The organism is Algoriphagus terrigena DSM 22685 (assembly GCF_000429445.1).
GTDB lineage: Bacteria > Bacteroidota > Bacteroidia > Cytophagales > Cyclobacteriaceae > Algoriphagus > Algoriphagus terrigena.
In genome coordinates this window covers 1-57671 of the sequence record NZ_AUBW01000018.1, presented here as the reverse complement: position 1 = coordinate 57671, position 57671 = coordinate 1, and the positions used below count along the sequence as shown (strand labels likewise).

55 protein-coding genes and 2 tRNA genes (1 of these 57 running past the window's edge) are annotated in these 57671 nt (G+C 48.7%); 20 read left to right on the top strand and 37 right to left on the bottom strand.

Going from position 1 to position 57671, the window contains the following annotated elements; genetic code table 11:
• Positions 1 to 853, bottom strand: the beginning of a protein-coding gene (gene dnaK, locus G459_RS0116460) for a molecular chaperone DnaK (RefSeq protein WP_026968626.1). It extends 1055 nt beyond the left edge of the window; the window shows 853 of its 1908 coding nt (coding positions 1-853); the start codon lies at positions 851 to 853; its stop codon lies beyond the left edge, outside the window.
• Between the two features lie 432 nt (positions 854 to 1285).
• Here dnaK and G459_RS0116450 point away from each other — a divergent pair, with 432 nt between their 5' ends.
• Positions 1286 to 2092, top strand: a complete 807-nt coding sequence (locus G459_RS0116450) for an MOSC domain-containing protein (RefSeq protein WP_026968625.1) — start codon at positions 1286 to 1288, stop codon at positions 2090 to 2092.
• Positions 2093 to 2096: 4 nt separating this feature from the next.
• Here G459_RS0116450 and hemE read toward each other — a convergent pair whose 3' ends face one another.
• The 6 genes from hemE to truA all read right to left on the bottom strand — a co-directional run bounded on the left by hemE (position 2097) and on the right by truA (position 7511).
• Positions 2097 to 3122 carry a uroporphyrinogen decarboxylase gene (hemE, locus tag G459_RS0116445; protein ID WP_026968624.1) on the bottom strand — a complete coding sequence of 342 codons (1026 nt, stop codon included), beginning with the start codon at positions 3120 to 3122 and terminating at the stop codon, positions 2097 to 2099.
• Between the two features lie 104 nt (positions 3123 to 3226).
• On the bottom strand, positions 3227 to 3760 hold the full coding sequence (locus G459_RS0116440; protein ID WP_026968623.1) for a hypothetical protein: 534 nt from the start codon (positions 3758 to 3760) through the stop codon (positions 3227 to 3229).
• Between the two features lie 74 nt (positions 3761 to 3834).
• Complete coding sequence (locus G459_RS0116435; protein ID WP_026968622.1) at positions 3835 to 4347, bottom strand: hypothetical protein; 513 nt, start codon at positions 4345 to 4347, stop codon at positions 3835 to 3837.
• A 3-nt stretch (positions 4348 to 4350) separates the two neighbouring features.
• A complete protein-coding gene (locus G459_RS0116430; protein ID WP_026968621.1) occupies positions 4351 to 4938 on the bottom strand; it encodes a hypothetical protein in 588 nt (195 codons plus the stop codon).
• Positions 4939 to 4973: 35 nt separating this feature from the next.
• Positions 4974 to 6746, bottom strand: a complete 1773-nt coding sequence (locus tag G459_RS0116425) for an ABC transporter ATP-binding protein (protein WP_026968620.1) — start codon at positions 6744 to 6746, stop codon at positions 4974 to 4976.
• Positions 6747 to 6752: 6 nt separating this feature from the next.
• Complete coding sequence (gene truA, locus G459_RS0116420; RefSeq protein WP_026968619.1) at positions 6753 to 7511, bottom strand: tRNA pseudouridine(38-40) synthase TruA; 759 nt, start codon at positions 7509 to 7511, stop codon at positions 6753 to 6755.
• Between the two features lie 102 nt (positions 7512 to 7613).
• Between truA and G459_RS0116415 the strand changes: the two genes are divergently transcribed.
• Positions 7614 to 8084, top strand: a complete 471-nt coding sequence (locus tag G459_RS0116415) for a DUF4293 domain-containing protein (protein WP_026968618.1) — start codon at positions 7614 to 7616, stop codon at positions 8082 to 8084.
• A 113-nt stretch (positions 8085 to 8197) separates the two neighbouring features.
• Here the strand turns inward: G459_RS0116415 and G459_RS0116410 are convergent, their stop codons facing one another.
• The 3 genes from G459_RS0116410 to G459_RS0116400 are packed head-to-tail and all read right to left on the bottom strand — an operon-like array spanning position 8198 to position 10185.
• Positions 8198 to 8956: a hypothetical protein gene (locus tag G459_RS0116410; protein WP_026968617.1), complete on the bottom strand. Its 759-nt coding sequence runs from the start codon at positions 8954 to 8956 to the stop codon at positions 8198 to 8200.
• A 21-nt stretch (positions 8957 to 8977) separates the two neighbouring features.
• Entirely contained in the window at positions 8978 to 9658 is a 681-nt protein-coding gene (locus G459_RS0116405) for a hypothetical protein (protein ID WP_026968616.1), read from the bottom strand.
• Positions 9655 to 10185: an RNA polymerase sigma factor gene (locus G459_RS0116400; protein WP_026968615.1), complete on the bottom strand. Its 531-nt coding sequence runs from the start codon at positions 10183 to 10185 to the stop codon at positions 9655 to 9657. Before G459_RS0116400 ends, G459_RS0116405 begins: the two co-directional genes overlap by 4 nt.
• A 152-nt stretch (positions 10186 to 10337) precedes the next feature.
• On the opposite strand from G459_RS0116400, the gene G459_RS0116395 reads away from it, so the two are divergent.
• Positions 10338 to 11441 carry a trans-sulfuration enzyme family protein gene (locus tag G459_RS0116395; protein WP_026968614.1) on the top strand — a complete coding sequence of 368 codons (1104 nt, stop codon included), beginning with the start codon at positions 10338 to 10340 and terminating at the stop codon, positions 11439 to 11441.
• 192 nt (positions 11442 to 11633) lie between these two features.
• On the opposite strand, the gene G459_RS0116390 is transcribed toward G459_RS0116395, so the two are convergent.
• The 5 genes from G459_RS0116390 to G459_RS0116370 all read right to left on the bottom strand — a co-directional run bounded on the left by G459_RS0116390 (position 11634) and on the right by G459_RS0116370 (position 17915).
• Positions 11634 to 12398, bottom strand: a complete 765-nt coding sequence (locus G459_RS0116390) for a LytR/AlgR family response regulator transcription factor (RefSeq protein ID WP_026968613.1) — start codon at positions 12396 to 12398, stop codon at positions 11634 to 11636.
• Positions 12399 to 13487, bottom strand: coding sequence for a histidine kinase (locus tag G459_RS0116385; protein WP_026968612.1), 1089 nt, complete (start codon positions 13485 to 13487; stop codon positions 12399 to 12401). It abuts the gene before it with no gap.
• A complete protein-coding gene (locus G459_RS29075; protein ID WP_026968611.1) occupies positions 13484 to 14527 on the bottom strand; it encodes a sensor histidine kinase in 1044 nt (347 codons plus the stop codon). The genes G459_RS0116385 and G459_RS29075 overlap by 4 nt, the downstream gene beginning before the upstream one ends.
• A gap of 106 nt (positions 14528 to 14633) precedes the next feature.
• Positions 14634 to 15761: a hypothetical protein gene (locus G459_RS0116375; RefSeq protein WP_157373364.1), complete on the bottom strand. Its 1128-nt coding sequence runs from the start codon at positions 15759 to 15761 to the stop codon at positions 14634 to 14636.
• 207 nt (positions 15762 to 15968) lie between these two features.
• The gene (locus tag G459_RS0116370) at positions 15969 to 17915 is read right to left on the bottom strand and encodes a M1 family metallopeptidase (protein ID WP_245588194.1); all 1947 of its coding nucleotides are present in this window, start codon (positions 17913 to 17915) and stop codon (positions 15969 to 15971) included.
• A 168-nt stretch (positions 17916 to 18083) separates the two neighbouring features.
• Here G459_RS0116370 and G459_RS0116365 point away from each other — a divergent pair, with 168 nt between their 5' ends.
• On the top strand, positions 18084 to 19910 hold the full coding sequence (locus tag G459_RS0116365; protein WP_026968608.1) for a TonB-dependent receptor plug domain-containing protein: 1827 nt from the start codon (positions 18084 to 18086) through the stop codon (positions 19908 to 19910).
• Positions 19911 to 20029: 119 nt separating this feature from the next.
• Here G459_RS0116365 and G459_RS0116360 read toward each other — a convergent pair.
• The 9 genes from G459_RS0116360 to lpdA all read right to left on the bottom strand — a co-directional run bounded on the left by G459_RS0116360 (position 20030) and on the right by lpdA (position 27099).
• Positions 20030 to 20104 (bottom strand) — tRNA-Val (locus G459_RS0116360).
• A 48-nt stretch (positions 20105 to 20152) separates the two neighbouring features.
• Positions 20153 to 20227 (bottom strand) — tRNA-Val (locus tag G459_RS0116355).
• Positions 20228 to 20385: 158 nt separating this feature from the next.
• A complete protein-coding gene (locus G459_RS0116350; protein WP_026968607.1) occupies positions 20386 to 21648 on the bottom strand; it encodes a replication-associated recombination protein A in 1263 nt (420 codons plus the stop codon).
• Positions 21649 to 21733: 85 nt separating this feature from the next.
• Positions 21734 to 22747 carry a threonine aldolase family protein gene (locus G459_RS0116345; protein WP_026968606.1) on the bottom strand — a complete coding sequence of 338 codons (1014 nt, stop codon included), beginning with the start codon at positions 22745 to 22747 and terminating at the stop codon, positions 21734 to 21736.
• On the bottom strand, positions 22737 to 23702 hold the full coding sequence (locus tag G459_RS0116340; protein WP_026968605.1) for a glycerophosphodiester phosphodiesterase family protein: 966 nt from the start codon (positions 23700 to 23702) through the stop codon (positions 22737 to 22739). The genes G459_RS0116345 and G459_RS0116340 overlap by 11 nt, the downstream gene beginning before the upstream one ends.
• On the bottom strand, positions 23695 to 24153 hold the full coding sequence (locus G459_RS0116335) for a DUF2721 domain-containing protein (protein WP_026968604.1): 459 nt from the start codon (positions 24151 to 24153) through the stop codon (positions 23695 to 23697). Before G459_RS0116335 ends, G459_RS0116340 begins: the two co-directional genes overlap by 8 nt.
• A 99-nt stretch (positions 24154 to 24252) precedes the next feature.
• Complete coding sequence (locus G459_RS0116330; protein WP_026968603.1) at positions 24253 to 25077, bottom strand: anti-sigma factor; 825 nt, start codon at positions 25075 to 25077, stop codon at positions 24253 to 24255.
• A complete protein-coding gene (locus G459_RS0116325) occupies positions 25077 to 25610 on the bottom strand; it encodes an RNA polymerase sigma factor (protein WP_026968602.1) in 534 nt (177 codons plus the stop codon). The genes G459_RS0116330 and G459_RS0116325 overlap by 1 nt, the downstream gene beginning before the upstream one ends.
• A 91-nt stretch (positions 25611 to 25701) precedes the next feature.
• Positions 25702 to 27099, bottom strand: coding sequence for a dihydrolipoyl dehydrogenase (gene lpdA, locus G459_RS0116320; RefSeq protein WP_026968601.1), 1398 nt, complete (start codon positions 27097 to 27099; stop codon positions 25702 to 25704).
• Between the two features lie 292 nt (positions 27100 to 27391).
• On the opposite strand from lpdA, the gene fabG reads away from it, so the two are divergent.
• Entirely contained in the window at positions 27392 to 28138 is a 747-nt protein-coding gene (gene fabG / locus G459_RS0116310) for a 3-oxoacyl-[acyl-carrier-protein] reductase (protein WP_026968600.1), read from the top strand.
• A gap of 142 nt (positions 28139 to 28280) precedes the next feature.
• On the opposite strand, the gene pruA is transcribed toward fabG, so the two are convergent.
• The 3 genes from pruA to G459_RS0116295 form a co-directional block, all read right to left on the bottom strand.
• Positions 28281 to 29915, bottom strand: a complete 1635-nt coding sequence (pruA, locus tag G459_RS0116305; protein WP_026968599.1) for an L-glutamate gamma-semialdehyde dehydrogenase — start codon at positions 29913 to 29915, stop codon at positions 28281 to 28283.
• 72 nt (positions 29916 to 29987) lie between these two features.
• Positions 29988 to 30683, bottom strand: a complete 696-nt coding sequence (locus G459_RS0116300; RefSeq protein ID WP_026968598.1) for a YjjG family noncanonical pyrimidine nucleotidase — start codon at positions 30681 to 30683, stop codon at positions 29988 to 29990.
• Between the two features lie 8 nt (positions 30684 to 30691).
• On the bottom strand, positions 30692 to 31075 hold the full coding sequence (locus G459_RS0116295) for an ArsR/SmtB family transcription factor (protein WP_026968597.1): 384 nt from the start codon (positions 31073 to 31075) through the stop codon (positions 30692 to 30694).
• A 134-nt stretch (positions 31076 to 31209) separates the two neighbouring features.
• On the opposite strand from G459_RS0116295, the gene G459_RS0116290 reads away from it, so the two are divergent.
• The 12 genes from G459_RS0116290 to G459_RS0116235 all read left to right on the top strand — a co-directional run bounded on the left by G459_RS0116290 (position 31210) and on the right by G459_RS0116235 (position 41546).
• A complete protein-coding gene (locus tag G459_RS0116290; RefSeq protein WP_425393746.1) occupies positions 31210 to 31824 on the top strand; it encodes a carboxypeptidase-like regulatory domain-containing protein in 615 nt (204 codons plus the stop codon).
• 215 nt (positions 31825 to 32039) lie between these two features.
• A complete protein-coding gene (locus G459_RS0116285) occupies positions 32040 to 32285 on the top strand; it encodes a type B 50S ribosomal protein L31 (RefSeq protein ID WP_026968595.1) in 246 nt (81 codons plus the stop codon).
• Positions 32286 to 32446: 161 nt separating this feature from the next.
• Positions 32447 to 33643 (top strand): GlmU family protein, encoded by a 1197-nt coding sequence (locus G459_RS0116280; RefSeq protein ID WP_026968594.1) that lies wholly within the window; start codon positions 32447 to 32449, stop codon positions 33641 to 33643.
• Between the two features lie 11 nt (positions 33644 to 33654).
• Entirely contained in the window at positions 33655 to 34794 is a 1140-nt protein-coding gene (locus G459_RS0116275; RefSeq protein WP_026968593.1) for a DNA polymerase III subunit, read from the top strand.
• Between the two features lie 4 nt (positions 34795 to 34798).
• A complete protein-coding gene (locus G459_RS0116270) occupies positions 34799 to 35239 on the top strand; it encodes an ATP-dependent zinc protease family protein (protein WP_026968592.1) in 441 nt (146 codons plus the stop codon).
• A 112-nt stretch (positions 35240 to 35351) separates the two neighbouring features.
• A complete protein-coding gene (rimK, locus tag G459_RS0116265) occupies positions 35352 to 36260 on the top strand; it encodes a 30S ribosomal protein S6--L-glutamate ligase (RefSeq protein WP_026968591.1) in 909 nt (302 codons plus the stop codon).
• Complete coding sequence (gene hemC, locus G459_RS0116260) at positions 36257 to 37198, top strand: hydroxymethylbilane synthase (protein WP_026968590.1); 942 nt, start codon at positions 36257 to 36259, stop codon at positions 37196 to 37198. Before rimK ends, hemC begins: the two co-directional genes overlap by 4 nt.
• The gene (locus G459_RS0116255; protein ID WP_035456227.1) at positions 37195 to 38040 is read left to right on the top strand and encodes a peptidylprolyl isomerase; all 846 of its coding nucleotides are present in this window, start codon (positions 37195 to 37197) and stop codon (positions 38038 to 38040) included. The genes hemC and G459_RS0116255 overlap by 4 nt, the downstream gene beginning before the upstream one ends.
• Entirely contained in the window at positions 38012 to 38947 is a 936-nt protein-coding gene (locus tag G459_RS0116250; protein ID WP_026968588.1) for an SDR family oxidoreductase, read from the top strand. The genes G459_RS0116255 and G459_RS0116250 overlap by 29 nt, the downstream gene beginning before the upstream one ends.
• Before the next feature lie 39 nt (positions 38948 to 38986).
• Positions 38987 to 40375 carry a sodium-dependent transporter gene (locus G459_RS0116245; RefSeq protein ID WP_026968587.1) on the top strand — a complete coding sequence of 463 codons (1389 nt, stop codon included), beginning with the start codon at positions 38987 to 38989 and terminating at the stop codon, positions 40373 to 40375.
• Positions 40376 to 40500: 125 nt separating this feature from the next.
• Positions 40501 to 40872: a response regulator gene (locus G459_RS0116240; RefSeq protein ID WP_026968586.1), complete on the top strand. Its 372-nt coding sequence runs from the start codon at positions 40501 to 40503 to the stop codon at positions 40870 to 40872.
• A gap of 74 nt (positions 40873 to 40946) precedes the next feature.
• Entirely contained in the window at positions 40947 to 41546 is a 600-nt protein-coding gene (locus tag G459_RS0116235) for a porin family protein (RefSeq protein WP_026968585.1), read from the top strand.
• 12 nt (positions 41547 to 41558) lie between these two features.
• Here the strand turns inward: G459_RS0116235 and G459_RS0116230 are convergent, their stop codons facing one another.
• From G459_RS0116230 to G459_RS0116205, 6 genes are all read right to left on the bottom strand, one after another.
• Entirely contained in the window at positions 41559 to 42266 is a 708-nt protein-coding gene (locus tag G459_RS0116230; RefSeq protein ID WP_169725044.1) for a DUF2490 domain-containing protein, read from the bottom strand.
• A gap of 326 nt (positions 42267 to 42592) precedes the next feature.
• Positions 42593 to 44125, bottom strand: coding sequence for a glycosyltransferase family 39 protein (locus tag G459_RS0116225; protein WP_026968583.1), 1533 nt, complete (start codon positions 44123 to 44125; stop codon positions 42593 to 42595).
• 102 nt (positions 44126 to 44227) lie between these two features.
• Positions 44228 to 46228 carry a sensor histidine kinase gene (locus G459_RS29070; RefSeq protein ID WP_051315271.1) on the bottom strand — a complete coding sequence of 667 codons (2001 nt, stop codon included), beginning with the start codon at positions 46226 to 46228 and terminating at the stop codon, positions 44228 to 44230.
• Between the two features lie 184 nt (positions 46229 to 46412).
• A complete protein-coding gene (locus G459_RS0116215) occupies positions 46413 to 46802 on the bottom strand; it encodes a DoxX family protein (protein WP_026968582.1) in 390 nt (129 codons plus the stop codon).
• A gap of 597 nt (positions 46803 to 47399) precedes the next feature.
• On the bottom strand, positions 47400 to 48743 hold the full coding sequence (locus tag G459_RS0116210; RefSeq protein ID WP_026968581.1) for a sensor histidine kinase: 1344 nt from the start codon (positions 48741 to 48743) through the stop codon (positions 47400 to 47402).
• Positions 48733 to 50115 carry a sigma-54-dependent transcriptional regulator gene (locus tag G459_RS0116205; protein WP_026968580.1) on the bottom strand — a complete coding sequence of 461 codons (1383 nt, stop codon included), beginning with the start codon at positions 50113 to 50115 and terminating at the stop codon, positions 48733 to 48735. The genes G459_RS0116210 and G459_RS0116205 overlap by 11 nt, the downstream gene beginning before the upstream one ends.
• Before the next feature lie 181 nt (positions 50116 to 50296).
• Here G459_RS0116205 and G459_RS0116200 point away from each other — a divergent pair, with 181 nt between their 5' ends.
• Complete coding sequence (locus G459_RS0116200; protein ID WP_026968579.1) at positions 50297 to 50722, top strand: FKBP-type peptidyl-prolyl cis-trans isomerase; 426 nt, start codon at positions 50297 to 50299, stop codon at positions 50720 to 50722.
• 138 nt (positions 50723 to 50860) lie between these two features.
• Here G459_RS0116200 and G459_RS0116195 read toward each other — a convergent pair whose 3' ends face one another.
• The 4 genes from G459_RS0116195 to rsfS form a co-directional block, all read right to left on the bottom strand.
• On the bottom strand, positions 50861 to 51691 hold the full coding sequence (locus G459_RS0116195; protein WP_026968578.1) for a hypothetical protein: 831 nt from the start codon (positions 51689 to 51691) through the stop codon (positions 50861 to 50863).
• Between the two features lie 74 nt (positions 51692 to 51765).
• Positions 51766 to 52542 carry a UDP-2,3-diacylglucosamine diphosphatase gene (locus G459_RS0116190; RefSeq protein ID WP_051315270.1) on the bottom strand — a complete coding sequence of 259 codons (777 nt, stop codon included), beginning with the start codon at positions 52540 to 52542 and terminating at the stop codon, positions 51766 to 51768.
• A gap of 63 nt (positions 52543 to 52605) precedes the next feature.
• Positions 52606 to 54672 (bottom strand): ATP-dependent zinc metalloprotease FtsH, encoded by a 2067-nt coding sequence (gene ftsH, locus G459_RS0116185; protein ID WP_026968576.1) that lies wholly within the window; start codon positions 54670 to 54672, stop codon positions 52606 to 52608.
• Between the two features lie 65 nt (positions 54673 to 54737).
• A complete protein-coding gene (gene rsfS, locus G459_RS0116180) occupies positions 54738 to 55085 on the bottom strand; it encodes a ribosome silencing factor (protein WP_026968575.1) in 348 nt (115 codons plus the stop codon).
• A 57-nt stretch (positions 55086 to 55142) separates the two neighbouring features.
• Between rsfS and G459_RS0116175 the strand changes: the two genes are divergently transcribed.
• Positions 55143 to 55907, top strand: a complete 765-nt coding sequence (locus G459_RS0116175; protein ID WP_026968574.1) for a biotin--[acetyl-CoA-carboxylase] ligase — start codon at positions 55143 to 55145, stop codon at positions 55905 to 55907.
• 76 nt (positions 55908 to 55983) lie between these two features.
• Positions 55984 to 57303: an adenosylhomocysteinase gene (gene ahcY / locus G459_RS0116170; RefSeq protein WP_026968573.1), complete on the top strand. Its 1320-nt coding sequence runs from the start codon at positions 55984 to 55986 to the stop codon at positions 57301 to 57303.
• Positions 57304 to 57671: the final 368 nt, after the last annotated feature.

The following is a 57671-nucleotide window of genomic DNA, read 5'->3' as shown; positions in this document are numbered from 1 at the left end:
TTGCTGTGATGTACGGCAAGTTGATTTCGGTAGAGGCAGAGCTCGAAAGCTCAATCTTGGCTTTTTCAGCAGCTTCTTTCAATCTCTGAAGTGCCATCGGATCTTTTCTCAAGTCGATTTGTTCCTCGGCTTGAAATTCAGAAGCCAACCAGTCAATGATGACTTGGTCAAAGTCGTCTCCACCCAAGTGTACGTCGCCGTTGGTAGATTTCACTTCGAATACACCATCGCCCAATTCGAGGATGGAAATATCGAATGTACCACCACCAAGGTCATACACCGCGATCTTCATGTCTTGGTGCTTCTTGTCCATTCCGTATGCCAGTGCCGCAGCAGTTGGCTCGTTGATGATACGTTTCACATCAAGACCGGCGATCTGTCCAGCTTCTTTGGTTGCCTGACGCTCCGCATCGTTGAAATAAGCCGGAACGGTGATGACCGCTTCAGTTACAGTTTGTCCCAGGAAGTCTTCCGCGGTGTTCTTCATCTTCTGAAGGATCATCGCCGAAAGCTCTTGTGGAGTATAGGATCTATCACCGATCTTCACCACTACGGTGTCATTGGTGCCTTGCTCTACTTTGTAGGTAGCATGTTTTTTCTCGGCAGAAACTTCAGAGAATTTCTTGCCCATGAACCTTTTTACTGAGGAAATAGTGTTGGCTGGGTTGGTGATTGCTTGTCGCTTAGCCGGATCACCTACTTTACGTTCCCCGTTTCCGTTGTCAAGGAAGGCCACGATAGATGGAGTGGTTCTTCTTCCTTCGCTGTTTTGGATGACTACGGGCTCGTTACCCTCCATTACGGCTACGCAGGAGTTGGTGGTACCCAAGTCAATGCCTATAATTTTTCCCATGATTATATAGATTTAAATAGTTGCATTAATTGTACTATCCCCCTTCTTCAAGGGCTGTGCCACCAGGGAAATCCCGCAATTTGGTGTCAGTTTGTCAGATAAACTGCCATAGATTTTAACACATAAAAATCGTATTGTCATCCCCGCCGAAGATTGTACTGTCTATTTTGGCAGGTTTTTCATCAATCGGGAATTTACTTGCAACCATTTTTGATCCATCTGCATCTTATATGTAATGCGACTTTTTTCCTCCTCCCGAAATCAAGACCGTGCCAAGTGGTTTTTTGTCCTTCTTATGGGAATGGCGCTGATTCATCTTGCCCAATATGTCGAGGTTTTCCCATCGCTGTGGCAGTTTCTAAAGGCGTTGGGCTCGGGTAGGTTTTTCTTTTTTGGCTGATTCGGTTTACCGATTTGTTCTATTTTTAAGGAATGGAACAACTACTCATCGTTCAGGATATTTTTATTTATCCCATCAAGTCGCTAGGCGGTATCAGACTGTCAGAAGCCGTGGTCGAGGAAAGGGGATTTCGGTACGACCGGCGATGGATGCTCGTGGATGCCGAGGGTGTTTTTATCACGCAGCGCAAACACCCTAAGTTGGCGCTTTTGCAGGTCGATCTGGGGGAAAAGGGATTGAAAGTCTTCCATAACACAATGGCTGGAATGTCCGTGGAAATCCCCTTTGACCTAGCCACGGGCCCGGAGTTGATGGTGACGATTTGGGATGATCAGGTCTTGGCAAAGATCGTTCATCCGGATCTGAATCTTTGGTTTTCGGACTTTTTGGGCTTCGAAGTAAGCTTGGTGATCATGCCGGAGGCCACTCACCGAAAAGTCAACCCGAAATATGCTGTCCATTCGGAATCTGTCAGCTTTGCGGACGGAATGCCTTACCTGTTGATTGGACAAGAGTCGCTAGACGATCTCAATTCCAGATTGGCAAGTCCGGTCCCTATGAATCGCTTCCGTCCCAATATTGTCTTCTCCGGGGGAAGCCCATATTTGGAGGATTCTCTTCGAAAGATAAAAATCGGTGAGCTGGAATTTGAAATTGTGAAACCCTGTGCCCGTTGTGTAATGACCACGGTGGATCAGGCAACCGGTGAAAAAGGAAAAGAGCCGTTAAAGACCCTTTCCTCTTATCGTACTATCAATGGTAAAGTTTATTTCGGACAAAACGTAGTTGCGCTGCAGTCGGGCACCGTGAAAGTCGGCGATGTGATCAGCGAACGATAGCCGATTACTTAAATTCCTTTACGGTTTGAATGAATACTTTGACCATTTCCGGGTCGATGTCTGGATAGACCCCATGACCGAGATTGGCAATGTGTCGTGATCCACGGAATTGCTCCATCATTTCGATGGTCGCAGCACGTACTTGATCTGGATTTCCATAGAGAGCGGCTGGATCTAGATTTCCCTGAAGCGTTTTTTCACCACCGATCAGTCGTCGGGATTCTGCAATTCCCATATTCCAGTCCAGTCCGACCGTCTCACAATTGAGCTGGCCCATCTCTTCACGCGCGAAAAAGGCGCCTTTCGCAAAAACTGTCACTGGCACTTCCGTGATCGCATCGCAGATCTGTGAGATGTATTTTAGTGAAAATTCCCGGTATTGCTCTGGTCCCAAGATCCCCGCCCAGCTGTCGAAGATCTGCACCAGATTGGCCCCGGCACGTATCTGTGCTTTGAGGTAGTTGATCGTGGAGTCCGTGATCAGCTGCAAAAGTTTGTGGGAAAATACAGGATCGCGGTAAAGTTTCTCTCTGGATTTGGAAAACGTCTTGCTGCCGCTTCCCTCGACCATGTACGCAAAAATAGTCCAGGGAGCTCCGGCAAAGCCGATCAAAGGAACCCGGCCGTTCAGCGCTTTTTTTGTAATCTGGATAGCATCAATCACGTATTTGAGATCGTTTTCTCCGTCTGCTACCCGCAGTTTTTTCAGGTCTGACTCCGTCCGAACGGTCTCTGGAAACCAAGGGCCTCGTTTTTCGACCATCTCGTAAGGCAAGCCCATGGCTTCGGGGATGACTAAGATGTCCGAGAAGATGATGGCAGCGTCTACTCCCAAAAGATCCACCGGCTGGATGGTGACCTCAGCGGCAAGTTCGGGTGTCTGGGCCAGTTCGATAAATCCACTGACGGAGTCACGGACAGCGCGGTACTCGGGGAGTATCCGACCAGCCTGCCTCATCAGCCAAACTGGAGTTCGTTCTGTCTTTTCGCCTCTGGCTGCCCGGAGCAGTAGATCATTTTTGAGTTGCATGCTGCAAAGATAAGCGCCAAATTATTTTTGGCAGAATCGCTGAATGAATAAAAACAACAAAGCCCGGATTTCCGGGCTTTGCATGTGGTATAGTTGGTTTAATCTTAATTTTTTTGTTTTAACTGCACTTTGTGAAAATCCTCCTCGTCGACTCCCAGCATCTCAGTGACTGCTTCATAGTTGGTGAAATCTATTCTGGCTCCAGCAAAATCGCCTGGAACAATTACGATTCGGAAAGTCTGATCCTGTGTCCAATCCGCGCTCAATTGGGAATAATCCAGTGGTCCGTCCAGAAATAGTCTAAAATCGGTGCTGGTGAAGTCATGGTTGTAGATCAAAACACCTTGCTCGAAAAAATAAGTCTGAGGTAAAGCTCTCCAAACGGAGCTCTCGCCAGATTTCTCCCACTCGATAAAGGCTAATACCACATCACTTTCAACTATTGCCGGGTCGAAATCGAAGATGGCCGCATAGCCATTTTCGGCATTGAAATCGGCATCGACCTCAAAAACTTCAGAGACAATGTTAATGCCGGGCTCGCCTTCTGGGCCTGGAGGTCCGATCGGGCCTTCTGGCCCTTCACAAGCTTGAAAGGCTATCAGGCCGATCAGAGCGAGCATTGAATAGATTTTATTCATAATAGTTGAGTTAGCTTTTCACCTTTCACGGCAGGTTCCGTGCCAAGGTTGGTTAATAAAACCCAAATCTTTCCTTATTTGATCGGGGCGATCACTTGCACCTCAGAGTCGTCGACAATCTTGTCGATAAAAATCCCGCTTAAAGTCACCTTGTTTTCTTTCGCGAAGTCTTGCAGGGTCTGTTTTACCTCGTCCGGCCCGGGCATGACCCACCTGTTTGACTTGATCGTGGCGAGGAGGTAGCGGCTCTCTGTAAAGTGTTTGGCTTCTAACTCTGCTGGAGCAAATGGCAAATCCAATCCCACGAAAACCTCCATAGTGTCCAGTTTCCCAGCAGGTTCCACATAGTAGATCGTGTGGACTTTTTTTCCGGGGTGAAGTGCCAGCAGGGATTCGATGGAGTTAAAAGTTTCCCCCAGCTTCTTGTCTTGAGGAGTGCCCCGATAGGTTTTGCCTGCGAGATTTGGCGGATTGCTGTTCATTAGCTCAATCACAATGGGGTTGTTTCCGCCAAGCCCGTTAAAAGCAAAATAGCTAATCACCACAACGGTCAGCAAAACCGAGGTTGCGATTCCGATCTTTTTCATTTCCTAGAAGAGGTAGCGCACACCGATCCCACCCTGACCTTTGATGTTGACCCGATCGATCAATTCCAAAAACATCCCAACCTCGGCAAAGACGCTGATCGGAGTTTCGTCAAAATAATACTCTGCCCCAGCGAATGCTTCCGGCCCAAAGTCAAAATTCGTCCGGTCTTCCGTCAGCAGCGGTTGAGTGGCCGAACTGGCAATGTTTTGGAAATAGCTGTAGTTCACGTTGGTCGTCCGGATCTGCACCCCGGCGCCGGCATAGCCAAGCAGATACCCCTGTGTGATTTCAAACACATCGGTGATGTCTTCATTCAAAGCTACTCTTGCATTGATAGAGACACCTTTGCTTGCCGAATGGCTTTGATAAAATGAGTTGGACGCGGGAGGATTATTTTCGAAGTCTTTTCGATAATAATCCGAATTGTTCACGCCAGCCATCCCGATCATGACCTCATAGGAAAGATAATCTTCGATGAAGTCCTTGTAGGTCAATGACAGCGGCTCACCAAGCCGAATTCCAATTCCTCTTTCCTGAGCAAAACTAAAAAAGGGAAGGAGGGCGAAGAGTACGATGAAGCGGTATTTCAATGGAGTAAAATTTGGGTGAATAGTTCGTTAACAGGCTATATAGCCATCATTTTAAGTTGCATCTGGTGGAGCTGGGTATAGTGTCCTCCCAGCTCGAGCAGGGAGTCGTGTGTTCCGGTTTCGACGATCTCTCCTTTGTGCAAGACAATGATTTTGTCGGCTTTCTGGATGGTGGAGAGTCGGTGCGCGATGACGATGGAAGTTCTTCCAGTCATCATTTTTTCGGTTGATTCTTGGATCAGTTCTTCAGTTTCGGAATCTACCGAAGAGGTAGCTTCGTCCAAGATCAGGATTTCCGGATTGTAGACCATCGCCCGAACGAAGGAAATCAGCTGACGCTGACCTACCGAGAGGGTTGCTCCACGCTCCATTACGTTGTAGTCGAGTCCTCCGGGTAGCCGCTCGATGAACTTTCGTGCGCCGACGTTCTCTGCTGCTTCCAGCACCTGTTCCCTAGTAATGGACGGATTTCCCAGCGTAATATTGTGATAGATGCTGTTGGAAAACAGGAAAACATCCTGAAGCACCACCCCGATATGCTTGCGCAGCGTTCCCAGATCGTATTCCTTGATATCTGTGCCGTCAATCAAGATCTGCCCTTGGTTGATTTCATAGAATCTGGAAATCAGGTTGATGATCGAGGATTTTCCGGCTCCAGTGGCTCCGACCAAAGCGATGGTTTCGCCAGCCTTGACCTCGAAATTGATGTTTTTCAGGACGTAGTCATCATCGATGTAGGCAAACCAGACATTTTCCAATTTCAGATTACCCTTGATTTTTGCGGGATTGTAGCTGCCTTCGTTGGCGATATGTTCTGTACTGGCGAGAAGTTTGAAGATTCTTGAAGAACTCACCACGCCCATTTGGAGCGTGTTAAAGCGGTCAGCAATCATGCGAATCGGTCTGAAGAAAAGCTGGAGGTACATGATAAAAGAGATCAGAACTCCGATCTGGAGATCCAAACCCAGGACGCCCACAGCACCATACCACACGACCAGTCCAATGCCGATCGCTTGGATGATTTCAGCGACAGGAAAATAGACAGAATAGTAGAGGACTGACCGGATATGAGCCGATCGATGTTCCCGGTTGATTTCTTTGAATTTCTCAAACTCCCGCTTTTCACGGTTGAAGATCTGCACGATGTTCATCCCGGTGATGTGTTCCTGGAGGAACGAATTGAGATTGGACACGGCGTTTCTCACGTCGTTAAACGTAACCTTGATTTTCTCCTTGAATACATAAGTGGAAATTATCAAAAGCGGAAGCGTGCTGAGGCTGACCAGAGTCAATTTCCAATCGATGTAGAACATCACGCCAAGGATCGTGATAATCTGTAGCAAGTCTCCGATGATCGCTGCCAGACCTTCACTGAAGACGTCGGCGAGTGTTTCGATATCCGAGACGTTTCGGGTGACCAATCTGCCGATGGGCGTATTGTCAAAGAATTTCAGACGGAGCTTCAGCAGGTGCTTATACAGTCTCACCCGGATATCCTTGATGATGACCTGGCCGATCCAGCCCGAATAGTAGGTGTGGGCCCACTGCACAATGGCCTGCAAGACCATCAATCCGACAAGGATATAGATGATGCGGATCAACCCAACCGAATCGCCCAAAGCGATGTAGTCGTCAATGGCAATCTGTATGTAATACGGTCGGGTAGGCGCCAAGATCGCCATCGCAACCGTCAAAAAGACCAGGAAGTAAAACTGTTTTTTATAGGGCTTTACGAAAGAGTAGAGCTGCTTCAGCACTTTCATATCGACGATCTCGCCGGACGACTCTTTTTCTTTTTCTAAGCTCAAGGTAGGTTAGTCTAGGTATATCTCTTTGCGGTAATCGATTTTGCTGAGGAAAAGCCCCTTTGCCGGAACGGCTTTGCCGGCGTTTGCACGGGTGCGGGAAAGTATCAAAGCGTCCATGTCTTCGACTTCACGGAGCCCAGTCCCTACTTCCATCAAAGTTCCCACAATCGCCCGTACCATACCACGCAAAAATCGGTTTGCGGTTATATGAAATAGCAATTCACCGTCTTTTTGTTCCCAATAGGCTGACATTATTTGGCAGCGAAAGTGAGGCACGTCGGTGTGAATCTTACTGAAGCACTCAAAATCCTCATGTCTGAGCAAAGCTTCTGCGGCCAGATTCATCCTGTCCACGTCAGGTTTGTAAAAACAATGCCAAGCCAACTGATCTAGAAACGGGCTTTTCTGGAAAATGACGCGGTAAATATACGATCTCCGTACGGCGTGAAAGCGCGCATGGGCAGTTGGCTTCACTTCGGTGATCGAGTGGACGGCGATTTCTTTCGGTAAAATCGAATTCATTCCCTTCAGGAAATTTTCTCCGGGAACGGCGCCCACTAAGTCAAAATGACAAACCTGCATGCTGGCATGGACGCCGGTATCGGTCCTGCCGCTGCCTATGACCGTGATCTTTTGTCGCAGGTAGGTGGAAAGTGCATTTTCGAGACATTCTTGCACACTATATGCATTGCCTTGGATTTGCCAGCCGTGAAAAGGCGTGCCTTTGTAGCTCAATTCCAGAAAATACCGCTTGGTCTCAATCATACGGCTGCAAAGATACAATTCCCGATCAAATCCTCAGGTCGACTTTTCGATCCTTGGTTATGATTGGATTTGACCTTTTCTTTGCCAAAAAAACACAGCAAGATGATTCAGCGCATTCAGACAATATTTCTTTTCCTGGTGGTGGTGGCCATGGGAATTACCGTCGGTTTACCGATTTGGGAGCAGGCAAACCCTGCCGGTTCCTGGAACCTCACAGCATTTGCACTCACTCACCTAGATCCTGCGGGCGAGGAGATCCAGTCCGTCACCAAGTGGTACATTGCGGCATTGGCTTCCTTTGCGGGATTGCTGGCTTTGATTTCGATCTTCCAATACAGAAGCAGAGGTCGCCAGATGATGATCAATATGGTCAATAGCCTGCTGATGGTCGGATTGGTGGCGACAGTATTTTTGACGACCAATGGAGTCAACCAGGAGATCGCCTCGGAAGTAGCCGGATCGTATCAGATCGGCTTCTGGGCGATATTAGTAGCGATGGTTTGCAATATGCTGGCTAACAGATTTATCAGAAAAGATGAAGCGCTCGTCCGCTCGGTGGACAGGATCAGATAAGAGCCAAGACGTTAGAAGCTAGATTCAAGACCTCTTGACTAAAGTTTCTACTGTTATATTATAAAAAGAAGAAAGCCAGCGACTCGTTGGCTTTCTTCTTTTAATTCAGATTGCTACCAAAACCGAACGCCAATCGTCGGATAGAAAGTCTTGAAGTTTTCGGTTGCGATGATTCCCACCTGAATCGAGATGTTTTTGTTCACGCTTCGCTTATAGAAGGCCTGCATGGTCGTTCCGGTAAACAGCTGACTTTGATCCTCGTTGACTAAGATCCCCACCCCAAACATGTTGCCGCTGTTGGATTTTGGGTCGCTGCGATCCCAGCGGTATTCCAAGTTTGCAAACCAGTTGCTGTTGACTTTGATGTTGCCGTCGATCCGTTCCGGAAAGAAAACCTTATTGGTGAAGGACGCGCCGATGTCGAATTTTCTAAAATTGAACATCACCCGGCCTCCGACTTCCGGTGTGAATTCCCCACCGGTATAGTCCATCCCAATCACCGCGCCGAGCTCGAGTTGGTCCACATAGGGCAGATAGTCTCTCTCCAGATCCAGAATCACAGCATCTATTTTTGTCTGAGGATAGTCTTCGCTGAGTCTGTAGATCAGAGTTTTGAATTCGGGGAAGGCGGTGGTTTTCTTTAGAACAGGGCCGAATTTTTCTTCCAAATCGCTTAGCTCGTAGTCTGTATTGTTAAATAGCAGGAGTAGCTTGCCATCATTCGGGAAGTCAAAAACCAGGGTGTCTGTAACCGGGGAGTCTTCGTTGAGTTTTTCGAGATAGCTGCCAAAGGGCTTGTTTTCTATTTCCTGGGCCACGGCGAGTTGGAAAAAGAGCATGGCGATGCCAGTGAGAAGTGTCAGTCTTTTCATTTTTGAGCGGTTTTAAGAAGGTTAGTTGTTTATTTCTAGCATGATCTGGCTGTTTTCGGGGGCAGATGCTTGTGGTTTTTGTCCCAACTCGGATTCTCTCCGTCCGAAGGAAGTCTTGACCTGTAGTCCGGGTTTGATCTTGCTCCAGGAGATGCTGACTTGGTGGAGGGTCTTTTGGATTTGTGCTTCCGGGGCTTTTGTTTCAGGAATTTTGAGGCTTAGATTTTTCGACTGCGAAAGCTCAATGTCGGGCAAAGTCATCTTTGGAGCTTCAATGATCTCGATTGATCGCTTGGTTTTCTTTTTTGGAGGAAACTTTTCCGGAGCTTTTTCGGAAATAGTGTTGATGGGTTCTTTATTGGTTGGCGCTTGAGAGGGCGTGACTTCCACTGCTGAATTGTCGATCTCAGCTGGATTTTCCGTTAGAAGCTCCTGTTTTTCGATTTCATTGCCCGTTCTGTCTATGGAAATCAGGGAAAACAAAGGAATCGCTATCGCGGCGGCCGCAGCAGTCCAGCGAATCCAAACGGGAATCACTTTCTTCCGATCCAGTTCCGCAGTAATTCTTTCCCAAGCTGCATCCTGCGGAGCGAATTGTGGAAGAGTCGGCAGATGATTGTCAAGCTGGCTTTCGAAGGTTCCTTTCTTCAGCAAGTCTTCCCAAGCGCTTGCCTTCGGCGAATGTTCCGGTAACTTTTTCATGCCTGAAGCAGGGTTTTGATCCTCGTTTTCAACAGTTTCTTGGCGTAGTTCAGCTGGGACTTGGAGGTGCTTTCGCTGATTCCCAGCATCCGACTCGCTTCGAGATGCGGGTAGCCCTCTACCGCCACGAGCATAAAGACCGCTCTCGATCCCGGCGGCAGTGTCCTGATGGCCTGATCCAAGAGTTCCGCGTCAAACCAAGATTCAAAGTGATCCTCGGCATGATCCTCGGCGGCGCTCAGTTCCTCAAACCGAAACTTCTTCCTTCCCTTTTCAATCGCTTTTCTCGCGGTGATCGTTTTCATCCAAGAGATCAAGGCCTCGGGATGTTTCAGATTCCGTATTTCCTGAAATACTTTCACGTACGTGTCCTGAAGCACATCGTGAGCGGTGTCTTCATCATTCAGGATTCGGAACGCCAGCGAATAGACCATCCGTTTGGTGAGTTCGAAGAGCTGGAATTGCGCCTTTCGGTCTTGGGCAATCACCAGTTCGATCAAGCGTAAGTCTACTCGTTCCTTTTCCATTTCATGTGCTTCTGTGTAAAAGAGCGGGAGAAGTTCCAAAAGGTTGGAATGGCTTCCAATTCTGTTAGGAATTTTTAAAAAGCGCGCTTTCGGATAAAAGGCCTTCAAATCCTTCGGGGACTTTCTTACTTTGAACGCAAATCCAGGAACACATGAAATTCGAAACGATAGCCATCCACCGAGGCAACCAGATCACCGATAAAAACAAGCCGGTCGTGCAGCCGATCACGCTCAGTACCACTTTTGAGCATGGCAATGAAGGAGGAGTCCTGTATACCCGGGCCAACAATCCAAACAGGAGAGCGCTGGAAGAAGTATTGGCAGCTCTGGAAAAAGGCTCGGACGCTGCAGCTTTTTCCTCTGGAAATGCTGCCGGTACAGTAGTTTTTCAGGCGCTGGAGCCGGGTAGCCACATCATCGCCCCGGATGATATGTATCACGGCCTGCACAGTTCCATGGTAAATCTTTTTGGGGGAATTCTGGAGGTCAGCTTTGTAGATATGAGTAATCTGGAGGAAGTGAAAAATGCCATCCGGCCCAATACAGGACTTTTCTGGGTGGAAACTCCATCCAATCCTCTGCTGAAGATCACGGATATCCGCAAGATCTCCGACTTGGCCAAAGCTCAGGGTGCTGTACTGGCCTGTGACAATACGTTTGCGACCCCGGTTTTCCAGAATCCGATCGAGCTCGGCGCGGACATCGTCATGCATAGCAGTACCAAATACTTTGGAGGACACTCTGATGTGCTGGGCGGGGCGCTCGTTACAAAGCAAACGAACCCTTTTTGGGAGAAAATCAAGATGATCCAGCAAGTGGGTGGTGCGGTACCTTCGCCATTTGATTGCTACCTCCTCTGTCGAAGTATCCGCACACTGGCGTATCGGATGCGGGGTCACGCGCAACATGCCATGATCTTGGCGGATTTTCTCAGTCACCATCCAAAGGTCGAAAAAGTATATTTTCCAGGCTTGAAAGACCATCCGGGACATGAGGTCGCTGCTTCTCAAATGACCGGCTTCGGGGGAATGCTTTCATTCACTGTCAAAGGCGGCGCTGCTGAAGCGGATGCTGTGGTATCGAAGATGCGGCTATTTGCGAATGCCACGAGCCTTGGAGGGGTAGAAAGTCTCGTCGAGAGACGAGCTGCGGTCGAAGGGCCGACGACCAAAACTCCCCAAAACCTCCTGCGTGTGTCAGTTGGCTTGGAGCATACGGATGACTTGCTGGAGGATTTGGATCAGGCGTTGGGATAAGGAGAGAGTAACTTTTTGCACCCTCCAAAAATGGGATTTACGAAGTGCGATTTACGAGGGAATCGCCAGAGTTGGGGGTTGGTTGGCGGCTTTTGCCTACTGCCAAACACTTAGGAATTGGGGAGTAGGATGCTTCGAAATATGGATAATTCGGTCGAATCTTGCGGTTAGGCCGTAAATCGCAAATCCTCCCTAATCGGTTTTTCGCTCCCCGTCCAGCCAGTCCTTGAATCCATTTACACGATCCCGGCTGACGATGATCTCCTCGGAATAGGGAAAGTTTGGATTGATCTTCAGTCGACTGTTGGAGTACACCAAGACATCCTTGATGGCATCCAGATTGATCATGTGGCTTCGGTTTACCCTAAAGAAAATCTCCGGATTCAGGACTTCTTCCAGCGTCTCCATCTTGTAGTCCGTGATGAGCTTTCTTCCATCCTCCCGGATCAGATAGGTATTTCTTCCTTCTGCGAAAAAGGCGCGAACGGCATTCGCTGCAACAGAATGGATATGTTCTCCGATCTTGACCATGAACCGTTCCTTGTAAGTTGGCTTGGAGAGTTGTGCCCAGACTTTGGGATTGAGCGTGGCGGGAACGTCGCGGAGCTGTCGGAATTTATCCAAGCTTGCGGCAAAGGCTGCGTAGCTGAATGGCTTCACCAAGTAGTCGATCCCGTTCGCTTTGAACGCTTCCAGCGCATATTGGCTGTGTGCGGTGATGAAGATCACCGGCTTGAAAAATCCGACCCGGTCAAGCGCCTGAAAGGAAAGTCCGTCTTCCAGATGCACGTCCATCAGCAGCACATCGGCTTGCGGGCCATGCTCAATGAGCAGGGGGACGGCTTCCGCGATGGATTTTGCAACCCCCAAAAGCTCGGACTCTGGGTCATACTTAGCCAGGAAATGCGTGACTTTTTCAATCGCCGGAATTTCATCTTCGATGAGTAAGACTTTCATTTAGCCTTGATTAGTGGAGGTAGGATAGGTGGATTTGATTGCCTTTTCAGAAGACTGATGATAGGGCTTTTCCAAAGGAATATAGATAAAAAAGGTCGCGTTGTCATGCCATTTCATCTGCTTATCCAGCCAGGCGTATTGCTGCTGAACTTCCTTGAGCGTACTATAAAGTTGTTCTTCAGAGACCAGCGAGAAATTGCTGGGAAAGCTCAACGCCAGTTGATGCTTGTGCATTTCCACAGTGATTTTTAGCGGAGCTGAGGACGAAGAAAGCTGAGAATAAGCGATGGCCTCCAAAAGTTTGGTAAGGGTACGCGGCACAAGTAGAAACTCTCCGACGGTCTCAGGGCTCTGGATGTCAATGTGTCTTGAGATGAACTGATTTAGGAATGTCCCCGTGCTTCTCATTGCGCTGAGCTCTTCCTCGAGCGGTACGAGTTCGTCTTGGGTCTTCAGCGAGTGCCGATAAATTTCCGACAGAAGCAAGATTCCTTCGTCTGCCTGATCAAACTGTTTTTCCTTAAGCCGCAGCAGGATTGCATCGAGACAAGTGAGCAAAAATCCTGGGTTCAGCTTGTAGTGGAAGAGATTGACATTCCTGTCCAGAGATTCTTTCTCGCGGGCTTCTTTTTCCAGTTCCCGTTCAAAGCGCTTGTGAATCAGGTAAAAGCCCAAGAAATGACCTTGGAAAAGAAAGGTCACAAAAAGAAATATCCCATTAAAGATCTTCAGTTCGGTCGTGTAGACGGCGACCTCGGTCATGTTTTCGAAGTAAGAGAAATACGCGATCAGGAGTGCGCTGACAAGGAAGATGCACGCGACCACTGAGAGCAAGATCAGCGCAGCCGCATACTTCCCAAAATCCCGGGAATACACCAGTTTTCTCTTGAAAGCCAGAAGCAGACCCCGATTGGCTTCCAGCAAGAAGATGCTCACCACGACGCAGAAGAATAATTCGCGCGTGAAGAAATCCTCCAGCATGCGCTCCACAGTGTCAAAAGCCAGCAAAATAGCCAAGTACGCCAGAGTCCCCACCAAAAAGGGAAGGACTAGACGAGTAATAGGTTTGATGTCCGGAAATGGGTTCATCGGGCGGGCTCGTTTTGGGTGATATAAGGGAGCCGGACTTCGTAAAAGCCGCCCGTATTCGAGATCGAAGGCGTCGAGCGTCCGTAGTGGAGGTAGCGCTCCCGGAGGTTTTGCAGACCGATGCCGGTCGATTCGATATTTTCAGGCTTGTGCGTGACCGTGTTGGTCACTACGACCTGCATCTGATCGGCGGTGACCATGATCTTGAGTGGGGAGTCTAGGCTGGCCACGTTGTGTTTGAGCGCGTTTTCCACCAAGAGTTGGATCCCCAAAGCCGGGAGAAAATTGCTTTCGGTTCCCGGTTTGATCCTTTTTTCCAAAACCACCTTGTCGCCGTAGCGAACTTTCATCAAGTGCATGTAGTTGTCGACGATCTCTAATTCCCGATGCAGCGTGTTAAGTGGCTGGATGCCATTGCGAATAAGGTTGGTGAAGTTGAACGCCAGCTTACGGATAAACTCTTCCGCCTGATCCGGATAGATTGCGACAAGATGTGAAGCGGTATTGAGCGAGTTGAACAGGAAGTGCGGAGTCAGCTGTGATCTGAGCAGGTTAAACTGAAGTTCTTTTTTATTGCGGTTGGCTCTGAGACGATGGATGGTTTCCCTGGAATATCGGGCAAAAGCAAACAGCGAATAGTCTATCCAGATAATCAGCAGACTGAGCATCAGGCTCACCAAGGCTCCTTTGAGAACCAAGCTGCCGCTGAGGCTTGCCGCAATTTCGTCAAAGCCCAATAGCCAATTCTTGACCATCACATCCAGAAAATAAGAGTAGGCCGTGAGCGTGCCTGTGAGGATCGTGAGCAACGCAAGAGATCGTGTCGCATGACCCTGATCCCAAGGTCGGACTTGGACAATGAAGCCGTAGCCCTGTGAGATCACCAAGCCTGTGCAGGAGACTGCGAATGCCAAAATACCCCACTGACTCAGTGATGCCTCTCTCATCCAGCTGATCAACCCCACGTGATAGAAGAGGTAGAAGGTGAGGGCGGCGGTCAAGGCCACAGAAATCAAAAAGGATAGGAGCTTTTCCTTCATAGTGTTGTGAAAACGTAAACCCCGGCACCAAGGCCGAGGGATTTACCCGGATTTTGCATCAAGGTTCGGGTGCAAAATCCGGGTTCAATTTACAAAGCAATCGTACTTAAGCCGCGCATCTCATGACGTCACCCAAGAAGTGGGATGAATCGATCGTTGTCTTCGCTGTTTCACGGATTTGTTGCTTCACGCGCTCTGAAGCCTGTTTTCCGCAAATGTATTTGAGAATATCTGCTTTGAAGTGGTCGCTATCCATGGAGTTGACGCCGGAGATGACGATCAAAGCCCGGGCTTCGGTGAAGTTTCCTGCATTGACGATGGATTTTAGGACGTCATTTTTGAAATGATCAGAGTCAAATTTGCGGATGACATCTTCTACTACGAAACGCAGGTCTTGGTCTGACATCTTGTCGAAAGGGATGCTTTTGGCGATGTCTGCCTTGAAGTGATCACTGTCGAGCAAGTTGATGAGTTGCAGCGCCTTTTCACCCTGACCATTCATGACACTGGTTTTGTAGATAGGCTTGAGCAGTTGGGCTTTGAAATGGTCGGAGTCAAGATTGCTGACCACTTTGGTGAGCTGATTGATGTCCTCAAAGTAGGAAGCAGGGATTTGTTTGTACACTTCTAACTTGAAATGATCTGATTCCATGTTGGAAGGGACAGCATCAATGACCGCAACCATGTCGGTCTTACTCAGGTTTTTCTTCATCAAAAGAGCCAGATAGCTAGACTTCACGTGGTCACCCCTGAGTTGGGGAAGAATACCCAATACGGCCTTGGCTCCGCCTTTGGCATAGAAGCGGTCGACGCGAGACTCCGCTGCGATGGTGGTGGTGTTCAAAAGCTCCGGGAGCATTTCGCTGAGCCAGGCTCTTCCGTCCGGCTCGAAGGGTTTCGTCCGTCCGCCTTCCTTGTATTCGTAGTCCAGACTGCCGCTTTTGTTGGTGATAAAGAGCGATCTGGAATTGCCGAAAGTGGTTTTTTCGATCCTTAGGTATCCTCCGGGAGAGATGGCGCTGATGCTTTTTTCATCTTCGGACACGGTGATTTTGCCGTTGGTCTCCAGACTCGATTTTTGATTGCCGTCATTGACAGACCATTTGGTCGTGCCGGAGTCAGAGGATCGCGCAGTGACATTGGTAGACTGGGCCAAGACTTCTCCGCAAAACAACGGGCAGCAGAAGCATAGCAAAAGGAGGTAGAGTTTAAGAGAGGAGTAGCGTGTTTTCATCGTCTTTGAGTCGTTTGAATTCTGACACCAAGATGATGGAATCCAAACCGCCTCAAAAACCAGATGCAGTCAACCGTCGAATGGTTGCACTGATCGGTAGAATAACTGGAATGAAAATTTGAAAACATTTTTCATTCGCTTCGGAAAAGCACGAATGAAGAGTTTCAAAAAAAAGCTCCTGAACGTGAATTCAGGAGCTTTTGATTTTTACTTATAAATCTCAACAGGCCAGCTGTCGTTGGCCAGATTGACATCAGGAAGGATTTTGTCAGGGTCGATCACGACTGCTTTCACCTTTTTAGTGGTTTTGATCTGGTGAACCCAAGTATTGCCTCTCTGCCAGATCTCTACCGGCAGCATGACTCGCTCAGTCGAGTTGTCGTCGTAAGTTACCTCAAGCAATACCGGCATCGGTATGTCACCTTTATTTTCGATGCTCACGAGGTAGTTGCCGCCGTAGGGCTGCACGCCGCCGATTCCCAGGTCGATGTTGCCAGTGCCGTAGAACCAGTTTTTCCAGAACCAAGAGAGATTTTCTCCAGCCACATTTTCCATGTGATTGAAGAAATCCTCCGGCTGTGGGTGCTTGTACGCCCAAGTTTTGATGTAGGATTTGAACGCATTGTCAAATCGCTCTGGTCCCAACACATACTCTCTGAGTACGATCAGGCCCATTGCCGGCTTGCGGTAAGCGATGAAACCCAGATTTCTCAGGTCAGCAACATCAGGATAGGTGTCGATTCCTTCGCGGTTGGAGTCGGTCAGGAAGTTGGAGAGCCTTCTGGTCTGGTTGAGCGTGCTTGGATATTCGCCATCGTTGAATTCGAGAGTTGCGTAGTGGTTGATGAAGGTGTTGAAGCCTTCGTCCATCCACGCATAGCGTCTTTCGTTGCTACCGACGATCATCGGGAACCAGTTGTGACCAAACTCGTGGTCAGTCACTCCCCAAAGTCCGCGGCCTTTGGAAGTGTAGTGGCAGAAGTTCAGCCCCGGATACTCCATCCCGCCGATCTTGGCGGCGACGTTTGTTGCAGTTTCCCAAGGGAACTCGTACCAAAGCTTGGAGTTGATCTCGATGGAAGCTTTGCTGTACTCGGTCGATCTGCCCCAAGCTTCCTGTCCTTCGCTCTCTTTTGGATAGACAGATTGTGCCAAAGTGGTTTTGCCGGAGGCCAGATTGATTCTGGCTGCATCCCAAATAAAAGAGTCAGAGGTAGCGAAAGCCACGTCTCTGGAGTTCTCGATGCGGAAGTGCCAGGTGATCATTCCGTCTTGCTTCGGACGGGTCAGTTGCGTGTTTTTGATTTCGTCAGGTGAGACCAGGAAGACAGTCTCGTCGCTTTCATACGCCTTTGCAAGTCTGTTTTGAAGTTCTTTGGTCAGCACTTCGTTCGGGTTCATCAGCTTGCCAGATCCGACCACAATGTGGTTGTACGGCACAGTGACTTTGTAGTCAAAGTTGCCATACTCGAGGTAAAACTCACCCGCGCCGAGGTAAGGCTCGACGTTCCAGCCTTCGACGTCGTCAAATACCGCAACTTTTGGATACCACTGAGCAAACGCATAGATCCATCCGTCGTTCACTTTCAGTCTGCCCATGCGATCCATTCCGTCCTCCGGTACTTTGAAGGAGAAGTTCATGGAGACAGTCGCTTTGCCGCCTTTTGCAGGAATCGGCTCAGCAAACCAGACCTGCATGCGGGTGTCGTCGATCAGGTGTTTGGTGGAGGAGGCTCCTTTGGTGCCTACTTTTGCGGAAAGGTTTGTGATCTGGTAGCCGCCGTCGGTATTTCCGTTGTAGCGATTTCCCTGCGGAGGCGTAGTCAACGTGCCTCTGGAGTCTGGGGTGAAGCGATTTTGCTCCATCTGCATCCAGATAAAGTCCAGGGGTTCTGGGCTGTTGTTGGTGTAGGTCAGGGTTACTTTTCCCGAAAGGGTAAAGTTGGCCTCGTCCAGTGTGACTTCGATCTGGTAGTCGGCGGCGTTTTGCCAGTAGCCTTCACCCGGTTTCCCCGATGCAGCGCGGTAATAATTGCCTTTTCGGGCGATGGACTCCGAAAAATCCTGTTGATTGTTTTCTTTTCCCTGCTGGGCAAAAACGGATAAGCTTCCGGTCATCAAAAACGCGGAGAGGGCCCATCCAACTAATCTCATTTTTCTCATTGGGCTTAGATATTTGGAGGTCAAAAGTAACAGCCTTGGGGGTTCTGCCGAACTTTTTTTTGATGAGTGAAATCGCTTTAACCAAAATTTAGATTCTCCTTTGGGTTGTTTGGGGAGCAAATTCGGCTTTACATTTGGCTCAAATTTTAGCTCACTTTCATGAAAAAACTAATTTTGACCGGGTTTTGTGCTCTTTTTGCCGCCCATGTAAATGCTCAATCCGACACCACTACCCAGAAACTGGATGAAATTATCATCCAAGAAAACCGGATTCAGCTTCCTTTTTCGAAACAAAGCAGAAATATTTCTTTGATTGATAGACAGCAGATTGAGACCACCCCGGCGAGAAGCCTTCCCGAGGTGCTTGCTTTTGTGCCGGGTGTAGACGTACGGCAACGCGGGGTGACCGGGGTGCAAGCGGATATCGGAATTCGCGGAGGCTCCTTCGAGCAGACGCTGATGCTGCTGAACGGCATCAAACTCAGTGATCCACAGACCGGCCACCACATGATGAATGTCCCCGTGCCGCTGGTGAATGTAGATCGGGTGGAGGTGCTGAAAGGCCCGGCTTCGAGGATTTTTGGACAAAATGCCTACACGGGAGCGGTGAATGTGATTACCAGTTTGTCAGAGAATAAGAGCTTGAGACTTCAGGGATATGCCGGGGATTTTGGGATGAAAGGAATCAACTTTGCCGGGTCGCTTCCTGCGGGAAAGTATAGGCAAAACCTGGCGGTTTCTTACGACGATTCCAACGGACACCAGTACAATTCCGACTATCAAGTCAGCAATGTTTTCTACGAAGGGGGCATTGACTTAAATGAGAAAAATGCGATCCGGGGGATGATCGCTTATGCGGATCGGACTTTCGGTGCCAATGGTTTTTATGCTTCCACCTATCCGGACCAATGGGAAAGTATCCAGACTACTTTGGGCTCGCTGAGTCATACGTTCCTTTCAGGCAATTTTTCGCTCAACACGAGAGGCTACTGGAGAAGAAACGAGGATGAATACCGTCTGAGGAGAAATGAGCCAGAGTTTTATCAAAACTTCCATACTTCGGATGTCTTTGCTCTCGAAACGAACGGTACCTACAAAAGCAAACTCGGCGTCACCGGCTTTGGCTTGGAGGTTAGAAAAGAACAGATCGAAAGCACCAATCTGGGCGACCACGACCGGACGTTGAGCGGGATTTTTCTGGAGCAATTGGTCAACCTGGGCGATAAAACCGACATCCGGGCAGGACTATACTCCAACTACTATTCGGAGTATGGTTGGAAGCATTTTCCTGGAATGGAAGTGGGTTTTCAGGCCACGAAAGCCATCCGGCTTTATTCCGGAATTGGCTCTAGTTTCCGTATCCCGACCTACAATGATTTGTACTACGTCGGCCCGACCAATATAGGGAATCCCGATTTGCAGCCTGAGCAGGCGAGGTCGTTTGAGTTTGGGGGGAAATGGACGGCGTCAAACTGGCGCGCGGAGTTGGTTTACTTCAACCGCTATTCCGAAAACCTAATCGACTGGGTTCGCGATTCTGCCGACGAACCTTGGCAGCCACAGAATTTCAACGAAGTTACGTTCAATGGAGTGGAGGCTTCCGGCTACTATCGCGTGAATCCAAGCGGCAGAACTGTCCAGGTGAAAGAGCTGATGCTTTCTTACAATTACATCGACACAAAGTTTGACGGGCAGCCGGGCGTAGAGTCCCGCTATGCGCTTACCGCGTTAAAGAATCAGCTGATCGGCGGAGTATTGGTTGGCTTTGGTAAAAAGACCGAGTGGAATACCAAGATGCGCTATGTGGAGCGAATCAGCCAAGATCCCTATTTCATCCTGGACATGCGAGTGGACTACAATCGCTTGGGCAAGCTTGGGTTCTTTGCGGAAGCGTCCAACATCACAGATACCGACTACATGGAGGCAGGAACTGTCCAGATGCCGGGGAGATGGTTTCGGGCTGGATTTATGGTGAACTTGGAGTAGTCGGGTGTTATTGGAGAAAAAGTGTAAAGGCCATTCCATTTTTGGGATGGCTTTTTTATTTACCCTTTTCATAAAGGCCTAAAAACAAAAAAGCCTCAGATAAATCTAAGGCTATAATGTGGGAGTTGAGGGATTCGAACCCCCGACCCTCTGCTTGTAAGGCAGATGCTCTGAACCAGCTGAGCTAAACTCCCGAAGGACGGACTTGAAATGCTCTAATCTCTTGTGATTAGATCTTATTGTGGGAGTTGAGGGATTCGAACCCCCGACCCTCTGCTTGTAAGGCAGATGCTCTGAACCAGCTGAGCTAAACTCCCGTTGCGTGTCAAACGGATTGCAAAGGTAGATTCTAATTTTTTAAAGGCAAATAAAACTTTGGCTTCGCTTACAATTATTTGAAAATGAGAAGAATTAATTTTTTACGGTTTGTGATTCTACGAGTATTTCAAATTTCAAACCTTAAATTTCAAATCCATCAATAACCATATTTCCCTTTCCACTTTCCTGAAAGGTATTTCCTCAACTCATTTTCCCGGGCATTTTCACCGGGCTCGTAGAATTTGGTGTTTTTGATTTCATCCGGCAAAAACTCCTGAGCGACAAAGTTGCCCGGGAAGTCGTGGGAATACTTGTAGGCCTTTCCGTAGTTCAGGTCTTTCATCAGTTTGGTCGGAGCATTTCTCAAGTGAAGGGGGACCGAAAGATTTCCTGTCTCAGCGACGATTGCCTGAGCTTTGTTGATGGCCATGTACGCTGCATTGCTTTTTGCGGAGCTGGCCAGGTAAGTCACGCATTGGGATAGGATGATCCTGGACTCGGGATAGCCGATGATCTTGACCGCTTCGAAACAGTTGGTGGCTAAGAGCAGCGCGTTTGGATTGGCATTGCCGATATCTTCGGACGCAAGGATCACCAGTCGTCGGGCAATGAACTTGACATCTTCTCCTCCTTCGATCATTCGCGCCAGCCAATAAACAGCAGCATTGGGGTCTGATCCACGGATAGACTTAATAAAAGCTGAGATGATATCGTAGTGCTGCTCACCGGACTTGTCGTACAGCGCAACCTTCTGCTGAGCGATCTGCATGACGATCTCGTCGGTAATCACGCAGGGATTCTCGTTGATCCCGTCGATGACAATTTCGAGCAGGTTGAGAAGCTTTCTTCCATCTCCTCCCGAAATGCGCAGCAAAGCGTCGATTTCTTTGAGTTCGACCTGGATTTTCTTCAGATCGACATCCTTTTCCAAGGCCTGCCGCATCATCGCTTCCAGTTCGGATTTGCCCAGAGAATTCAAGGTGAAAACCTGACAGCGGGAAAGTAGGGCAAGGTTGACTTCGAAAGAAGGATTTTCGGTGGTTGCGCCAATCAGACGGATGGTCCCTTTCTCCACCGCTCCTAAAAGCGCATCCTGCTGGGACTTGTTAAAGCGGTGAATCTCGTCGATGAAAAGCACGACTCCCATCTGAAACTTAGCCTTTTCGATGACCTCACGGATGTCTTTTACGCCGGCGCTGATCGCGCTGAGTGTGTAGAAAGGAGCTTTGATTTCGTTGGCGATGATATTGGCAATGGTCGTCTTTCCGACACCAGGAGGCCCCCAAAGGATCAGGGAGGGGACATTGCCGGACTTGATGGCTTTGTGAAGGAAGGACTTGGGCGAGGACAAATGTTCCTGTCCGATCAGATCTTCCAATCGGGTTGGGCGCATTCGTTCGGCTAGGGGAGTGGGATTCATTTGAATAGATTCAAGACGTTAGACACAAGATTTGAGACTTAGAAGGCAAAACAAATCTAATGTCTTGCGTCTGAAATCTACGGTCTCAGATTTTCCCAATCCTCCTCCCAAACTCCTCCAACTCCTCATCAACGAAGTCATGGTGGGTGACAAAGCGAATCAGGTCCGCACCGAATTTGACGGATTTGATGTCTTTTTCTGCCAGTTTGTTCATAAAGCTTTCCGGAGAAATCCCTTCCAATCTCGCGATCACAATATTGGTCGCAACGGGGAAAACCTCGCTCACCACAGGTAAAGCTTCGAGCATTTGTCCCAAAGTTCTGGCTCGGGCGTGATCTTCCTTCAATCGATCGACGTGATTGTCCAGCGCATAAATGCCCGCAGCAGCCAAAAAACCTGCCTGACGCATTCCGCCGCCGAATACTTTTCGGACTTTTCGGGCTCGCTTGATATCGACTTTGGAACCCAACAAAACAGACCCGATCGGGCAACCCAGACCTTTGCTCAGGCAGATAGAAATCGTATCGAACTGTGCTCCCCAAGCTGCCGGACTTTCTCCGGTCTCGACCAAAGCATTGAAAAGCCGAGCACCGTCCAGATGAAGTTTGATTCCTTTTTCCTGACAAAGCCTACGGATCGGCTTGATTTCATCCAGTGTGTAGATGCTTCCTCCGCCTTTGTTCATGGTGTTTTCGAGCGAAACCAAGGCCGTATCGGGAGCATGCACGTCGTCCGGATTGATGGACGCAGCCACTTGATTGACGGTGATTTTCCCCAGATTCCCAGAAAGTAATTTTACGGAAGCCATGGAATTTGCCATGATGCCGCCGCCCTCGTAGAGGTAGATGTGCGAATGCTCATGACAGATGACCTCCCGCTGTGGTCCGGTGTGGAGGCGGATCGCAATTTGGTTGGTCATGGTGCCGGAGGGACAGAATATTGCCGCCTCCATTCCAAACAGTCTTGCGATTTTTTCCTCCAGTGCATTGACCGTCGGATCTTCTCCAAATACATCGTCCCCAACTGCAGCTGAAAACATGGCTTCCTTCATTCCCGGAGTCGGCCGGGTCACCGTATCGCTTCTCAGGTCAATCAGCATGGGTGAAATACTTGGATTTCGAACTTGTTTTAGGGGCGAGAGTTTTGATTGCAGCCGCTGCTTCAATCGGGCGGTCTGTGGCTAGGATGTCTGCGCCGTTTTGGACGAAGCTTGCGTAGAGCTGATCTCCGCGCGCTTCCGCACTTTTGTCCAAGTTGCCCAGCACGCCGAGAATGGTGAACACACCTTTGTCATGAAGTGCTTTGTTGAACTCGGGCGTGCGCTCAGCGATTCCGGTGAATGCTATCACTCGATCCCAAGGAATGCCGGTTTCCTCCAGTCTTTTGATCTCCTCTTCATTTCGAATCGTAACCGAAAGCATCAACTCAGGAGCCATCGAGTGCAGCTTCTTTGCTGCTGGAAAAGTGTAGGTGATCAATGCCGCATGCGCTTCTGAGCCGGTTTCTCGGACCTCGTTCACTATTTTTTCGTAGGGCACAGATCGTTTGATATCGACGGTCAGCAGTGCTTTTCCCTTCGACCAAACGAGCGCTTCTTTCAATGTCGGGACTTTGAACTCAGTCAGGTTTCCGTCGTTGTCTTCCAGCAAAAGTCCCTGGATGTATTCAAAAGTAACTTCCTCGACTTTGCCGGTTCCGTTCGTCGTGCGATCCAACTCATCGTCATGCATGAGTACCAAGACAGAATCTTTGGTCATCGCCACGTCCAGTTCGATGATGGTCGGGGTGTATTTCAGGATATTCGCAAATGTCTCGATGGCGTTTTCCGGAAAGCCGGGATAAGGCCCACCTCGGTGAGCCGAAACCATCGGGATCCGGTCAGAAGTCCAGGTATAAAAGTCCCGGGTTTCCTCCAGAGAAGAAAGCCGGATCAGATTGGTTTCTGATACTCCTACTTTTTGCCCAAAGACTTCCTCGACTTTGGAGGAGCTGTCGGGTTTGCAAAAAGTAAAAAGGCCAGCACAAGCGACTAACCAAATCAAGCGTCTATTCATTTTCTTTTTTGTTGTCTTTTTTGAAAAACACGTCCAAGCTGCTCGTCCGCTTTTCGAAGATATCCTCCATGTCCGAAAGCTCCAGATTCAGGGCTTTGGTCGAGATCTGTATTTCGATCAAAGAGATGACCAAAGCAATCAGCAGCGAAGCCATGCTCATCACAAACACCCAGTTGGCGGCGGAGGTGTAGCCCTGAAACAGCAAATACATACAAATCACGCAGAGTAAAAAGCTGAAAACTCCGAAGAGCTGCATGTTTTTGATAAGCGTCAGTCGTCGTCGGAGATTGTGAATCTGCTCGGCGATCAACTCTGAATCGGGCTCTTTGCGGTAATTTTTATGCAGTCCGCGGATCAGCGTCGCGATCGCCAAAAACCGGTTGGTGAAGGCCAGCATCAGCAGCGTGATGGCGGAGAAAAGTAGGGCAGGGGTGGAGAGTTGGAGTTCCATGGTTTCAAAATAGCATCGAAGAGTCTTAAGTTCGGCAAAAGCAACAAAAAAAGCCCGATTTCGAAAAACCGGGCTTTGAGAAGATTGTATTGATGACGCTTAAGCGGTTTCTCCCAAGACTACGAGTTTTTCCAATGTCGGGGATTTGGATCCGCCTTTTGGCTCGATGGTGATGGCAAACGCTCCGGCTTCGGCTACGGCTTGCATCTGCTGCAGCGTGAACTTCTCGCCGGCGTTTACCAGTCCAATGCCTACTGGCCCGTCTTTTCCAATCGCCCAAAGTTGGTAGTCAAATTCTGCCGAAAGCGTATTCAGGGTGTTCACAGCCACAAAAACCTCTTGCGCTTGTTGATCCCAGAAAACATCCACTTTGGCATCTTTCTGCATCGGAAGTGTTTCCCCGACCATTTGTACGCGTTTGAAGTCGCCGGATACCAAGCGATCCAGTCGGGAATCTGTTTCCTCAAACTCGAGTTTGACCTGATTCAGATTGTCAGCCATCACTTGCTGATCCTGAAGCAGCGCGGTGAACTTCTCTTCCGTATCGTAGAATTTGCCGGCGAAGTAGATCGCTGCAGCACTTGCCAGGACAGCTACTATTGATGCGGCTACCGCAAAATTTTTCCAAGGGGAAAGCTTGACAGTTTTCGCTTCTATCGGTGGAGACGGGACTGCCTTTTTAGGTTCCTCTTTTTTGAAGTCCCCCTCCAGACTGGAGAAGATCTTGCCTTTCACCCTCTGAGAAGGAGCTGGGCCGGTCAAATTATCGAAAGAAAACATCGCTTCCTCCAATGCCTTGAGTTCCTGCCGGATCTCCGGGGATTTTTTAGCCAGAGCCAGGACTTCCTCACGCTCACGCTCAGTCAACTCTCCCAGTAGGAAGAGTTCCAGTTTGCCTGATTCGATATATTCTTGAGTGTTCACTAGATTCTGTCTAAGTTCTTTTTTAATACTTGAATTGCAGCCCTGACTCTGGACTTGACGGTACCGAGAGGAATTTCAAACTCCTCCGAGACCTCCGAATGGGTATATCCTTTGAAATAAATGTATTCAATGATGAACCGTTGATCTTCGTTGAGATCGTTCATCAGCTCTTTGACTCCTATCGCCTCTACCTGCTCCATCGTGCCTGATTGACTTTCAAGGCCATATACGAACTCGTCGATTGTATTGGTCTTACCGGTTTGGGAAATTTCTTTGGAGCGCAGTTTATCAATGGCAGAATTGCGGCAAATATTGGCCATCCAGGTATATAGACGGCCTTTTGACTCTTCGTAGGAGTCTATTTTTTTGGTGATCTTGATAAATGCGTCGTGAAAAACTTCTTCGGCAATGTCAGGATCAGAGATGATCCTCGAGATCACGGCAAAGAGCGCCCTGGAATACTTGTCATACAAGTATTCTGTAGTCTTTCGTTCTCTGGCCCGCAGGCCGGCAATCAGTTCATCTTCCTGCAAAAGTCAGTGGGTTGTGGTTGAATCGTTATAAAAATTAAACACCAAGCCATTTGTTTTAGCTTGGTGTCAATTTACTGAAAATATTATTAGATCAAAGGTGAATCACCTCATCATAAGCTGCTGCTGCCGCTTCCATGATTGCTTCGGACATGGTCGGGTGCGGGTGGATAGTTTTGACCAGTTCCATTCCGGTGGTTTCCAGCTTACGGATGGCTACGATCTCAGCGATCATCTCGGTGACGTTAAATCCGATCATGTGAGCGCCGAGCAACTCGCCGTACTTTTTGTCAAAGACCAATTTCACAAACCCGTCTTTTGCGCCTGCTGCTGATGCTTTGCCAGAGGCTGAGAAAGGAAACTTGCCTACTCTTACGTCGTAGCCCGCTTCGATCGCTTTAGCTTCGGTGAAGCCTACAGAGGCGATCTCTGGAGAGCAATAGGTACAGCCCGGGATATTGCCATAATTGATCGGCTCTGGATGATGTCCTGCGATCTTCTCCACGCAGGTGATGCCTTCCGCAGATGCGACGTGTGCCAAAGCAGGTCCGGGGATCACATCACCGATGGCATAGTAGCCCGGCATGTTGGTTTTGTAGTATTCGTCTACTTTGATCTTGCCTTTTTCTACCAAGATCCCGACATCTTCCAAGCCGATGTTCTCAAGATTTGAAACCACGCCAGCAGCTGAAAGGACGATGTCACATTCCAGTGTTTCCTCGCCTTTAGCAGTTTTTACAGTCACTTTGCAACCGGGTCCTTTGGTGTCGACTGCAGTCACTTCAGAGGAGGTCATGATCTTCATTCCAGCTTTCTTGTAGATTTTCTCAAGTGTCTTGGATACTTCTGCATCTTCGATGGGCACGATTCGGTCCATGAATTCGACGATTGTCACCTCTGTGCCAAGCGTAGAATAGAAATAAGCGAACTCAATCCCGATCGCGCCGGAACCTACCACGACCATTTTCTTTGGCAGTTTTTCCAAAGTAAGAGCCTTGCGATAGCCGATGATTTTCTTGTCGTCGATCTTCATCGACGGCAGTTCACGCGATCTTGCGCCGGTGGCGATGATGATGTTGTCTGCAGCATAGACCGTCTTCTTGTCATCCTTGTCAGTGACTTCGACTTTTTTGCCGGGTTGGATTTTGCCCCAGCCGGTGATGACTTCGATCTTGTTCTTTTTCATCAAAAAAGTAACCCCTTTGCTCATCCCGTCTGCGACTCCTCGGCTTCTTTTGACAATGCCTGTGAAATCAGCACTCGCGTCCTTCACAGTGATCCCGTAGTCCGCAGCGTGATTGATGTACTCAAAAACTTGGGCGCTTTTCAAAAGAGCTTTGGTTGGGATACAGCCCCAGTTGAGGCAAATACCGCCAAGCTCGGCAGCTTCTACGATCGCTGTTTTCAGTCCGAGTTGCGAAGCGCGAATGGCAGCTACGTATCCACCTGGACCGCTACCCAGCACGATCAAGTCAAATTTTGTCGAAGACATATCTTAAATGGGTTTAATTACAATTGAAACTCCGCAAAAATAGGCCTTTTGGCTTCAGAAAAAAATCGGATATTCTTCAAGTTCTTTGAGCCAAAACGCACTCAGGTTGAATAATTTGCGAAGATTGGTTAGAAATTTTATCATTTCTTCAATTGAAGAGGGATTCTTTTGAGATCTGGATTGTCGAAGGATTAAATCTTTGGCTTTCAGGTAAAAAGCATTTCCGGCAGTCGTTGAAAGTCGGAAGTCTGGCAGTTTTTTCTAATTTTGACCAAACAAAATTTTACTCTTCATGGGATTACTTTCAGGAAAAACCGCCCTGGTTACCGGAGCATCAAAAGGCATCGGGAAAGCCATCGCTATCAAATATGCTCAAGAAGGAGCAAACGTTGCTTTTACTTATCTATCGAGTGTGGAAAAGGGACAGGCCTTGGAAGCTGAGTTAGCTGCTTTTGGCGTAAAAGCCAAAGGCTATCGTTCAGACGCTTCTGACTTCAAAGCAGCGGAAGAACTGGTGAATGCTGTAGTAGCAGACTTTGGTGCCTTGGACATCCTGATCAACAACGCAGGTATCACCCGTGACAACCTGCTCATGAGGATGACCGAAGAGTCCTGGGACGAAATCATGAACGTTAACCTGAAGTCCTGCTTCAATACCGTTAAAGCCGCAACCCGCACCATGATGAAAGCCAAGTCCGGCTCGATCATCAACATGACCTCAGTCGTCGGAGCCAAAGGCAATGCCGGCCAGGCCAACTACGCCGCTTCCAAAGCTGGAATCATCGGCTTCACGAAGTCAGTAGCTTTAGAGCTGGGTTCTAGAAATATCCGCTGCAACGCGATCGCCCCGGGATTTATCGAGACGGAAATGACCGAAGTGCTGGACGAAAAGACCGTGCAAGGCTGGAGAGAGGGTATCGCGATGAAGCGCGGTGGCAAGCCGGAGGAAATCGCCGACGCCTGCGTCTTTCTGGGTTCTGATATGAGTACTTATATCTCAGGCCAGGTGCTGCATGTGAATGGAGCGATGTATACTTGATTTACGATTTTTGATTTGCGATTTACGACGGCTGGAGAGATTCAGCCGTTTTTTATGAGAAAACAAAAAAGCCGCGAATTGAATCCGAGGCTCTTGAAAATTGAATTTGGTCATTGCTCATTGAGGAGCATTGAAACTGTATTTAGTCTTTCCCCAAAAACGGATAGCGATAATCCTCCGGTGAGACAAAGGTCTCCTTGATCGTCCGTGGGGAAACCCAGCGAAGCAGGTTGATCATTGATCCGGCTTTGTCGTTGGTGCCGGAAGCTCTTGCTCCGCCGAATGGCTGCTGACCTACCACTGCGCCAGTTGGTTTGTCGTTGATGTAGAAGTTGCCGGCTGCGTTTTTCAGCTTTTGCGTAGCAAGTTCGACTGCATATCGGTCTTGAGAGAATATTGCACCTGTCAGCGCGTAAGGAGAAGTCTGGTCAACCAACTCCAAGGCTTCGTCAAAATGCTCAGCATTGTATACATAGATCGTCAACACCGGGCCGAAGATCTCCTCGCACATGGTGTTGTACATCGGGTCTTGAGTCAGGATTACGGTTGGTTCGATGAAGTAGCCTTTGGACTTGTCGTAGTTCCCGCCTGCGATAATCTCCACTCCCGGTGCTGCTTTCGCGCTGTCAATGAACTTAGCGATTTTGTCGAAAGACTTCTCGTCAATCACGGCATTGACAAAGTTGGTGAAGTCCTCTGTGCCGCCCATCTTGATGGTCGCCAAATCCTCGAGCATGTATTTTTTCACATCCTCCCAAAGGTTGGAAGGAATATAAGCTCTCGATGCAGCGGAGCATTTTTGACCTTGGTACTCAAAAGCACCTCTCACCAACCCGACGGCCACGGCTTTGGGATTGGCTGATTTGTGAGCGATCACAAAGTCTTTTCCTCCGGTTTCACCGACAATTCTTGGGTAGGACTTAAACTTGTTGATGTTCTGGCCAATCGTCTTCCAGATATGCTGAAATACGCCAGTGGATCCGGTAAAGTGGATTCCTGCAAAGTCAGGATGCTTGAAGATAATGTCTCCGGCAGTCGGACCATCGACATAGATCAGGTTGATTACGCCATCCGGCACACCCGCTTCTTTGAAGATCTCCATCAGCACATTCGCAGAGTAGATCTGTGTATAGGCAGGTTTCCAAACGACGGTATTTCCCATCAAAGCTGCTGAAGTCGGGAGATTCCCGGCAATGGCCGTGAAGTTGAACGGAGTCAAAGCAAACACGAAGCCTTCGAGAGGGCGTTGCTCGAGTCTATTCCAGACGCCGTTTCCAGACACTGGAGGCTGCTGGCGGTAGATCTCGGTCATGTATTGGACGTTGAATCGCAAGAAGTCGATGAACTCGCATGCCGCGTCGATCTCTGCCTGCATGGCATTTTTGGATTGTCCCAGCATCGTCGCTGCGTTGATTTTGGCTCGATATGGGCCTGCGATCAAGTCAGAGGCTTTCAAGAAAATCGCCGCGCGCTGTTCCCAAGCGAGGTTTTCCCAAGCATATTTTGCTCCTAAAGCGGCATTGATCGCCTGCTCTACGTGGGATGCATCGCCTTCGTGAAAATGACCTAAGATGTGTTTGTGGTCGTGGGGAGGAGACATTGGATGGGTGTTGTCTGTCCGTACTTCCTCACCGCCGATGTACATTGGTACGTCGAGCTGCTTAGATCGCAGTTCGGCTAGCATGGCCTGAAGTTCTTTTCGCTCTGCGCTTCCCGGAGCGTAGGTTTTTACCGGCTCATTGACCGGAGCAGGTACGTTGAAAAATCCCTTTAACATTCTATTTGGAGTTTATTTGGTTTCTGAGGGAGCAAAGATAAGGCTTCCCCGCCGAAAGGGAAGTGATTTCGTCTACAAAAGGTCCTCCAACTCTCTCAGGTGGCAAATTTCATAAGTGGGCTTTAGAGTGATAATTTTTCGCTCGGGATTGAAAAATACCTGATCGATACGGGCTCTCTGGGCGCCTAAAATGTCTGAATCAGGATTGTCACCAATCATCAGACAGCTATCAGACTCGGTCACCAGTTGCTCCATCGCATATTGAAATATCCTCGGATCGGGCTTTTTGTGCCCGGTGGTTTCTGAGGTGACCACCAGCTCAAAGAATCCGTCCAAGCCGGCCGATTTCATTTTTTTTGCTTGAGACTCATTGAATCCGTTGGTGATGACGTGAAGACGGTACTTGGCTTTCAGGTAAGTCAGGATTTCCTTTGCATGGGGAAATACATGCGGCTTGGAGGAGGTTCGGCTCATGAAATCCTCCTCGAATTCGGCTGGAATCGCATCATGTCTTCCGCCAGCATGGGAAAAGATCCTCGGGAAGCGTTCTTTTCGCAGGTTGACTTTGTCGATCTTGCCCACATTGTACCAGTCCCAAAGCTGGAAGTTGATGTGATGGAAGGAAGCGGAGAAGAGTTCGAAAGTCGGGATGCCCAGGTTTTGCAGCTCATAGATCTGGTAGAGCTCGGACAGGGATTCGGAGACATTTCGATCATAGTCCCACAGCGTGTGGTCCAGATCGAAAAAGAGGTGTTGGTAAGTTTTCACAGGGGTAATCAGCGTCGGTATTGGTTGTTTTGAATCTTGTTGATGGCGAGTTCCCGATTGGATTTCAGGATTTCGTAGGTTTCCTGATCTTTGATAAGGCTGGGGTCTTTCTGGATAAACTTGAAAATCTGCTGAATGATTTCAATGTATTCTTCCAGGATGTAATAAAACATCCATTGGTCAACCCGGCGGCTTCCCAGCAGACCAGCATTTTTAAGATAAATCAGATGCCGGCTGGTCTTGGTTTGGGTGAAGTCCAGGATGTGCTCCAGGTCAGAGATGCTCAATTCTTTGTTCAGCAGTAGCAGGTGGATGATTCGCACCCGGGGTTCTTCGGAAAGCGCCTTGAAAATTCGCAATCCATAGTTTAAACTGATATTTTTGAGTCTCATTTGTAAGTTTTAACTTATAAATAGGGGCGGAAATAAAATTTCAGCCGAAATTAGACTAAAATCGCAACAGCGTTTACAGGCTTTCAATTGATTCAATATTCGTGAAAATTACTCAGCTTCTTCCTTTTGCCCTGATTTTGGTGTTGGGAGTTCTCCTTGCTCCAGCCCGGTCTGTTGCTCAAGATCAGCAGGATAAAAAAGTCATTCAACTGTCCGGTATTATCCTCAATGCCGACAGCACCGATGCGGTGCCCGGTGTGAATATCTATGTTCCCAAGAAAGGAAGAGGTACTTCCAGTGGTCGTTTTGGTTATTTTTCCATGCCGGTATTGGAAGGAGATAGTGTGGTATTCAGCTTTATCGGGTTGAAAAAGCAGACTTTCAAAGTGCCTGATATTGTCGAAAATGATCGGATCAGTCTCATTCTGACCATGGAAGTAGATGAAATCGCCCTTGCCGAGATCGAGGTAATGCCTTACCCAACAGAGGACGAATTCAAACGAGCCATACTTGCCATGAACGTGGTGGATCCTATGGCCATCAGCCGTGCAAACATGAGTCCTGAAATGCTCCTCCGCTGGGCGGAATCCATGCCTGCATCGGGAGAGGAGAATTTCCGATACTTCCAGCAGGGCCAAATGCTCCAAAATCAGGATCTCTACGGCCCCCGGCCACTTCGGATTCTGGACCCTTTTGCGTGGTCACAGTTTATCCGGTCTATCAAGCGGGGTGACCTGAAAAGCAAATAATTGCCTTTTCCAGATTGATTCTAGTTGATCTCGAAATAAATCCTCGACAAACATTTGGTGAGATTTATTTAAAAGGATATCTTTGTGCCTCATTTCGAAAAGGCAATAGGAAACTAGCTATATCATGAGATCGAGCAGGGGTCAAGCTTCGCGGAGCGAGACGATTATCAGCCATGCGAGATTCCATGTGACCAAAAAAAACAAAATATAAGGACATGAAAAAAGATATTCACCCTAAGTACAGAGACGTAGTTTTCTACGACACTTCCAGCGAGTTTAAGTTTATGACCAGGTCTACTATCGAGACCAACGAAACTATCGAGTGGACAGACGGTAATACCTACCCTGTATACAAAATCGAAGTGAGCGCTGAGTCTCACCCATTCTACACTGGCAAGAAGATGCTTCTTGATACCGCTGGTCGAGTGGAGAAATTCAACAAAAGATACGCGAAGAAGTAATTCTAAGCGGCGATCGCCGAAAAAGTCTCCTGGGGCATGGATTCCGGGAGACTTTTTTATTTTTGCCCTATGAAATCGAGCATGACCCTAGAGTCACCCGGTGGGATGTTTATAATTTATGCGAGATTCCATCTGGCAATTGAAAATCAAATTATAAACAGATGAATCAAATCGTATTGTTTGACGACCCTGCCCTGCGGGGTTCTTTATTGCCCTTTACTTTTACCAGGCCGGTCGCGGATATCAGGGTGGGTATCCTGAAGATCTCTGAGAAATGGCAGAAATACACCAATGCGGAGGTTTCCTTTTTGACGCAAGATTACCTCCAGAAAAAATTCCCCCGAACCACACAGCCTGCCCTGGCTGTCAACGGTGCATGGCTTCCCGAGACGGAGTCTTTTGAAATTCTAAAAAAACTCAAGCCCAATCAGGCGCTTTATTGGGGTAAGCAATTACTGGCTACCTATATCGGCGGAACTGAAAAAAACCTGGCGTTTGTCTCTGAGAGAGAAGCAATTCAGCTTGACAAAGAGCCTATTTTGGTTCAAAAACCTTGGAATATATTCCAATTGAACGCTGCGGAAATCCGCAAGGATTTTACACTCATCACCAAAGGCAGAATTTCCCAGCCCATTACCGATCCGCACACGATCGTGTATGCGCCGGAAAATATCTTTGTAGAGGAAGGCGCAAAGATCAAAGCGGCAGTTTTGAATGCCGAAAATGGCCCGATCTACATTGGGAAAAATGCGGAGGTTCAAGAAGGAGCGATGATCCGGGGTTCGTTTGCCCTGTGCGAAGGCTCTATCGTCAACATGGGAGCCAAGCTGCGTGGAGACACGACCGTCGGGCCGTTTTCGAAAATCGGGGGGGAAGTCTCCAATTCGGTGATTTTTGGCTATTCCAATAAAGGACACGAGGGCTACCTCGGTAACTCCGTCTTAGGCGAATGGTGCAACCTCGGGGCTGACACCAATACCTCCAATCTGAAAAACAATTACGCGCCAGTGAAACTTTGGGATTACACCAAGGGCACTTTCGCGAATACGGGTCTGCAGTTCTGCGGCCTGATGATGGGAGACCATTCCAAATGCGGTATTAACACCATGTTCAATACCGGGACGGTGGTAGGCGTGAGCGCTTTTATCTTCGGAGCCGGCTATCCAAGAAACTTTATTCCATCCTTTTCCTGGGGAGGTGCGGAAGGACTGTCTACCTTCATCATCGCGAAATTCGATGAAACCGTGAGAGCGGTTGTCGCTCGCAGAGGAAAAGAATGGGCGGCGGAAGACAAAGAAATAATGGAACGGGTTTTTGAATTGACAAAAAGCTACAGAATTTGGGATAAGAATTCCTGATCAATCCAACTATGCAATTTGCAGAAATACCCGGCCTGCCGGAGACCAAAGAAAAGCTGATCAACGCTGTCAAATTCAACCATTTGGCACATGCGCTGCTGTTTCATGGGCCAGAAGGATCGGCAAATTTGACTATGGCGCTGGCGCTGGCCACGTTTTTATATTGCGAAAACCGCACCGAAACGGATTCTTGCGGGACATGTGCTTCCTGCCAGCGGATGAAGCGATTGGTGATGCCGGATTTGAATTTCGCCTTTCCGGTCATCGCAAAGTCCAAGGAAGATGATGACGGTGGAGATGAGGATGAAAAAACTGACGTGCTGAGCAGCTGGCGAAAGTTTGTGACAGCCCAGCCCTATGGGAACGTCCACGATTTTATCTATTTCAACGGGTTTGAAAAGAAGCAGCTGAACATCTCCAAAGCCGCCGCCAGAAAGATGATCCAGGCACTTTCGCTCATGTCTTTCGAGGGAGGATACAAGATTATGCTCATCTGGGCGCCGGAATTCCTGCATCCTTCGGCAGCCAACGCCCTGCTCAAGATTATCGAGGAGCCGCCAGCCAAGACGCTCTTCATGCTGGTGACTTCGCAGGCGGATCAATTATTGACCACGATTCTGTCCAGAACTCAGAAGATCATGGTCAGGGCCTTTTCCGATGACGAGATCAAAGGGTATTTGGCGAGTACCGGACTTTGCGACAGCAAAGCTGCTGAGCAGATCGCCATGCTCGCGGACGGCAATCTCCGCGAAGCGTATCGGATGATCGACCAAGTGGAGGACAAGCAGGTGAGTCAAGTCAGAGACTGGTTTCGTCTTTGCGCTACCAAAAATCTCAAAGAAATATTTGAAGAGGCAGATCGGTTTCACAAAGTGGACAAGGAAGCCCAAAAATCGCTTCTGCTGACCGGTTTGAATGTCGCCCGGGAGATTTTGTTGAAAAACTTTGATCTCGATCAGCTGCTGCGCACCACGGAGGACGATCGGAGATTTATCGATAACATCAGCAAAAAAGTGCTGAACGAGGACCATGTGGTGAAACTCTACGAGTCATTCAACCAGGCGCATTATCACCTCGAGCGAAACGGCAACGCCAAGATGATCTTCACGGATCTGTCGATGGACATCTTGCTCATGATGTCCAAAAAATAAGGAGATGGCAAAGAAGATCATCGGCCGAAAAGAGAAAATCTCCCTTCCCAAGTTGGGTCTCAAGTTGGTGTGGGCCAAGATTGACACCGGGGCGTTCACGAGCAGTCTGCATGTGGAGAATATCAGGGAGGAAATCGAAGAGGGTGAAAAAGTTCTTCGATTTGAAGTGCTGATGGCGGGTCACAAGGATTTCACCGGCAAGACGCTTAGCTTTCGAAGCTATCGGCAAAAGCAAGTTAAAAACTCCTTTGGCCAGACGGAGACGCGATTTCTGATCGTGACAAAAATCAGAATAGCGGGGGAAACCTTCCCCGCTGAATTTACGCTTTCGGATCGCTCCAGTATGAAAAACTCCATTCTTCTGGGGAGAAAAATCCTTCAGGGCAGGTTTCTGGTGGATGTAAATGGTGCCAATCTTTCAAAGGTTTACCGCAAGAAAAAATGAAATCGAGCATGTCCAAGAATAGTAGAAAGTCGGGGTGGGATATACCATGCGAGATTCTCCCGAAGAAAAATCGGGACAGGCTATGTGGCCATATAGAATCAATTATAAGCACATGAAAATCGCTGTCCTTTCGAGGAACTCAAATTTATACTCCACCCGTCGACTCGTTGAGGAGATCAAAAGTGCCGGCCACGAAGCAATCACTGTGGACCACAGCCTTTGTGACCTGATCATTGAGCAGGAAGGCCCTTCGATTATCTACAGGGGACAAAAGCTTGAAGGGTTCGATGCCATCATTCCAAGGATCGGGGCATCGGTGACCTTTTACGGGACGGCTGTCGTCCGTCAGTTTGAGCTGATGGGGGCATTTTCCGCGGTCAACTCCCAGGCGATTGTCCGTAGCCGGGACAAGCTCAGAAGCTTGCAGATTCTGTCCAAAGCTGGCTTGGGGATGCCGAAGACAGCTTTTACCAATTTCTCAAAAGGCGGCGAAAAGCAACTCATCGAGCAGGTCGGCGGCGCGCCGCTGATCATCAAACTACTTGAAGGAACCCAGGGTTTGGGTGTAGTTTTGGCAGAAACCAAGAAAGCAGCGCAGTCTGTGGTGGAGGCATTTCACGGCCTGAAAGCCAGGATCATCGTGCAGGAGTTTATCAAGGAAGCCAAGGGCGCTGACATCCGCGCTTTCGTGGTCAATGGCAAAGTCGTGGGGGCAATGAAGCGTCAGGGTGCTGAGGGTGAATTTAGATCCAACCTCCATCGGGGCGGAGTCGCGACGGTAATCAAACTTTCCCGACTCGAAAAGCAGGCCGCCTTGAATGCAGCCAAAGCCTTGGGCTTGGATGTGGCGGGTGTAGATCTGCTGCAGTCCGCACGAGGACCGCTGATCCTGGAGGTCAACAGCTCGCCCGGATTGGAGGGGATCGAGCAGGCCACCGGGGTGAATATCGCCGGCGAGATTATTAAATATGTCACCGAAGGAGTGAAAAAGAAATCCTTCAAACGCGACAAGAATCAATGAGCAGAAAGGTAAAAATAGGGACGCGAGGAAGTAAACTGGCACTTTGGCAGGCCTATCATGTGGGTGATTTGCTGAAAGGCAAAGGAGTCGAGTCAGAGATCGTCGTCATCGATACCAAAGGAGATCAAGTTCTGGATGTTTCCATTTCCAAGATTGGCAGCAAAGGGGTTTTTACCCAAGAGCTTGAAGACCAGCTGTTGGACGGACGGATTGACATCGCCGTTCATTCGGCCAAGGATATGCAGTCGACCCTGGAGGAGGCGTTTGAACTCATCGCCTTTACCGAGCGGGAAAAGGAAAACGACATCCTACTCTCCACAAATACTCGAATTGATATTCAGGACCCTTCAAAACCGCTCGTCTTGGGAACCTCATCGACTCGCCGCGTGGCGACTCTGAAGCACTTTTTTCCCCACGTCAAGACCGTCGACGTCCGTGGAAATCTCCAAACCCGAATCCGAAAAATGGAAGAAGGGCTCTGCGATGCGCTGTTGCTGGCGTACGCAGGAGTCCATCGAATGGGCTATGATGACATGATCGCACAGATTTTGGACTTGGGGGATTTTACCCCGGCTGTCGGCCAAGGGTCAGTCGCCATCGAAGCGGCCAAGTCACTCGATCCGTCCTTGAGAGCGCAGATCATTGCCGCCTGCAACCATCCTGAAACGGAATTCCGACTCAAAGCTGAGCGTGCTTACTTGCGCGTGCTGGAGGGAGGATGCAGTATTCCAGTCTTTGCCTTGGCTACTTTGGAAGAAAATATCTTAAAAATAAACGGGGGAATCATCAGTCTCGACGGAAAAGAGCGGGTTGCTCTGGAAGTTTCCGGAGGAATGACGGAGGCAGAGACGCTCGGTGAAAAACTGGCGGAGATGGTTTTCGCCGCAGGCGGAAAAGTAATTCTGGACGAAATCAAAAAGACACAAGCAAAGCAATGATCAAAGCTCTGAATTTTCTTTCACTCAGTTTTTTGCTGATCAGTACCTTGGCTTGCGGGCAAAACAAAGACTATGTCGTGACTATCTCGACCCGCCATGGCGATATTAAAGCGGTCCTTTTTGACGATACTCCGGAGCACAAAAACAACTTTATCGCATTGGCGGAAGCCGGCAGATTTGATTCGACGCAGTTTCACAGGGTTATCAAAAACTTCATGGTTCAGGGAGGGGATGTCTTTGGTAAAGAGGGGCTTCCTGCGGAAGAATGGCCGACCTTGCCAGCTGAAATCAATTCGAAGTACGTGCATCGGAAGGGGATGATCTCAGCCGCCCGCCAAGGAGACAACGTCAATCCTCAAAAGAGGAGCAATGGATCGCAGTTTTTCATCGTCCAAGGTGAAAAAGTCGAAGAGCAGGAGTTAGTTACTGATTTTACAGCCTTGCAGAAAGCGGCCTTTCAATTTATGCAGTTCGGCAGTCAGCAGCAGTTCAAGCAGGATTACGCGCGGCTGTACCAAGAGGAGAAATTCGACAGCTTGACCAGTTTGCTGTACTCCAAGCGTGATGAGATCGCCCAAACGCTGAATGTCAAACTCACCAAGGACTACACTCCCGAGCAGATCAAAACATACGCTGAAATAGGCGGGACTCCTCATCTGGACTTTGAATACACAGTGTTTGGAGAGGTCTTGTCTGGGATGGATGTCGTGGAGAAGATCGCTGCCGAACCCACGACCAGCGAAATTCCCAATAGTCCGGTGTATATGACAGTGACTGTGGAGCGAGTTTCAAAAAAGAAGATCACAAAAGACTATGGATATATCTATCCCGAAAGCAACTAAGTCAAAGATCCTGATCACGGGAGCCAATGGCTTGCTCGGGCAGAAGCTGGTCGAACAACTGGTCGAAAGGGGAGAGTTTGTCGTGATAGCGACGGGGAAAGGACCGAGTCGCCTGAACGGTGAAGGCTTTTACTATCAAGAATTGGACATCACTGATCCGGCGCAGGTAGATCAAGTCATTTGCGAAGTCGCTCCTGCTGTGATCATTCACGGGGCCGCTATCACCAATGTCGATCAGTGTGAGCTGAATCAGGAGGATTGTCTAAAAGTCAACGTGAAGGCGACGGAATATCTGGTCAGCGCTGCGGAAAAGACCCAATGCCATTTCATTTTCGTTTCTACAGACTTTATTTTCTCAGGCAACGCGGGGCCTTACAATGAAGAGGCCACTCCGGATCCTGTTAATTTCTACGGAGAGACCAAAGTGGCCGGGGAAGATCTGGTGAGAAACTCAAAGACATCCTGGGCAATTGCTAGGACGGTCTTGGTGTACGGCATCGCCAATGACCTCAGCCGGAGCAATATTATTCTCTGGGTGAAAAACTCACTGGAAGTCGGCAAAGAAATCCACGTGGTCAATGATCAGGTTCGCACACCGACTTTGGCGGAAGACCTCGCCCTTGGCTGCATCCTAATTGCTGAGCAAAGGGCGACTGGGATATTCAATATCGCCGGCAGCGATCTGCTGACTCCCTACGAAATGGCCATCCAGACAGCAGACTATTTTGGACTTGACAGGAACTTGATCAAGGAGACCGATTCCGCCCGTTTTTCTCAGCCAGCCAAGCGGCCGATGAAAACAGGCTTTATTATCGAAAAAGCTCGAAAACAGCTCGGGTTTGAACCCAAAACTTTCCGAACGGGAATAGCTATTTTGGCAAAACAAATTATCTTAGCCCGGTCTTAAAAAGCCGTTTACACCCTAAATTTAACTTTATATCAATCTATGGCAGTGAGTTCCAACGAAGAAGATAGAGGCCAATTTGGCTCAAGCCTTGGTTTCATTATGGCTGCAGCCGGGTCGGCTGTGGGCCTCGGAAATATCTGGAGGTTTCCCTATCTGACCGGCGAAAATGGAGGCGGAGCCTTTGTGTTTGTCTATATCCTATGTGTGTTGTTGATCGGCTTGCCCTTGCTGTTCAATGAGATAGCCTTAGGTAGAAAGTCCGGTAAAAACCCGATTGGAGCGATCCGAACTACCGGAGGAAATGCATTTTGGAGGCTTGCAGGCGTACTTTGCGTATTGGTTTGTTTTTTCGTTTTTAGCTATTATTCTGTCATTGCCGGTTGGACTGTCGGCTATATTTTCACTGAAATAATCAACATTCCGGTTGATTTTGAGGTGTTCGTTCAGACGCCGATGTATGTCATTCCCCTCACCTTTGTATTTATACTAGCCACTATCCTGATTGTTTTGGGCGGCGTAGCCGACGGGATCGAAAAGGCAGCCAAGTTTATGATGCCAATTCTGTTCATCATCATTATTTTCATAGCCGGGCGATCAGTGACCCTGGAAGGTGCCCAGGCGGGGATTGAGTATTATCTGTATCCGGATTTTTCAAAGATTGATACCAAGGTAGTCCTGATGGCCCTCGGACAGGCATTTTTCTCCATGTCAGTCGGCTGGGGCATGATGATTACTTTTGGTTCGTACTTGCAAAAAGACGCAAATATACCCCAAGCAGCGAGCTGGATTGCAGGGATGGATACCGCTGTAGCGTTGCTTGGAGGACTGATGGTGTTTCCGGCTTTGTTTGCCCTTCTTCCCGGCAAAGATCCCGCTTCGGGGCCAGCTTTGGTATTTGACGTGCTTCCCAGAGTATTTGACGCAATGCCGGGAGGTAATATCATCGGAGGCTTGTTCTTTATCCTCTTGATGGTGGCTGCGCTGACTTCGACTATTTCGATGTTGGAAGTGCCGGTAGCCTACCTGATCGATGACAGAAAGTGGAATCGAAAGAAAGCCACCTGGACTGTGGGGATCGCAGCGATGATTCTTTCGGTTCCTTCGGCCCTTTCTTCCATTGAAGGGAATATCTTCTCCAGCATGACTTTTAATTTCCTTGGAAATCAGTTGACTGGCTTTTTCGGAATCATGGATTTTGTGTTCGGGACGTTCGCAGTGATTGTGATCAGTCTGATGTTGGCACTTTACACAGGCTGGGCTCAAAAGATTTCCGTGTTTGCAGACGAACTGGCTTTGGGTTCTCCGCGATTCAACGGATTTATGCGTAAGGGTTGGATCTTTTTTATCAAATGGATTTGCCCGATTGTGATTGGGTTGGTTATTCTCGATTTGATCGGCGTATTTGGTACCCCGCAACAGGGAGGCTGATGGGAAAATTTCTCATTTAAAGGGAGCTCAGAAGGCTCCCTTTTTTATTTTTTTAGGTAAGGGATTGATTTTCATTTTTATTTCAAAATGCTTTTCATATACTTGAAAAAGTATTTCATTATATCATGAAAGTTCTCCTCGTAGACGATGATTTTGTACACCTCCTGATTCTCAGAAAGATCTTTGAAAAATCTAACCACGAGGTGGTGGTCGCTCATAACGGAAAGGAGGCGCTTCAATATTTAGAGTTTGATTGGGCTTTTCATGTTATCCTTACGGATATGATAATGCCGATCATGGATGGATTGGAGTTTATGGAACATCTGAAGGGAAGCACCCGCACAGCCGGGATACCTACGATCGGGTTTACGGCAGGTGATGTTGAGTACTTTCGTCAAAAGAGCAACCACAGTTTTGATAGCTTAGTCGCCAAGCCTTTGGATTTTTACGATTTATATAACTTGGCCAGATTTGCAGCAGGCAATCAGCTGGACTGATCGATTATTGGCAAGGGAATTGCAAAAGGTGCGTTTAGATTAGAATTGAAGACTAAACCCTAAACCACAAAAACATGAAGCGATTTCTCTTTGCTCTGCTCCTCGTACTAGGCACGACGCAGGCTTTTTCACAAAACGGAATTGGGATCAAAGCTGGGCTCAGCAGCACCAAGATAGATTTTGACAACGAAAACTTCGTGCCTTCGGACGCACAGACTGGCTATCACATCGGGCTCTTTGGAAGATTTGGCGGTGCCGGGTTTTTTGTTCAGCCTGAGTTGTTGTTTACCCAGACTAGCGGTGAATTTGCTTATGTCCCGAGTGGAGTGACAGGCAGCTCAGCTCCTGAGAATTACGAAGCAGAGTTTAACCGATTGGATATTCCCGTCATGGTTGGATTTAGGTTTTTTAAGGTACTTCGTGTGATGGCTGGCCCGATTGCCAGTATCAATATCAATTCAGAGTTGAAAAACGCGGTCGAAACCGTCGATGACGCGGACTTCAACGGTGCTACGTTTGGCTACCAAGCTGGATTGGGTGTGGATATCGGCAATCTCAGTGTCGAAGGCAAGTATGAAGGCGGCCTGAGTAAAGTCACTGACAATATCGGCTCCTTCAGCACCGACAATCGGATTAATCAATGGGTGCTGTCAGTCGGTTTTCGACTCTTTTAATAGCTAGGCAGTTTATCTTTCTTTCGAAGTTCCCGAGAATTCCAAGTTGTACCTGATCTGTAGCCAGATGATGTGACTCTGCAGAAAGGTGTCGACGGCTGGCGTGCTTGCAAATTGGGAATTGTAGGTGAGGGCCACGCTGAGGTCTTTGTCCCAATGTAGGGTTGGACTGACGATCAGTCGGTTTTGGTCAAAGATCCGATGTGAGGTTTCTTTGCCCGCATTGAGGAAGATTTCATCGCCAATATTCAAAACGAGTTTTCTATCGGGATCTTTGGAAGATAGATTGATCAGTGGAATGCCCAGCATGACCGCGTATCTGAAGCGAAAATTGAATTCCGTAGTTACTGGATCCAGCGCCACGTCTCTGAAAAACCGTTCCTCCAGTCGGAAACGGTGACTGATATTGATCTTACCTAGTTTGTCTTTTAGGAGAAATTCCTGATGGGGGCGGTACTCATAGCGGACGACTTTTTCCCCGGCATACACACCCAAATGGGCAAAACCGGCGGAGACCCTCAGATTGGGGGACACGTGATAGCCTAAGCCAGCCCGAACGATGTAGGCCAGTTTTTCATCGAACCCGTCTCTCCATCGGAACCCGCCGTCGAGCAAGAGGACCAAGTCTGGTGAGATACGGGCCTCATGATAGGACTGAATCCATAACTGATTGGAGTGTAGGATGTTTTTCTGGGCAAAAGCCGAGGTGCTCAAGAACAAAAGCCCGACAATTACGAAGGATTGAAATAGGTGTTTTAAAAGGAGTCGGAATCTCTGCACTGGGAATAGGTAGGAGCAATGTTCAGTAAATATCCTGTCTGGCAAATATCAACAGGAATATGGTCCGCAAATCTAGAGCGGGTACTTTTTTCGATTGGTGAGAAAGATCACCTACGAGAGCATAACCCGGCACAGGAGGGAACCCTGGATCTTTGCGGGTGGGATTACATCACGCCATTTTTGCTGCTCACACGGCCGTCCCTCGGAATGCCAGAAGCACTAAAAAGACGGCGGTCGGGTTGATCTTCATTCTTGGGTTTAGTATGTCACTCCCTTCTCTCCCAGACTTTCTTTTCTGTCTCCACTTCCTCTCTGAGAATAGAATTGATGTCTACTTTGGCGCCCCTTAGAAAGTGAACCGTCGCGCCGCGCTCCCGGGCAAGTGGATGGGTAATTTTTCCGATTTCCAGATATTCTTCGAAGAAGTTCAGTTCCCGATCGGTGATTTGCTCATCCCATTCCCAGACAAGGATGAGGTTGTCGACTTTTTCCTCCAAGTCAAACCAATACAGATAGTCGGCTCCCATATTGAGCGCCTCGATTTCGGGTATTTTAGAGTAATAATTGACTGCTCCGGCCTGTCCGTAATTGCTGCAAATGATCACGGTCCGCTCTCCCTTTGGCATCATCTGATATGCTGAATCAACGAGATGAGCCAATTCACTCCATCCAACCATGTCGGCGAAGTCCTGAGGAATGGGGTGCTCCTTGCCATCCTCCCAGCGGCTGAGGCCCAGCAGCGAATAAGCGGGAGGATTTTCGAGGATTCTATCCGGTGAATAATAAGGGTGAATCAGCGGAAAGGCAGGGAGAAACAGGGCAGGTGGCAAGATCAATAAGACCGGTTTCAGCTTTTTTTTCCAGCCGACTTCGAAAAATTGGGAAATCAAAACGGATCCGGCTGCTAGGAGGACCGGATAAAGTCCCGTGGCATAATAGCTTTTGGCCTGCAAGAAGGTGAAGATCGCAAGGGTAAAGATGAAAGTCCAGAAGATAAACCGGAAAGGCGTAAGCTGTTTGGACGGGAGAAGCCCGATCAAACCCGTCAGCCAGATAAAAAGGGCTGGATAAAACAAAAGCAACTGTTCCAGCAGAAAACCGGCCCGGCTCACGTTGACCAGCTGATATTTGCTCAGGAGTTCCATGTGGGTCAGAACCGGAAATCCATTTACATATTGCCAGATCAGATTGGGACTGACCAGCACCAATGCGAGCAAAAGCGCAAAATAGAGATGTCTATTTTGAAATAGTGACCTACTGGGGGTGACCAGAAGGGCCGGGAACAAACCCATCGCCAGAAAGAGGATGTTGTATTTATTCAGAAATCCGAACGCAAAGCTTAATCCTAGCAGGTAAAGCCACTTGGGATTTTTCGTTTGGAAGAAACATACCAGCGTATAGAACACCAGCGTCCAACAAAGCACGTCGATAGAATTGGGCTGAAAGAGAATATTTATCCGTATCAGCGCTGAGCACAGCATCGCCGTTGCCGCCAGCGACTGTGCGTAGAGGTTTCCTCCCAGGCGCTTTACCAGATCCCAAACTACCCACAGCGTCAATGCTCCAAGGAGTGCCGGGAAGAAGCGGACCCAAACTTCCGCATTGCCCAGCCACCGGATCAAGACGGACATCCAGGAGGTAACTGGTGGTACAGAAAGGTATCCCCAAGCCAGATGGTCAGCTTGGTCTAGGTGGAGAAATTCGTCGCGGTGCAACTCGAAGTCAGGATGGACGACGATGTATTGCAGGACGAACTTGATCAGGATAAAAAAGCAGAGGAGAAGCGTTTCTTTTTTCACTTCCGAGGGGGCTGGTGGACAAGCAAGATACCGAAAACGGCGAAAAATAAACCGTGCAGAAATTGGGATTGTGAGTCGGTTTTTGCGGGATTTTAGCCGGATTTACCGAAAGTCGATCCGAAAGGTGGTGCCTTCATTTACCTGGCTTTGAATACTGATCTTTCCACCCAAAGACTCGAGCTGGGTTTTCACGATATAGAGCCCGACTCCTTTGGCGTCCGCATTTTTGTGAAAGGTCTTATTCATGCCAAACACTTTCTCTCCGTGTTTTTTAAGATCAATACCCATTCCGTTGTCTCCAAAGGTCAGATAAGGACGTTCCTGGTCGATTCCTGACTTGATTGTCAGTCTAGGGGGACGGTCTGGATGCCGGTACTTCAGGGAGTTGGACATCAGGTTGAGGAAGATGCTTTCCAGATAGGATCTGGAGAAATCCAGGTCGGTAACTTCTGACAAATCCACGTCCACTTCCGCCCCATACTCCATGATCTTGCCGATCAGCGCAGTCTTGGTCTTTTCAAAAATCTCCGTCAAAGAGACGCTCTCGATCTTTTGGTCGGTGTCTTCCTGCACCCTCAAGACATCAATCGTCTCTTCCATCGTGGCGAGGAGATTTTTGATCACTTCTTCCACCAAGCCAAAAAGCATTGCTTTCTCCTGCTCCTCTTCCTCGATCTTGTAGAAGTTGATCAGCGCATCCAGCGAGTTCACCGGCGAGCGGAGATTGTGGGAGATAATGTGGGCAAAATTGAGGAGTTGCCTGTTTTTGGATTCCAGCTTATCAAGGAGGTCTTTCAGTTGCTTGCGGGAGGTTGTCAACTGGCTAATGTCCGTAGCGATGCCGATGAACCCGAGATGTTTCCCTTTGTTTGAGGTGATTTGCGAGATGTTGAGCTGAACAGGTAGCGTGGAACCGTCCTTTCGCAGGTAGTTCCATTCGTCAGAGTGGGTCTTTCCCTGCAGGGGAAAAAGGGTGAAGACGTCCTTCGCTTCGACGGTAATACCGGTTTGGGCGCTCATCAGAGATGCTTTGGCCTGGACTTCGTCCTTGACATGAAATTGCTCAAATTTTATCTTCCCGACGATCTCTTTGGCATCGTAGCCAAGCATACGTTCGGCTCCTTTCGAAAAATGTCGGATCAGCCCGTTCTTATCCGTCGCAATGATCGACACCGCTGCCGAATCTAAGATTCCCTTCAATTCCTGATTGCGGATTTCCACCATTTTCTCCAGGTTTTGCTTGGTCAGGAGGAGTTCGTTTTCTGCCAAAGCCCGTTTTTCATCAGAAGTGTTGAGCCAAGCGGCAGAATCCCAAATCAGAATCAAGCCCACGATCAGGAAGCTAATTGCAAAGAGCATGGTACCAAAATCGACTTGGATCAAGTCCATACGCTGCACCTCTATCCAGATATAGCTGAGGATAATCAACGCCAGAATGAACCTGAGCGTCAGCTTGCGGGCCAGTGCGCTTCCCTTCTTTTCTCCGATGAGTAGCCCAGTGACTCCCTTTAGAGGCTGGTTGAGGGTCAACAGCAAAGAGAAAATAAACCAAATTAGGGCGATGCTGGGGGACACTCCGGCAAGAAAAGACAGTGTGTAGAAATCCGGCACACGCATCAGGTATCCCATCAGCGCAATAAAAGTCAGTAAACTGATCCCGTGGAGGAGGAGCTGTCCTGCCAATAGCTTGGGAGGACGTTTGGTGAAAAACAGAATCGCTGATCCAAACAGCAGGTAGATGATGGCTGTCATGCCGGGCATCCGTCCGGGATGTATGCTTCCCTGAGATCTTCCAATGCTGTCTTTGACAAACAATTCATCGATGCCAAAACTGATCTTCAGGAAATCCTGTGCAATAGAAACAGAAGCGATCAGCAAGATGATCAACCCCAAGATCCGGGCCGTTCGGATCGATTTGCCGGTGACCCAAAGCCAGGAGCAAATCCCGGCGACAGCAAGCAGAAGTGCTGAATTGAACTTGATCCCGGGAAGGTCTGGAAATACCTGAAGGAGAATGTGGATGTCCAAAAACCAACTGACAATAAAGACCAGCCCCAAAACCGTCAGGATTTGGGCTGTCAATGGCAGCCTTTTTTTAATCAAAGAGATGCTACTTAACAAGGGTAGTTAAAAATCAAGTGAGGTACTCAACGAGGGTGTCGCTTGACTAACATCTACAAACTCCGGGGGAAAAGCAAATTTCTCTATAAATCTTAGTGTTTGACCGTGCCCAAATCCTTTTCGGGCTGTCTCCCCCAGGACTTGGAATGACCCATTAGACGGCCGCCTACAGGGCAATTGCCTTGGATCCATAGATCTTGTGGTAGCAGACATAGGACACCATCAGGATCGCCAAGATAATCAGGGGCATGATTGTCTGAAAGCCCATGCCGTCCACCGCCCAATGGCTGATGCTGGCAAAGATGAAGTCGAAGGCAAAGCCTGCATAGACCCATTCCTTCACCCGTTTGGGAAGGCCGGGAATCATGATTAGGATGGAGCCAGCGATCTTGAAGACGACCAGCGCGAGTCCGAAGTAGTCGGGATAGCCGAGATGCCGGACGCCTTCCTTGCCCAGCTCGCTCTGGGAGTAAAGTGCGGGCATCACTCCTTCAAACAGGAAGATAAAAGTTGTGGCAACCCAGTAGGTAATAACAGTAGATTTGGAAGGTTTCATTGTCGTAGTTGTTTTGTGTAACCAAAATTAGGTCGGGCAAAACCAAGTCAGCGACACTATTCCCGACATTCTGAGAGGGGATATACGACAGGGGAGGGCAGAGCGCGGGTCAAACCGGATATCAAACCTGTCGAACGGCGGAATTTTATTTGGAAAAATAGAAAAATTTGTACCTACAGGTGGGTGAATGCTTCTGTAGGTGCATCGTTCCACCATTTTGCACCATCGTTCCTCCTACAGTTCGGACGTTCCTCCAATTTGCACCATCGTTCCTCCAATTTGGACCAACGTCGGTCAAATTTGCAGCAACGTTCCTATATTTTTGACCATCGATGGACCATTTTGCAGCAACGTTCTTACATTTTTGTACATCGTTCCTGGTTTTTGATGGAACGTTCCTCTCCCAGCTAAGAAATCGGAGACATGTTCCATGCTCCCCGAAATCACTACACTCATTGGGACTGTTGCTTCCGGCAGGGCGAGATTTGGATCTACTGCCTACTTTACTGCGACCGAATACTGAGACTGCCTACCAATAGTAGTTTCGACTCCGCTCAACGTGACACAGCACCGGGACTGGCTACCACCTACTGGCCTTTACCCGTTAAAAATCAACTTAAACGTCGTGCCTTCGCCGAGCTTTGAGCGGACTTGGATATTACCCTTGTGACGTCGCATGATCTGCTTGGAGAGACTGAGGCCGATGCCCGAGCCTTTCTTTTTGGTGGTGAAGAAGGGGATGAAGATCTTGCCCAGGGCTTCTTCCTCGATGCCCTTGCCGGTGTCGCAAACTTCAAGGATAATCTTGCCCGCTTCGTCAATGAACGCCTTCAGCGTGATGCGCTTGACTTCGGCCTCTTCCAGTGCCTGGATGGCATTTTGAAGCAGATTGATCATTACCTGCTCGATCTGAGTCTGATCGCCAAAGAGGATCAGTTCCTTTGGATTCAGGTCTTTTTCCAAGGAGATTCCCTGGGATTCCAATTGGTTTTGAAGAAGGATTTCGAGCTGGTCAAAGAGTTTTGAGATGCCGATGATTCCGAATTTTGGAGTTGGGATATGGGCCAGGCTGCGGAATTCCGAGACGAAATTGATCAGACCTTCGCTGCGCTTTTCGATGGTACTCATCCCCATCAGAAAATCCTCCAACTCTTCGTCTGAAGCTCTTTCGTTGCTTTCGATGCGCTGTTCGATCTCGCCTTTGAGTGTGCCGGCGAGCGATGAGATCGGTGCGATCGAGTTCATGATCTCGTGGGTGAGGATCTTAACCAGGTTTTGCCAGGCTTCCATCTCTTTTTCCTCGAGTTCGGACTGGATGTTTTGCAGGGATACCAGTTTGAACCGCTCGCCGCGCATGAGCAGTTCGATCACGTAGACCGACAGCTGCATGATCCCGTCCGGGTGGGCGATCTTGATCAGTTCGGATCCGCCGGTGCGGAGGTTTTGAACGGCCAGGTGGAGCTCTTTGTTGATGCTTTCGATCTCAGCGATGTTTTTGAGCTCTTCGATGTTGAGGATTCGCTTGGCGGCGACGTTGAGGATCTGGATTTCGCCATCTTCTCCGAAGGTGATCAATCCGATACTCAAGTGCTTGAACACGGAGCGAAAATACTGGTAGTTGGCTTCCTTTTCCGCCTGATCTTCCTTGAGCTTGGCCAATATGGCGTTGAATTCGATGTGCAGATCATCCGTCTCCGTCCCGTCAAACTTTACCGGGTAGAGCTGGGAATACTTATCCTGCTTGATATTGTCGAGGAAAAGCCGCACTTTTTTGAAGGAACTTTCCGAATACCTCACCAGGAAAATGATCTGGAATACCACCAGAATCAGAAAAAGGGAAATCATAAAAACTCCCCAGCTGCCCATGATGGCGTATGCAAGCAAAAACAACGAAGCTGCTACCAGGGCAATACGGCCCAGCAGCCCAACTCTATAATCCATATTTTTCCAGTCTTCGGTAAAGCGAGGCGCGGGTCAAGCCGAGTTCCTTGGCCGCTTTGGAGATATTTCCGCCGTTTTTGTCAATCGCCCGCTGGATGGTGCTGCGCTCCATGTCGTCCAGATTGAGCGTGACGGAGGTCGGCGCTTTTTCGGAGGCCGGCTTTGCCGAAAGGAAAAAGAAGTCCCTGCTGTCGAGTTCATCGCCTTCGGCCATGATGATCGCCCGCTCGATGGCGTGCTGAAGTTCCCGGATGTTGCCGGGCCACTGGTAGCGCTGGAGCAGCTCCATGGCGGCAGGCTTGAAGCCGACGAAGTTTTTTCTGTATTTCTGCGAGTAGTTTTTCAGGAAATAATTGGCCAAAGTCGGGATGTCGTCCTGTCTTTCGCGAAGCGGAGGAAGGAAGATCTCGACCGTGTTGATTCGATACAGCAAATCCTGGCGAAACGTGCTGTCCATCACCATCTCATGTACGTGCATATTAGTCGCGCACACCAGACGGATATCCACCGGGATCGCCTTGTTGGTTCCGATCCGGGTCACTTCACGGCGCTGCAGCACCGTCAATAGTTTCGATTGCAGTGGCATGGACAGGTTACCGATCTCGTCCAGAAAGAGCGTGCCCTTGTCGGCAATCTCAAACCTTCCGGCTCGGTCGTCTTTGGCATCCGTAAACGCTCCACGCTTGTGGCCAAAAAGCTCCGATTCGAAGAGAGTTTCAGTGATCGCGCCCATATCCACGCCGACGAAGATCTCGTCCTTGCGCAGCGACCGGTCGTGTATGGCCCGGGCGATGAGTTCCTTGCCGGTTCCGTTTTCTCCCAAGATCAGCACGTTGGCATCGGTCTGGGCGACCTTGTCAATGATGGAGAAGATATTCTTCATGGATGCCGAAGCGCCGATGATATCCGCATAAGGCTTTTTGAGATCTGTCTGCAGCTGCTTTTGTTTCTTCTGGAGCTTATCTACTTCGTTGTAGCTTTCCTTGAGTTTGATCGCTGCGGAGAGCGTCGCGATGAGTTTCTCATTTTGCCACGGCTTAAGGATGAAGTCCGTCGCGCCTTCTTTCAGCGCTTGGACGGCCATCTCCACGTCGCCAAAGGCGGTGATCAGGATCACAACCGCTTTGGGGTCGATCTCTTTGATCTGGCTCAGCCAGTAAAATCCCTCCTTGCCAGACGTGGTATCCTCGCGGAAATTCATGTCCAACAGGATCACGTCGAAGCTGTTGTTGTTGATCAGAAAGGGGATTCTGCGGGGATCTTTTTCGATGACGACTTCTTTGGCGTGCTTTTTCAAAAGCATTTTGGCAGCGAAGAGCAGGTCTTCGTTGTCGTCGATGATCAGTATTTTGCCGAGTGTCTGAGCTTCCATGGTCAATTGTTTGGGATGCTAGTGGGAAAATGGTGCCAAGTACAATTCCAGCGATTTAGCGTCTATTTCCCGTTAAAAGTGTCCGTAAATGTACGGAAATATACTGTTTTCGGACAATAGTGTCCGATTGGGCGAACAGTTTATATTCCATACCTTTGTCTTTCACTAACTCTAAAAACTCATGGAAGCTAAAAAAGGAGATGCTGTCAAAGTTCATTACACCGGAAGACTGGAAGATGGAAGCATTTTTGACAGCTCCGAGTCCCGCGAACCACTGGGCTTCAAGCTGGGCGACGGTAATATGATCAAGGGCTTTGATGCGGCCGTCTACGGCATGGGCATCGGCGACAAAAAGACGGTGACAATCCCTGCAGCTGAAGCTTATGGCGAGCGCAGAGACGATATGATGATCGAGGTGCCGCTGAGCCAAGTGCCTCCGAATATTCAGCCGGAAATCGGCCTGCAACTGGTGCTTCAGGGAGAAGGCGGACAGCCGATGCCTGTGACCGTGGTAGACTTGACTGAGGAAAAGATCGTCCTGGATGCAAATCACGACCTGGCCGGTAAAGATTTGATCTTCGACATCGAGCTGGTAACGATCAACTAAACGAGGCCTGCTGGCTTAGCCTTAGCTTGTTTTGGGCAAATGCCAGTGCGACTGACCATAGAAAAACCGACGGGGGAGATCCTGTCGGTTTTTTTTGGACATCCTTTTTTATGCCGGCAGCATCCGGAAGATGATTTGTCATTTCAGCTGTCTCAAGCCTTCAGGAAGCGGATAGACCTTGATCAGATTTTTCTCAACGAATACAATGTTTTCCTGCCCGATTTGAAGGTACAGGATGTCTTTGGACGGGAGAGCGCCCAGGTCAAAAGTTTCCTGAGAATTCAGCGCGTACCTCTTCAGGTTCCCGCCCTCGATCCAAAAGAGACTTTCCTTATAAAAGCACATCCGTTGATTCACCTTCAAATCGACTTTTTTGAGAAAGTTTCCCTGATTGTCAAAGATGAAGATCCCACTTTCGGGGACGTTCATGAACGGCCTGTTTTTGAATTCCCGGATTTCACTCACCCGCAGATTTTCGGCGCCCAAGATCAGGTTGAGCGGCTGGGATTGAGTGATGGTATTTCGCAGGTAGTCGAGACTTTTGATCGACAGATCCGACTCATCCCACACCCAGATGACATTGTTGTTGCCCAGCGTTGAGGCTTTGGGAAGCGTGATTTCATTGAGCTGAAAACTGTTTTCTGCAATGGGATTCAGGAATCGATCCAAGACCCTGTATTCTTGCAGATCTGACGAAAAGCTGAAAATATTGACCGTCCAAGACGCTTCGAGTTGCTGAAGGCGACCTTGACGTGTCGGGGAAAAGACATTCACTTGCTTCCCTTTTTGGTCAAAAAGATAAATGTCTCCCGAGGTATTGCTTGCGTAAATCTGATCCTTGGTGTCCAGTGACAAAAGGTCCAGAGACTCCATCTGGATCTCCGCAATCGGACGTGAAAATTCCAGGATCTCCTGAGCAAAGAGCATCCTGGACCAGAATCCAAAAAGGAGAATCAGGGGAAGTTTCATCTGTTTATAATTCGTTTTTAGCGGTCAGATGTATATAATCTTCCCTCTGTGTGTCGTCAGCGACATGCTCGATTTCATGACTCGAAGGTCTGGAGCTTTGCTTCCGTACCGTCATATTCCAGATAGGTGAATTGAGTGACCCATTCTCCGAGATTGAAATAGGTGGAATTTTCAGAAACCTGAAGTTGGAGGGGGAGGTGTCGATGACCGAAGATATACAGGTCATGATGGGATTTGGGTTCGATCTCCTTGCAATACTGCCAAAGCCACTCATCTTCTCCCAAGAAACGGTTTTCGTCTTTCTCACTGTTGGAGATTCGACTATGGCCAGACCAAGCCTTGGCAATTTTGATCCCCAGATCTGGATGCACCCATCGAAACAGCCACTGGAAAAATGGGTTGGTGAAGACCAGCTTCAACAACTTATAAAATCGATCCCCCGGACCCAAGCCATCTCCGTGCCCCACCAAGATCTTTTGACCGGATACGCTTAGCTCGATGGGGTGGTGGTATACGGGGACGCCGAGCTCTTGGGTGAAGTAATCTTTCATCCACAGGTCGTGATTCCCTGTGAAAAAAAGGATTGGAATCCCCCGCTCCCTCAGTTGGGAGATTTTTGAGATGAAGGGAATAAAGCCCTTGGGAATTACCTGCCCGTATTCAAACCAAAAGTCGAATATATCGCCAACCAGAAAGATGGCAGCGGCGTCGTCTGCTACGGAGTCCAGCCAGCGGATGATCTTCCTTTCCCTGATCTTGCTTTCTGCTCCATTGGGCGCTCCCAGGTGAAAATCGGACGCGAAATAGAGTTTTTTGCCAAGTAGGGGGAAGTCAAAGGAGGGTGCCAGCATGTACGAAAGATAGGGTCGTGGGACAAAAATAAGAAAGCCCCGAAATATTCGGGGCTTTGGAATTTAGATTTGATTGTCTGGATTCGGCTCCGGAATCGGCTTACTCGTCAGTGGGTCAGACGACTCTTCGGGTACCTCTTCTTCACCGGCGATCAGCTCGGGTACTTTTGGCTCCTTCTTTTTATTGGTAAAAGCCTGATAGGTTGTCTCTTTGGCAAAAGGCCGCTTGCCGATCAGACTTTCGAGATCCGCTTGGAAGAGGATTTCCTTCTCGAGGAGTTCTTTGGCGAGTACCTCTAGATGCTCTCTGTGCTCGTTGAGCAAGTCAAGCGTTCGTTCATAGGCGTTCTGGATCAGACTGCTGACCTCTTGATCGATCATCTCGGCAGTTGCTTCGGAGTACGGCTTGGTCATCTTGTAGCCGTCACTTTTGCTGTCGTAGAAGGAGACATTGCCGATCTTTTCATTCATTCCATACACTGACACGATGGAATAGGCGAGTTTGGTGATTCTTTCCAGATCGCTAAGCGCTCCGGTGGAGATCTTGCCAAAGATGATCTGCTCCGCAGCACGTCCACCCAGTGTCATACACATCTCGTCCATCAGCTGCTCGGTCTGGTACAAGAACTGCTCCTTAGGCAGGTATTGGGCATAACCCAGAGCCGCGACGCCACGAGGGACGATACTGACTTTGACCAAGGGATCCGCATGCTCGAGGAACCAACCTGCTACGGCGTGTCCTGCTTCATGATAGGCAACGATCTTCTTTTCTTCCGGAGAAATGATCTTATTTTTCTTCTCAAGCCCGCCGATCACACGATCCACAGCGTCCTGAAAGTCCTGCATATCGACTGCCGTTTTGTTTCTGCGGGCGGCAATCAAAGCAGCTTCGTTACACACGTTGGCGATTTCGGCGCCTGCAAACCCAGGAGTTTGCGCTGCCAGTTTCTTCGGATCGATGTCATTTCCGATTTTGATCGGAGCGAGGTGGACTTTGAAGATCGCTTCGCGACCGACGATGTCCGGCTTATCGATGGAGATCTGACGGTCAAATCGCCCCGGTCTCAGCAAGGCGCTGTCCAATACGTCCGGTCTGTTGGTAGCGGCAAGTACGATAACGCCGGTGTCGGTACCGAAACCGTCCATTTCCACCAAAAGGGAGTTTAGCGTGTTTTCACGTTCGTCGTTGGATCCTGGCATTTGGCCTTTTCCGCGGGATCTACCGATCGCGTCAATCTCGTCAATGAAGATGATACAAGGTGCCTTTTCTTTGGCTTGCTTGAACAAGTCCCGAACTCTGGCCGCACCGACGCCAACGAACATTTCCACAAAGTCCGAACCGGACAGGGTGAAGAACGGGACGCCTGCCTCACCGGCAACGGCTTTGGCAAGTAAGGTTTTTCCAGTACCTGGAGGGCCTACCAGCAATGCACCTTTCGGGATTTTACCGCCGAGCTTGGTGAATTTGCCTGGATTCTTAAGGAATTCCACGATTTCTTGGATTTCTTCCTTTGCCTCGTCCAGACCCGCAACGTTGTCAAAAGTGATCTTCACTTTGTTCTCCGCGTCAAAAAGCTGGGCTTTGGATTTTCCTACGTTGAAGATCTGTCCTCCGGGACCCGATGGGCCGGCCATCCTCCGCATCATAAACCAGAAGAACACAAATAACAGAATCAGAAAGCCAAAACTTCCGAAATAGCTGCTCCAGTTTTCCTCATTGGTGACAGAGGCGCCGATTCGGTTTTCTTCAGGGGCTGCGGCCTCCAATGCTTGAAAGTCCTCTTGGAATTTATCCGGAGTGGTCACCTGCAAGGCGTAGTGTGGTCCGGTAGGGTTGAAAAAGGAGGAGTTGGTCTCCAGCTCGGTTTTGTATTTTGTGTTTTGTAAGGCGGCCGGTTTCAATGTTACGTCGACGCGGTTCATATTTCTTACGATCACCACTTTGGCTACATCGCCGGCGGTATACATGTCTTCGAAACGCTTCTGGGTGATGTCAATAACCGCTCCCCGCTGCTGGATCCAAGTCAGGCCGAGCAGCACCAGCACGGCTGCAATAATCAACCAAAGTTGGAAACCGGGCTTTTGAGGGGCCTTAGGGACAAAATTTTTACTCTTATTTTTTTCGCTCATCGCTTTTGTGGTAGTTCTGTAAACTTAAGGTAAAACGGCATAAACATTCGAAAGTTTATCCGTGATTAATTGATCAGGGTCGTCTTGGCATCGCCCCAAAGGTCTTCCAGACCGTAGTATTCGCGCTTGTCTTTGATGAAGATGTGTACCACCACGTCAAAATAGTCCATCAGGACCCATTCGCCATTGTTTTTTCCTTCCACCCGTCGAGCAGCGCGTTCGCCAGCTTTGTGAATCTCCGTCTCGATGGATTCTGAGATCGCTTCGAGTTGGGTGTCGGAGCTTCCCGAGCAGATCACAAAAAAATCCGTCATTGCATTTTTGATTTTTCTAAGATCCAATATCAGGATTTGAGAAGCTTTTTTTTCTTCCATTCCCCTGACGATTACTTTGCTCAGCGCCTCTGCTGTCATATTATTAATTTAATTTTACCCAGCCATTAGATTCTCAGATAGCCGGACAGAAAATTTATGTATAAAATTCTTGCCAATACGATTTTTTTGGGGAAAGAAGTCCTTTTTCTGCCAGAGTGTCACTCCACCAATGACAAGGCGCTCGAATTGCTCCGACGCGGTCAGGCTCGGGAAGGATCGATCATCATCTGTGATCACCAGACTCGGGGACGGGGACAGCGTGGAAATGCGTGGGAGGCGCAGCCGGGACAGAATCTGACTTTTTCCCTGGTGCTCAAGCCTGATTTTCTCGACGTATCCGAGCAGTTTTACCTTAATATGATGATCTCCAACAGTGTAGGGAAACTCCTGCAGGATTACCTGCCGGATCTTCAGGTGAAATGGCCCAACGATCTAGTCGTGCCCAAAAAAGGAAAAATCGGAGGGGTGTTGATTGAAAATATTCTCAGTGCCGGGAGATGGGAGTATGCTGTGGTGGGGATCGGTCTGAATATCAATCAGCGCCAGTTTGGTACGACAAAAGCGACCTCTCTGGCTATGATCACAGGTGGACAGTATGGCTTGGAAGAATTATTCAAATTGCTTGTCGCTCATATTGAGCAGGGTTTTATTTCGTTGAAAAAGGGGAAGATGGACGAGGTCAGGAAGGATTACCTGCGGCATTTGTTCCTCAAGGATCAATGGGCTGTTTTTAGAGAAAATGACATTGAATTTGAGGGGAAAATTTCCGGGATATCCAAAGAAGGCAAGCTTCAGATGAATCTCCCGGACGGTAGAGTTCGGACGTTTGGTCTGAAGGAAATATCCTTTCCTGATATTTGAGCAGGGTTTCAATTCCCGAATTTAAGCGGTAACTTTGCCTGCATTCGATGCTATTAATTCTTTAACTATCAATAATATGTCAGAAATTAAATCTGAACAATTCGTTCAGTACAAAGTAAAAGACATCGCCCTAGCCGAGTGGGGGAGAAAAGAAATCAGATTGGCTGAGGCCGAAATGCCAGGTTTGATGGCTCTTAGAACTGAGTTTGGACCTTCTCAGCCTTTGAAGGGAGCCAGAATTGCAGGATGTCTGCACATGACCATCCAAACTGCAGTATTGATTGAAACTTTGGTGGCTTTGGGAGCAGAGGTGACTTGGTCTTCCTGCAATATCTTCTCCACTCAGGATCACGCGGCAGCAGCTATCGCGGCAGCTGGTATTCAGGTGTATGCCTGGAAAGGTCTGAACGAAGAAGAGTTTGACTGGTGTATCGAGCAGACTCTTTTCTTCGGTGAGGAGAGACAGCCGTTGAATATGATTTTGGATGATGGTGGTGACCTGACCAACATGGTTTTGGACCGATATCCGGAATTTGTGGCCGGCATCAGAGGATTGTCTGAAGAGACGACGACCGGTGTACACAGATTGTACGAAAGAATGAAGAACGGCACGCTTCCAATGCCTGCTATCAACGTCAACGACTCCGTGACCAAGTCAAAATTTGACAACAAATACGGATGTAAAGAGTCTCTGGTAGATGCGATCCGTCGCGCTACTGACGTGATGATGGCCGGAAAAGTGGCCGTTGTGGCAGGTTATGGTGACGTAGGAAAGGGTTCGGCTGCTTCTCTAAGAGGTGCGGGCGCCCGCGTGATTGTGACTGAAATCGATCCTATCTGCGCCCTTCAGGCTGCGATGGACGGGTTTGCGGTGAAGAAAATGGTGGACGCGGTGAAAGAAGCCGATATCGTCGTGACTGCTACCGGCAACAAAGACATCATTACCGGCGAGCATTTCAAGTCCATGAAAGACAAAGCGATCGTGTGTAACATCGGCCACTTTGACAACGAGATCGACATGGCTTGGTTGAACAAAAACTACGGTCACACCAAAAACGTGATCAAACCTCAGGTAGATCTTTACGAATTGGATGGAAAAGAGGTCTTGATCTTGGCTGAAGGCCGCTTGGTAAACTTGGGCTGCGCTACCGGTCACCCGTCTTTTGTAATGTCCAACTCATTCACCAACCAGACCTTGGCTCAGTTGGAACTTTGGGCAAACTATGAGAGCTATCAGCCTGGAGTCTATGTTCTTCCCAAGCACTTGGATGAGAAAGTAGCTTCCCTTCACCTGGCCAAACTGGGCGTTGCTTTGGATACTTTATCTGCTGACCAAGCCCAGTACATCGGTGTGGAGGTTCAGGGGCCATTCAAGCCAGAGTACTACCGATATTAATTTTAGAGAAAGTTGCTTATTAGAGCCCCGGAGTATTCCGGGGCTTTTTTTTTCTGAAAGTCTGGTTAGCTTACCCCATAGTTGTTCCAGGACATCAGTTTTGGCTAAGTTTTTTCTTTAGAGAAAAGTTTTTTCTACGTGCTCTTAGGCAACAGCTGTGGGTGCTTAGCGTCTGATATCAGTTTTATGCTCGGGGTATAGTCCACCAAAAAAAAGACGACCTTTTCTAGTTGGACGCTAATGATTTAAGTTTTTGGAGCCTTTTTTCTAGGCGCTCCATTTCCGCTTTTCTTCGTTCATCAATGATCTCCTGCCTGAGTTGAGGTTCTTTATAAGGGGTATTGTCCCTGAGAATATGATAGGCGGCT

Coding starts and splice junctions, on each gene's coding strand:
- hemC (WP_026968590.1), top strand. CDS start 36,257: ATGAGCAGAAAGGTAAAAATAGGGACGCGAGGAAGTAAACTGGCACTT.
- G459_RS0116350 (WP_026968607.1), bottom strand. CDS start 21,648: ATGAATCCCACTCCCCTAGCCGAACGAATGCGCCCAACCCGATTGGAA.
- G459_RS0116340 (WP_026968605.1), bottom strand. CDS start 23,702: ATGAATAGACGCTTGATTTGGTTAGTCGCTTGTGCTGGCCTTTTTACT.
- G459_RS0116235 (WP_026968585.1), top strand. CDS start 40,947: ATGAAGCGATTTCTCTTTGCTCTGCTCCTCGTACTAGGCACGACGCAG.
- G459_RS0116440 (WP_026968623.1), bottom strand. CDS start 3,760: ATGAATAAAATCTATTCAATGCTCGCTCTGATCGGCCTGATAGCCTTT.
- G459_RS0116275 (WP_026968593.1), top strand. CDS start 33,655: ATGCAATTTGCAGAAATACCCGGCCTGCCGGAGACCAAAGAAAAGCTG.
- G459_RS0116335 (WP_026968604.1), bottom strand. CDS start 24,153: ATGGAACTCCAACTCTCCACCCCTGCCCTACTTTTCTCCGCCATCACG.
- G459_RS0116400 (WP_026968615.1), bottom strand. CDS start 10,185: ATGGAAAAGGAACGAGTAGACTTACGCTTGATCGAACTGGTGATTGCC.
- G459_RS0116450 (WP_026968625.1), top strand. CDS start 1,286: ATGGAACAACTACTCATCGTTCAGGATATTTTTATTTATCCCATCAAG.
- G459_RS0116365 (WP_026968608.1), top strand. CDS start 18,084: ATGAAAAAACTAATTTTGACCGGGTTTTGTGCTCTTTTTGCCGCCCAT.
- G459_RS0116435 (WP_026968622.1), bottom strand. CDS start 4,347: ATGAAAAAGATCGGAATCGCAACCTCGGTTTTGCTGACCGTTGTGGTG.
- pruA (WP_026968599.1), bottom strand. CDS start 29,915: ATGTTAAAGGGATTTTTCAACGTACCTGCTCCGGTCAATGAGCCGGTA.
- G459_RS0116375 (WP_157373364.1), bottom strand. CDS start 15,761: ATGAAAACACGCTACTCCTCTCTTAAACTCTACCTCCTTTTGCTATGC.
- G459_RS0116210 (WP_026968581.1), bottom strand. CDS start 48,743: ATGGATTATAGAGTTGGGCTGCTGGGCCGTATTGCCCTGGTAGCAGCT.
- G459_RS0116345 (WP_026968606.1), bottom strand. CDS start 22,747: ATGCTGATTGACCTGAGAAGCGATACGGTGACCCGGCCGACTCCGGGA.
- G459_RS0116190 (WP_051315270.1), bottom strand. CDS start 52,542: ATGCTGGCACCCTCCTTTGACTTCCCCCTACTTGGCAAAAAACTCTAT.
- G459_RS0116255 (WP_035456227.1), top strand. CDS start 37,195: ATGATCAAAGCTCTGAATTTTCTTTCACTCAGTTTTTTGCTGATCAGT.
- lpdA (WP_026968601.1), bottom strand. CDS start 27,099: ATGTCTTCGACAAAATTTGACTTGATCGTGCTGGGTAGCGGTCCAGGT.
- G459_RS0116245 (WP_026968587.1), top strand. CDS start 38,987: ATGGCAGTGAGTTCCAACGAAGAAGATAGAGGCCAATTTGGCTCAAGC.
- G459_RS0116175 (WP_026968574.1), top strand. CDS start 55,143: ATGTATAAAATTCTTGCCAATACGATTTTTTTGGGGAAAGAAGTCCTT.
- rsfS (WP_026968575.1), bottom strand. CDS start 55,085: ATGACAGCAGAGGCGCTGAGCAAAGTAATCGTCAGGGGAATGGAAGAA.
- G459_RS0116390 (WP_026968613.1), bottom strand. CDS start 12,398: ATGAAAGTCTTACTCATCGAAGATGAAATTCCGGCGATTGAAAAAGTC.
- G459_RS0116385 (WP_026968612.1), bottom strand. CDS start 13,487: ATGAACCCATTTCCGGACATCAAACCTATTACTCGTCTAGTCCTTCCC.
- G459_RS0116205 (WP_026968580.1), bottom strand. CDS start 50,115: ATGGAAGCTCAGACACTCGGCAAAATACTGATCATCGACGACAACGAA.
- G459_RS0116405 (WP_026968616.1), bottom strand. CDS start 9,658: ATGAAAAAGTTACCGGAACATTCGCCGAAGGCAAGCGCTTGGGAAGAC.
- G459_RS0116395 (WP_026968614.1), top strand. CDS start 10,338: ATGAAATTCGAAACGATAGCCATCCACCGAGGCAACCAGATCACCGAT.
- ftsH (WP_026968576.1), bottom strand. CDS start 54,672: ATGAGCGAAAAAAATAAGAGTAAAAATTTTGTCCCTAAGGCCCCTCAA.
- G459_RS0116370 (WP_245588194.1), bottom strand. CDS start 17,915: ATGAGATTAGTTGGATGGGCCCTCTCCGCGTTTTTGATGACCGGAAGC.
- G459_RS0116250 (WP_026968588.1), top strand. CDS start 38,012: ATGGATATATCTATCCCGAAAGCAACTAAGTCAAAGATCCTGATCACG.
- truA (WP_026968619.1), bottom strand. CDS start 7,511: ATGATTGAGACCAAGCGGTATTTTCTGGAATTGAGCTACAAAGGCACG.
- G459_RS0116195 (WP_026968578.1), bottom strand. CDS start 51,691: ATGAAACTTCCCCTGATTCTCCTTTTTGGATTCTGGTCCAGGATGCTC.
- G459_RS0116280 (WP_026968594.1), top strand. CDS start 32,447: ATGAATCAAATCGTATTGTTTGACGACCCTGCCCTGCGGGGTTCTTTA.
- G459_RS0116285 (WP_026968595.1), top strand. CDS start 32,040: ATGAAAAAAGATATTCACCCTAAGTACAGAGACGTAGTTTTCTACGAC.
- ahcY (WP_026968573.1), top strand. CDS start 55,984: ATGTCAGAAATTAAATCTGAACAATTCGTTCAGTACAAAGTAAAAGAC.
- G459_RS0116240 (WP_026968586.1), top strand. CDS start 40,501: ATGAAAGTTCTCCTCGTAGACGATGATTTTGTACACCTCCTGATTCTC.
- G459_RS0116215 (WP_026968582.1), bottom strand. CDS start 46,802: ATGAAACCTTCCAAATCTACTGTTATTACCTACTGGGTTGCCACAACT.
- rimK (WP_026968591.1), top strand. CDS start 35,352: ATGAAAATCGCTGTCCTTTCGAGGAACTCAAATTTATACTCCACCCGT.
- G459_RS0116415 (WP_026968618.1), top strand. CDS start 7,614: ATGATTCAGCGCATTCAGACAATATTTCTTTTCCTGGTGGTGGTGGCC.
- G459_RS0116410 (WP_026968617.1), bottom strand. CDS start 8,956: ATGAAAAGACTGACACTTCTCACTGGCATCGCCATGCTCTTTTTCCAA.
- hemE (WP_026968624.1), bottom strand. CDS start 3,122: ATGCAACTCAAAAATGATCTACTGCTCCGGGCAGCCAGAGGCGAAAAG.
- G459_RS0116295 (WP_026968597.1), bottom strand. CDS start 31,075: ATGAGACTCAAAAATATCAGTTTAAACTATGGATTGCGAATTTTCAAG.
- G459_RS0116270 (WP_026968592.1), top strand. CDS start 34,799: ATGGCAAAGAAGATCATCGGCCGAAAAGAGAAAATCTCCCTTCCCAAG.
- fabG (WP_026968600.1), top strand. CDS start 27,392: ATGGGATTACTTTCAGGAAAAACCGCCCTGGTTACCGGAGCATCAAAA.
- G459_RS29075 (WP_026968611.1), bottom strand. CDS start 14,527: ATGAAGGAAAAGCTCCTATCCTTTTTGATTTCTGTGGCCTTGACCGCC.
- G459_RS0116200 (WP_026968579.1), top strand. CDS start 50,297: ATGGAAGCTAAAAAAGGAGATGCTGTCAAAGTTCATTACACCGGAAGA.